Source organism: Flavobacterium sp. ACAM 123 (assembly GCF_000264055.1).
Lineage (GTDB): Bacteria > Bacteroidota > Bacteroidia > Flavobacteriales > Flavobacteriaceae > Flavobacterium.
Genome location: NZ_AJXL01000022.1, coordinates 1 through 44337 on the forward strand (window position 1 = coordinate 1; position 44337 = coordinate 44337).

The window sequence follows — 44337 nt, forward strand, 5'->3', positions numbered from 1 at the left end:
AAAAGGCAGTAATAACTATAAACGTATATAAATTGTGTCGTTTTTTATTTGTATCAATTAACCTATTATTTTGTATATACTAAAAACTTTTAGTACTTATAATTATTTGGCTATCAGGATCCTGCGTTTCTACATCTTTTTCAGCAGTTATAAATATTTTTGTAGGCTTCAACGGAGTAACTGTTTTAAAATTAGCCTTCAGTTTTGAAGATAAAAATTTTGAATCACTTTTTATTTGCCCAATATTTTTAACCATTGAATCGTCTGATTCCATCCAAACGACATAAGCCTCTTTTGATGACTCAAGCCTACTTACTTCTGCGAGATTTTCCACTTTAATTTCCACTAAATAGTTCTTATTGTCATCCTTCGTTATTTTGACATCGCCGCGTGCAGCAGGAACAATAGAGGAAGTTTGGAACGCTATCTTTTTAGCGCAAGAAGTGAAGGAAGCTGTTAGGACGATTAGCAATAGGCCTAAAAATATATTTTTTGTAATTGTATTAAAAGTAGTTTTTTTCATTTTGTTTTAGATTATGATTTGTTATTTAATTATTTGAAAAGTATAGCAACTGTAGACCTTATTAAAATTTAGTGACACAATTCGACCCTGTGATTAAGAAGGAGAAAGGGGATCGAAGTATGTATTATGTAGCTTAAATATCTTTTAAATATTCGGGCTATTGTTCCATATTATTATAATTAATTGTTTTCGAAATGTAATTTGCCTTTAGTTTTAAAAAAGTATTTTGGACTAATATAGAACCTTTAAGTCAATTAATTTTTGTCTTTAACCACAAGTACAACTCCACCGATGATTAGCACTACACCCACTATTGGTGACCATTGTACCGGATTATTTGTTTGTTTGTTGATCTCAATAGGACCTATATCTACAACTTTTTCAGTAGTCACATAATTAAACCCTGTGTAAAACATCATAATTGCTCCAATAATTATGAGTACGAATCCTATATTCTTTGCATTCATATATTTTAAACTTTTAATGTTAAAATTTGACAGCCACTCTTGCTTTTAAGGCTACCTGGTAAATTTATTTCAATCTGAAACATTCAAAAAAACAAATGTTTAATGTTGTATTATCGTAGCACATAAAAACTAAAAACGAAATTGTGTTTACTATAATTAGCAAACAAACACACAAAGCCTAATTAAGAAGGTAGAGTTAGAAATAGTAACTACTCAACTATAACGATGCTATGTCCTATTCTGATATTATTTATGATTCATCTTTAGTTGTTCTCACTAAACTTATTCCCGATGAAAAGAATATTAATCCTAATATTCCGTAGATTATCAGTGCTTTGATATCTTGATTGCCGCCTGAAGTATTCGTAAATAATACTGCAGCATAAATTAGCGCTCCGATACCAAGAGCTGTAAGTAATGCTCCAAAGATTCTTTTAAGATTCATGATTTTATTTTTTAAAATTTATAAATTTGATAACTTTTTTAATATTTGTATTAATTAATTTAAGTATTAAAAAGCCCAAAAGCATTAAGTATCCATACAGCAGTCACGATTATAATTAGTGAATTGAACACGTTTTTAATTGTGGCATCCATTGGAACATAAGTATTTATTAACCAAAGGATAGCGCCGGTAACGATTAAAACTAGCAATATGCTGATTAGTGACATGATGGAAGTCTGTAATTATATTATTATCAAAGGTAGAGCTCTATTAGCAGTATATTTTATATAATTTTAATGAAAAGTTGCATCATTCACACATTTCTAGGATCAATATTTTGTGGTTATTAAACAATAAATCACCGAATGTTATTTTGGTTTTGTAGCTTTAGAGTGATGTTAATTTAATTATTGTGGTTTGGCCAACGGTATTTATTTGCAGCGTCACTGCAGCTAGCGTTATATTATCAATTGACGAACTGGACTTTAGATTAATTCCTGTTTGGGGTGCTATTTTCTTATCTCAATGACTTGATATTCTTTATTTCACATTAACAAATGGTTGGGAGTAAATATTTGGCTTATAGACCCATTTGTAACCTTTTTATCACCCATAAAAAGTGATACTAGCGTTTCCAAAATAATTAAAAATTAGATAATTAATATAAACGATAATTTCTATAAATAGAAAAAAGAGCTAAGCCGACTGATGTACTTTGCTCTTTTTTGATGTGCTCCTTTAATTTAATGCGCTTGAATAAATCATTACATCCTTGCCATGTACCAATTCAACTCTTTTTCTATTCTTTCAAAATGAAAATAGGCGGTAATATTTTTTTGAAGTCGCAAGAAAGAGGTTTCACTTTTTACGACATAATCAAAGGCTTTGTGGTGCATACAACTAATGGCTACATCAATTTTATCTTGGGACGATAACATGACGACCGGAATGTCTGGGCTAAACTCTTTAATTTTGTCTAAGGTTTCAATACCGTTCATTGCAGTTTTATCTATACCGTCTAAATGGTAATCTAGGATAATTACATCTGGTTTCTTGTCTAAATTTGCAAGACAGAGTTCACCGGTTGCATATGTTTCAACAATAAAATCGGTATGGTGAAGAAATTCGATTTCTAACGACTTTAGAAAAACGGCATCATCATCTACTAAAAATAGTTTTATTTTCTCTTCATTTTTCATCAGTTTTTGTTTTTTATATTATTAAATTCTACCTCTAACTCCGTACAAGCTTGGTTGCAAACCGTTGAAAGCTGCAATACCAAATTATTTATTTCCTCTTTTTGACTTTCTAAGTCTCCTGTGTAACTCTGAATTTTTTTTGCCATATCCTCAAATTGAGGGCTAATCCCCATTATGGAAAAGGAAGGCACCATTTTATGTACTGACGCGCGAAGCAATGCCCAGTCCTTGTGCAGTAAGCTTTCCTCCATTGCATTGACTAACGGAGGTGTTTGCTGTAAATAAGCATCAATCATTTCCATCATTAATTTAGGATTAGACTTAGTACGTGAATCTAAATATCCCAAATCAATACATTTTTCGTTTTTAGGAGCTATAGTTTTTTTAACTTCTTTCGCTTTTTTGGAAGACGGTTTTCTCACAACACCCATGATTTTGCTATATAATAATCGTTCATCAACAGGTTTTGCTATATAATCATTCATTCCTACTGACTTACATTTAGCTAGATCTACGGTGGTAACATCGGCCGTTAGTGCAATAATGGGAATTTGAGAATTCATTTTTGTTCTAATATATTCAGTCGCTTCAAACCCATTCATTTCCGGCATTTGAAGATCCATCAAAATTACATCATAAGAATTATTTTGCATTTTTTCAATTGCTACTTTCCCGTTTTCGGCAATATCGCGTTCGAATCCAAAATCATCTAAAAGTGTTTTCATCAGTAACTGATTCAAAGGAATGTCTTCAACCACTAAAACTTTGATACTTTTACTATTCTTGTCTAATTCAAATATTTCGTTTTCTAATTCTGCTTCTGCTGTTGTTTTTTGGAAGCTTAAGCTAAAACTAAAGGTAGTTCCGTGGTCAACTTTACTAACCACTTTAATACTACCACCTTGTGGCTCGACTAATTGTTTAACAATCGCCAAACCTAGTCCAGTTCCGCCATAAATTCTGGAAGTCCCGCTTGATGCTTGTTGGAAATTATCAAATATAGATCCTAATTTTTCTTCTGGAATTCCAATACCAGTATCGGTTACTGCAAATTCTATGGTAACATTTTCTTCATCTTCATCAACTAAACGAACACTTACCGTTATTTTTCCTTTGGATGTAAATTTGACTGCATTACTAACCAAATTTAAAATAATCTGATGCAAACGAATAGGATCTCCCACAATTACGGTAGGTATATTAGAATCGTATTCTTTAGTTAATTTTAAATTTTTTTCTTGAATTTTTGTTTCGAATAAATGAAGCATCGATGCAATGGACGACTTCACTTTGAAAGGTGTTTTTTCAAAGGACATCTTCCCTGCATCTACTTTTGCTAAATCCAAAATATCATTTATCAGTACAATCAGCGCGTCACCACTCATTTTTATAGCATTGAGATATTCTTTCTGTTTTTCAGTCAAATCTGTTTTAAGGACCACTTTTGTAAAACCAATGATGGCATTCATCGGGGTACGTATTTCGTGACTCATATTTGACAAAAATTGCTGTTTTGCTTTTACTGCATTTTCAGCATTTAGTTTTTCTTCTTCGGCAATACCTGTTGCGAGTTCCGCAAAAACTTTAGCTTCAATTAATTCTGTTTCACTTCTTTTTTGGTCCGTGATATCTCTCGCAACAATAACAATTCCCAAAACATTCCCCTGATCATCTTTATAAACGGATCCGTTAAAAAGAACATCTGTCAATTTTCCTTCTCTGTGTCGTAGGGTAAGGGGGGAGTCAGCAACAGATCCTTTTGCGAATACTTCCTGATATACTTCTCTCGCCATTTGAGGCTCAGTAAAATAATCAAAGAAATCGGAACCAGTAAGTAGCTCGCGCTCTACGCCGGTGATATTGATTGTCGCTTCATTCATATCTGTAATTTTCCCTTCGATACTAATGGTAACTAGTGGATCTCGACTTGCTTCAATAAGACTAAGCGAATAATTAGAGAGTAATTTTTGTGCGGTCACATCTCTTGCGGCCGCAAAGACCCCTAAAACTTCTCCCTTGTCATCTTTGTAGACCGACGCGTTGTATAGCACATCTGTCAGTTTTCCGTTTAAATGTTTTATTGTCAATGCATAATCAGAAACAAAGCTTTGTTTAAACACTTGAATATAAGCTTGTCGTGCTCTTTCAGGCTCTGTAAAATAATTAGAAAAATCTGTTCCTATTAAATTTTCTCGTTGAATACCGGTAACAGCTATTAATGCGTGGTTTACGTCAGTTATTTGACCTTCTGCATTGATGGTAACAAGGGGATCTAAACTTGCCTCAAGTATACTACGAGTATACAAAGCCGCTTGTTTTTGTTTTGTTACATCACGAGCAACTATTACAATTCCTAATACCTTACCGACATCGTTTTTATAAACAGAGCCGTTAAATAAGACATCAGATAACTTACCGTCTTTGTGACAAAGTGTCAGAGGAGAGTCAATTACAAAACCTTTTGAAAATACTTCCTCATACACATCACGTGCCATACCAGGGTGTGTGAAGTAATCAAAGAAATCAGTTCCTATCAACTCTTCGCGTTTGACGCCAGTAATCTTAACCGTAGCCTCATTCATATCGGTAATCTTACCATCAATATTGATAGTGATTAGTGGGTCTAAACTGGCCTCGATAAGACTTAAGGAATAATTAGAAAGTAATTTTTGTGAGGCTGTAAATAGTTCTAGTTCATCATTTCTGACTTTTAAACTTTTAACAATAATAAAAACAAGCGTAAAAATAACAAATATTAGTATTAAAAGTAAGAAGAATAGGATCTCCGAATTTTGAATACTATTTTCATTTTCTGTCTTTCTTAGTTTAAGTGCATTATATTCATCAAAATTAATTTTAAAGATGATACTTTTAATTTTGTCGGTAATAACTTTACCGTCCTTTAGAATAGCTACCTTTTCATTTTCATCTAATAAATCTAACTTTCTGTCTTCTATTATTTTTTGAAGTAAAACTAATTTTTTGCTAGTCATTATTTTTAACGAATCTACCTGCCGATTTTGTTTAGCATTGTCGCGGGTTAATTCTGATAAAATGGCCAGATTTCCGTTCATGGCTTTTACTGCATTATTGAACGTCTTTAAATAAACATCATTTTCAGAGATTATATACCCTCTTACGCCGGTTTCAATATCAAGAATATCTAAAAGAACATTATCGTTTTTTCGTAGCACCTCCTGCGCATGCTCTGCAGAGTCGCTGCTTGATTTTACTTTTAGGTTATTGTAATAGAAAACTGCTAAGACAGAAGTCAATATAATCGCTACTAAGATATAATAAAGTTGAAATCTTTTATCTGAAATTAATTTCATGGTGTTTTTTAAAACTTAATTTGGATTCCTATTCTTCTCATTACCAATTTCTTCAAGGGGACTGCGTCTTTTATCTTTTAAATTTTTAAAGTGAGAAGGGGATAGTCCCGTTACTTTTTTAAACTGACTTGATAAATGTGCAACACTGCTGTAGCCCATTTTCCAAGCAATTTCAGTTATATTTAGTTCTCCGTATATAATCAATTCCTTTACCCGTTCTGTCTTATGAGAAATGATAAAATGCTCAATTGTTGTTCCTTGAACTTCGGAGAACAAATTGGATAAATAAGTATAGTCGTGATTTAGCTTCTCACTTAAATAAATAGAAAAATTCACTTTGATAACTTCATCTGAGTGGTGAACCATTTGGATAACTACATTTTTAATTTTTTCTATGAGCATCGATTTTTTATCATCCATCAGCTCAAAGCCAGCGCTAACTAAACCTGCTTTAAGAAGCTCTCTTTGGGCCATGGTGATATTTTCCATGACGTCCACTTCACCTAGATCAACAACAATAAAATGCAATCCAAGTTTTTTTAATTCCTCTTTAACTGCTAATTTGCAGCGGTTGCTGACCATGTATTTGATATATAACTTCAAACTATTTATGTTTTAACTGGTTGTGTAAAAATTGGACTTTTTTTTCAAAAATGAATTACATAACTTTTTAATTAGTTGTATAATTCACGGGTTTAGTGCTTATTATTTTTCCAAAAATAAGAAATAAAAATGATACCGGGAGGAATTTTTAAATTAGGGATTTACTCTATTTATTTTTTTGTCCCAGTGTAAGTTCATCACCGTGGCCAGCAAGGAAGGTTTGAATTTCCAAGATTTTTAAAACGCAATGAAAAAGCCGTCAACGGTATTAATATCATACTGTTAACGGCTTTCTTTCCAGTTTCACTTTGAAACTAAGCCTTGACAATCATTTTTCCGGTATTGATACCTTCAAACAAACCTAATAATGCCGTGGGTAATTGATCAAACCCTTCCACTATTGTTTGAGTAAAGTCTACTTTTCCTTCTTTAACCCAAGTCGACAACTGCTTTATCCCTTCAGGAAATCTCTCTTGGTAATTATTAACGATAAATCCCTGCATTAAAACACTTCTCGTGAGCAACATGGGTTGTAATCGTGGACCCATTGGAGTTTCTTTACTGTTGTATAAGGATATCTGTCCGCATAATGCAATTCGGGCATGAAAATTAATCGCACTTATAACTGCATCTGAAATTTCGCCGCCTACATTATCATAATAGACATCTACACCATCTGGGCAGGCCTCTTTTACAGATTGGTAAATGTCTTTTGTTGTTTTGTAATTGATTACTTGATCAAAACTAAAATCTTCAATTAATACTTTTGCTTTTTCATCTGTACCTGCTATACCTACTACGTGGCATCCTTGTAATTTAGCAATTTGTCCTACAACCATCCCTACGGCTCCTGCGGCACCAGAAACCACCACGGTTTCTCCTGCTTTTGGTTTACAAATATCCATTAACCCAAAATAAGCGGTTAAACCGGTCATGCCTAATATGCTTAAGTAGTAACTCAACTCGGGGGCGTTTGAATCTACCTTTTGTAATTTAGCCTCATTTGCTACGAACATTTCTTTCCATGGAAAGTTTCCTACTACTGTATCACCTACTTTAAAATCATCGGATTTACTTTCTACAACAGTAGCAACTACACCACCTTCTAGAGGTTCATTTATCTTGAAGGGTGCCACATATGATTTGGCGTCATTCATTCGGCCGCGCATGTAAGGATCTACCGAGTAGTACAGTCCTTTTAATAGCACTTCTCCAGACTGTATTTTATTTAATGTGGTACTTTTAATTTTAAAATCCTTCAAAGTGGGTGTCCCTACTGGCTGTGATTGTAATATAATCTGTCTTGTAGTCATATGCTTTTACTTATAATTATGGGATATAGAGATTGAACACGTCTATTGTAAAATACTGAAATTTAGTACGATACATCAAAAACTAGTGCTACTTTCCATGTTTTTCAACTTTTAACTTACTCTTATTAGCTTTTTGTTTACAAATTCATGTATTCCTAGCTCTGACAATTCACGACCGTATCCTGAACCTTTAGTTCCGCCAAAAGGCAAATCTGGTTGTGTTGTCGTAGGCTCATTAATGAAGATCATACCGCTATCGATCTGATCGGCGACTTGCTTGGCTCGCTTTATGTCTTTTGTAAAGATTGATCCACCTAAGCCATAAGGAGAATCATTTGCTAGGTCTATCGCTTCTTGTTCATTTTCGACTTTGTAAAAAGAGGCTACTGGGCCAAATAGTTCTTCTTGAAAAGTAGGAACGCCACGTTTTAAATTAGTTAAAAGGGTAGGTTGCATATAGGCACCAGTATCAGATGCTCTTTTACCGCCAACTAAAATTTTGGCACCTGCTTTTTCAAATCTCTGTACTTGGTCTAATATATTGATTAAAGCTTCCTCGCTACTAAGCGGTCCAACCTGTGTATCTGGATCCATAGGATCGCCTACTTTAAGAGAGGCTATTTTATCTACAAATTTTTCTAAAAACTCATCAGCTACGGCTGCTACGGCAATAAATCGTTTTGACGCAATACAGCTTTGTCCGTTATTGTTAAATCTCCCTGCAACGGCCATTTCAACAACAGTATCGATATCAGCGTCTTCGAGTATTATAAAGGCATCACTACCACCTAATTCAAGCACTGATTTTTTTAAATGTTTACCCGCAGCTTCGGCAAAACTAGAACCTGCACCCTCACTACCAGTTAATGATACTCCCTTAATTCTCTCATCACTAACTAAAGCTGTACTTCGTTTTCCCGAAATTAATAAATTGATATATAATCCTTCTGGAGCCTGTGCTTCTCTGAACAACTCTTCAATTGCAATACCACATTGTGGCACCATAGAGGCATGTTTTAATAAAATGGTATTTCCTACCATGATATTTGGAGCAGCAAATCGCACTATTTGATAAAAAGGAAAATTCCAAGGCATAACGCCAAAAAGAACACCTATCGGACTATTTCTGATAAATGCTTCACCAGATTCAGGGTTTAAGTTTTTATCGGCAAGAAAGGCGGCAGCATTATCGGCATAGTAATCTAATATATCAGCACTTAGGTTGACCTCCCATTCTGCTTGAGCAAAAACTTTACCCATTTCAAGGGTAATTAGCTCTGCAAATTCGCTTTTCCTTTCACGCATTAGTTTGGCTACTTTATGCAATACTTTTGATCGCTCGTCATAAGAAGTTTTCTTCCATTCTTGAAAAAAGGCATTCGACTTTGCGATTGCAGCTTCAACTTGTTTATCAGTCATTTCGTCGAATGACTTTAACACCTTATTTGTAGCTGGATTTGTAGTTTGAATAGACATAAATTTATTTTTAATTGGTTAAAAATATATTTAACCTTTTTTTTAGGCTTTTAAAAAAAGTAGAAACAGACACTGTGATTTGAATAAATAAAAACACGGTATCTGTTTAGGCTTTTTTGCTAACTCTAAAAAGATTAAATCTTGTTTTATAAAATTAAGAAATAGTCCCTCCCTTTATCGCAATTAAACGTTAAAAGAAAATGAGGGTACTACTAATTAATTCATAAATTTTAACAAGCAATTGTTTATTGTGCAGATTACAAGGCGTTTATAGTTTTATGATGTTGTCTGTTAAGTGATTAGGTTTTCAGTAACTTACGGCAATACGTTAAAATAATAGGGAGAGTTGTGGAGCATTTAAGACAGCACTGCTTTGAATGTGAAGCAAAAAATCCAAATAGAAACTGAAATTAATTCGCCTTCTATTTGGATTACTGTTAAAAAAGGAGTTAAATGACCCTACTCAGTATCGCTATCGGTTTTTATGAACAATTTTTTTTCGAAAATAGGAGACCAATCCATTGATTTTATTGCTGATATTTGATTTTGTTCGTTCATGTATACACGAAGTTCTTTATTGGCTACGGCCTTTGTATAGAGTGCTTTATAGCGGAATATAGTTATTTTAGACTCATTGTCTATATAAATCTCCATTAATTTAAGGTCTTTAAAAGCGCCGTATCGCTGTCTGAAATTGGTACAGGTTTTAGAAAGGTTTTCTTCCGTAATGTTGTCGATTACGGACTGTGTTGCTTCACTTTCATTGAATGGCTTAAACTTAGATGTATTGCAAGTCATTAAAATGCGTTTGCCTAATTCATATGCTTTTGTCTTTAGATTAGCGTCAACTTTAAAAATAGCTAATTTTATGAGTTTCGCTTCTTCAATTTTAACCTCAGGGGGTACTTCAGGCGTTACTTCAATTAGAACTTCTGTTACTATTTCAGCTGGCTTATTATTAGGTATGGCTTCTTTCTTTGACTTACATCCAATGAGGACAACTAAGCTGAGTAGTAGGATTATTTTCTTCATTTTTGAGGTGTTATTTTTAGTAATAAATTAGGATCAGGGCAATTGTTTACACAAAAATCCGAGTCGTTTTTTGTTCAGATGTTTGTATGGTCCCCAAAGTTAGTATTTATATTTTTTATAATTTGAAAATTCAGGTGACGAGGATACTCCTGGTAAGTGATGAATCTCTTAAATTAGCTATTTGCTATCCATTTCTGGAAAAAGTGCCAATTACTATTTTATCTGCTATCTATAGTTAAAGGCTCATCTAAACTGTGAAAAATTTGATTTTTAATATGCTGCGCTACTATTATCTTTGGAGCGCGATCTCCAAAATTAGCATTGAAATTAAAAGCAAAAACTTTACCATTTAAAGCAAATAATATAGGAGCCTCGGTTTTTATTAATAAATCCAATTCGACGTGCATATGTTGCGCCTCTGTTTTTTCATCTTTAAAAATAGTACTTCGGCCATAAATATTTCTCTATTTATTATCATTACGTTAAGCAACTTTATCTTGATTAATGGCTAATTTTTTTTTCTATAAAATTATCGAATCTATATCATAACCACGCTACTCTTTTTCCAATGATTTATTTGCAACCGATATAGCGAGAGGTGATATATTTATTATTAGAGATGCTTTCTAGAACGATGGCATCATATTATATAGTATGCAATATCATTTCTAAAGTGTTTATGTACTGCATTTCAATCAGAGTGCTAAAATAAAAAAATTAAAGCCAACATAAAAAACTTATGTTGGCTTTAAAAAATATAATTTGTTACTACTGATATTAAATTTCGATATAAATTATTTTCGAAATAGATAGAGCAACTTAAAAGTAAACTAATTCCTTTCCGATTATTTAACGACCAATAAATCTACAAATTCAATTACGGGATCTTTAGATAGCAATGTTCCAGCGTTTGCCATTAAGGCTTCTGCAATTTTACCAGCAAGGTGTGCTTTTCTACCTTCTTCTGTTTCAAAAGTGTCAAAAATCCCAAATGTTGATGGACCTATTTGTAATCCGTACCAATTTACAGTGTCTGGTTCGTCCAGTACCAGTGGTAAAGCACTTTTTAAAAATGCCGCAACCTCGTCTTCTTTTCCAACTTTAGCTTCTAATCGTGCTAATAAAGCATATTTTTCCATAATAATAAATTTATTTAATAATTAAAAGTAGTGCTATTAGTTTGAGATTTAAATAGTTTAACTTTTGTTCAGCCCAAAATTTAACAGTTTATTGTTTTTAGCAGAATTATAAGTCATAACGGCAATAGAAACCCTTTTCGTCTATTTCTAACAAACGCTTCATCATCTCAACGGCTTAAGTTTGTACTGCAATTGAGGACAAGCTATTATCAGCGTGGTAAGTAGAGATATCAGTACTTAGTGTGCATTCCCGCTTCGCTTGAGCAAGAACTTTCTCCTTTTCAAGGGTGTTTAAGTCGGCAAACTGACTTTTTCTATTACACAAGGGGAGTTACTTTATAGAATAGTTTTGCTTGACCGTTATAAGAAGTTTTATTTCATTTTTGAAAAAGACATTATACTCTTCAATTACGGTTTAAAATTGATCTATAAGTATTTTATCGAACGAACTTAATGCTTTGTTCGTGGCAGTTTTTATTGTTTATATGGACATAAACATATATAATCTTTAGTTTTAAGATGTTAGAATAAGTAGAAGGGAAGGAGCATTGTCCGAAATACTTCTTTTGAAATAAAAATAAAAAATCCAAATGGAAAATGAAATTAAGTCATTCTCTATTTGGATTACTGTTGAAAACCTAGTCTGCACTCATTATTCAGTATCGCTATCGGTATTTCTGAATAATTTTTTTTCAAAAATAGCAGACCAATCCATTGATTTTATTGCTGATATTTTGTTTTGTCCGTTCATATATACTCGAAGTTCTTTATTGGCTACAGCTTTTGTATAGAGTGCTTTAAAACGAAATATAGTGGTCTTTGAATCAGTGTCTTTGTAAATATCCATCAATTTAAGATCTTTAAAATCACCATATCGCTGTCTGAATTTGGCGCAAGTTTTTGATAGCTTCTCCTCCGTAATATTATCAATTACTGATCGCGTTGCTTCACTTTGATTGAAAGGCTTAAACTTAGAAGTGTTGCAAGTCATTAAAATTCTTTTGCCTAATTCATATGCTTTCGTCTTTAGATTAGCGTCAACTGAAGTGGTAGCTAATTTCACGATTGTAAGCTCTTCATTTTTTGCCTCAGTCGCTATATCTACTTTTTTTGACTTACATCCAATAAGTACAATTACGCTTAGAAGGAGAATTATTCTTTTCATTTATGAGATGATATTTTTAGTAATAAGTTTGGATTAGGACAATTGTCTAGATAAAAATCTAAATCGCTTTTTGTGCAAACTCCGGGATAATCACCAAAATTACCCTCTATGTTTTTTATAATTTGAAAATGCAGATGAGGAGAATAGTCCCCGTTAACTGCAGAATCTCCTAACGACCCTATTTGCTGTCCTTTTTTATAAACTGTTCCTGTTACTATGTTATCTAAACTATCTAAAGATAAATGCCCATACAAAGTATAAAAAGTCTGACTTTCGACCTGGTGTTCGAGAATGATCGTTGGACCATAATCTCCAAAACCAGCATTGAAATTAAAACTGTGAACCTTACCGTCAAGAGCGGCTAAAATGGGAGTTCCGGCTTTTATCCATAAATCTAAACCAATATGAATGTTTCGTTCTTCTGTTTCTTCATCTTTAAAAATAGTGCTTCGCTTGTAAAGATTTCTTTCTTCATTGTAACCTCCATACGCTACTTTTGCATTATGCAAGGTTAGATAACCTTCAATATAATTTTCAAAATCTGCTGAATCCGCTAATGATTCCTTAGAAAGATTGTGATTTAAAACAGATAAATCCAAAGCGACATATTGATTTAATGAAATAGAATCAGCTATTACTTTCACGTTTTGGGTATTTCTTAAAACGGTTTCTAAACTTGTCATTATTTGTTGTTTTGTAATTTTTGATTTTACTATATAAAAAAAGTCAACTGAACTGATTCAAATTGACTTTACTATTTTAGGCATTAAAAAACAGGATTATTTCTTAACTTCAACTTTGGCTTCACCACCAGATACATTAACGCTCGTCGAGTTTGTTCCGTTTTTAGTGCTAACATCAACCCCATCACTTCCTACACTGATAGATGTCCCATCAGGATTTTTTTCCGCTGCAGGAGCCTCAGTAGTAACTTCAATAGTTTGATTAGTGGTAGTTTCTGGAGCGGCTGGAGTTTCTTCTTTTTCTTTGCAAGAAACGATTGCCATAACTGACAATACACCTATAATCATTGATATTTTTTTCATTTTTTTTTGTTTAAGTTTGTAACTAATTAGGCGGCAAGATACTATTTTTATTAACATAAACAAAAACCCAACCGCGTGACGGTTGGGTTTGGATATTTGAGTTTTTTACTTTTAATATAAATTTGGAAATTTAGACGGGTTTACCTCATTCATCATATTGTAAACTTTTTCAAAAATATCTTCAGCAGATGGTTTAGAAAAGTAATCGCCATCCGTTCCGTATGACGGTCTGTGCGCTTTAGAAGTTAGGGTTTGCGGCTTACTGTCTAAATAGTTGTAACCATCTTGTTGCTCAATAATTTGCTGTAAAATATAGGCAGAGGCACCTCCAGGCACATCTTCATCAATTACCAGTAGGCGGCTTGTTTTGGCAATACTTTTTACAAGATCATGATTAATATCGAATGGAAGCAAAGACTGTACATCTATAATCTCACAGTCAATACCCACTTCAAGAAGTTCCTGGGCAGCTTGTTCAATCAATCGCAATGTTGAACCATAAGAAACCAATGTGATATCAGCCCCTTCTTTCATCGTTTCAACAACACCTATTGGAGTCTTGAACTCACCATAATTTAGTGGTTTTTTCTCTTTTAGGCGATATCCGTTTAAACACTCGATTACTAAAGCCGGTTCATCACATTCTAACAGTGAATTGTAAAATCCTGCTGCTTTTGTCATATTTCTCGGAACTAAAACATGAATGCCTCTTAAAGCGTTGATGATCATTCCCATAGGAGAACCAGAGTGCCATATTCCCTCGAGGCGATGCCCTCTTGTACGAATAATTAATGGGGCTTTTTGTTTTCCTACTGTTCTGTATTGCAGGGTAGCTAGATCATCACTCATAATTTGGATAGCGTACAATAGATAGTCAAGATATTGAATTTCCGCAATAGGTCGTAAACCTCTTAACGCCATTCCGATACCTTGTCCTATAATGGTTGCTTCACGTATTCCAACATCGGCCACACGCAGGGCACCATATTTTTCTTGCATCCCCTCTAAACCTTGATTTACATCACCAATGGCTCCTGCATCTTCTCCGAAAATTAATGTTTCTGGGTATTTTGTAAAGATAGCATCAAAATTATCACGTAAAATCATTCTTCCGTCTGTATCCTCTTTTGCCTCTTCAGCATATTGCGGTAAAACTTGTTTTACTGAAAACACATTTAAAGCGGAATCAGAATATAAGTGACTGCTAAACTTTTCCTGATGTCTTTTGATATAGGAAATAATCCAATTTGATAATTCGCTTTTCCCTGTCTCATTTAGCACAAGACGTAAAGATTTGCGTGCTGCAACGAGAATTTCCTTTCTAATAGGTGCTTTTACACTATTTAATTCTGAAGCGTGTTTTAGTATGACTTCTTTATTGTTGCTTGAATTTGCAGTTTTTTCCAATAAAGAAACTAATTCTTTTTGTTCTTTAATAACAGGATCGATAAAAGCGTTCCATGCGGCTTTTTTACCCTCAAGAACCTCTTTCTTTGCGTTTGCATCTATCGCATCTAATTCTTCAGAAGAGGCAATGTTAATTGCGATCATCCATAATCTCATCTGTCTGATACAGTCAAATTCTCTTTCCCACGCTAATCGGTCTGCATCTTTGTATCGTTCATGCGATCCTGAGGTAGAATGTCCTTGAGGTTGAGTCAGTTCATTTACATGTATAAGCACAGGAACATGTTGTTCTCGTGAAAGAGCAGATGCTTTTTCATAAGTAGCAATCAAATCAGTATAATCCCATCCTTTTACTCTAAGAATTTCATATCCTTGTGCTGCATCATCTCTCTGGAATCCTTTTAAAATTTCAGAAATATTCTCTTTTGTGGTTTGATGTTTTGCATGAACTGAAATGCCATAGTCATCATCCCAAACACTTATTACCAAAGGCACTTGTAAAACACCTGCAGCATTAATAGTTTCAAAAAATAATCCCTCAGAGGTACTTGCGTTTCCAATAGTTCCCCAGGCGATTTCATTTCCTTCAACTGAGAAATTTGCTTTATTAGGTATTCCTTTAACTTGTCTATATATTTTTGAGGCCTGCGCAAGTCCTAATAATCGGGGCATTTGTCCTGCGGTAGGAGAAATGTCTGCGCTGGAATTTTTTTGTTTTGTCAGATCTTTCCAGGAACCGTCTTCATTTAAACTATGAGTAGCAAAATGACCTCCCATTTGTCTTCCGGCAGACATAGGCTCTTGTTCAATACTTGGATTACCATAAAGTCCGGCAAAAAATTGTTCAACAGTCATTTGGCCTATAGCCATCATAAAAGTTTGGTCACGATAATATCCGGAACGGAAGTCGCCGTTTTTGAAAAATTTAGCCATTGCCAATTGCGGCACTTCCTTTCCATCTCCAAAAATACCGAATTTAGCCTTTCCGGTTAACACCTCTCTACGTCCTAATAGACTACACTCTCTACTTATCATAGCGATCCTATAGTCGTTCAACACTTCGGTTTTAAAATCTTCGAATGTCAATGTAGTATTGGTTTTTTCTTTTATCATAATTGAAAGGTATCACTTAAAGACACAAATTTACTTAAAAAGTATCTATTATCATAATACAGTGAAAGAAATATAATTTAAGTATTGTCAATTATAGTACTATAAATATATTGATAATTTAGTTATTCATAATTAAACATCCTTTTTATTATAAATAACATAAAAAATAGGGGTAATATATTCAATTAAAACCATTTTCGATTAAATAAATTGATTAATATTTTGGGTGATAATGTAATTATAAATCGGATTTTTTCATTGTAGTTGTTTTGCCCAATTTCCCAACCAGTAGAAGAGTAGATAGGAAGGTACATTTCAAAGTAGTCAGGAACCAGATTCAATCGGATTCCACTGTCGTATACAAATCTCCCGCTTTGACCTCTGTTTTTCAATAACCCGGCATCACCGTAGACTTCAATCCAATTCCAAACCGTATACCCCCCATTCAAAGTGGTCATCCATTGATTGGCATATGGCGTGTTGAGTTTTGATTTAAAGCCACCCTCAGCCAGAATTAACTGTTGGCTAAAAAAACCATTACTTTCTGATCTCCCATAATAACCGTAATCAAATAAATAATCTGTAGGACGGTCTAAGGCGAAGCTGAAAAAATCAGAATTGCTGTTGTTGTATAAAAAAGTTCCTGCATAAATACGCAAGCTGAACTGACGGTTGTTTTCAAAAAGTTGTCTGTATTCCACTTCTGTCGAAAATTTTCCAAATTTCCCTGAGATTTGGAGGTCAGACAATAAGCTGAAATGATTAGTAACTTCTGTTTTTGTATTGTAGTATTTAGCATTAAATACGGAATAGTTTTCGGTAGAATTATCAATAATGATATCGCTCTTTTCTCTGTTTACAATCACTTGGCGGAATAAAACCGACTGTTTTTTGTTGTCTCGAATGTTTTTTTCTCTGATACTTAGCTGCACCATCGGATTAATTTTCAAATAGGCAGCATCTGGGGCATAATGGAAATAAGAGCCAGACAAGGAATAGCGCATGTTGTAAAGGACACTGTGTCTATAATTTTGATTAACGACAACAAAACCAGATCCTGAAAATGTTTTTGCATTTGTCGAATAGGCCGGATTGACATCGAAGATAAAAGGTTTGTCTAAAATCGTTTTGTTGTGAAGGCGCATTCCGGGAGACAGGCCATCATATAAATTGTAGCCTAGGGTAGGGACATATAAAATCTGGTTGTAATATGGATCCTCAAGATCCTTCATAAACACAAATTTGATGGGGCGGTTATTCGGGAAAAAAGACTTTAACGATTTCCAGTTATTTCTTAAATTGTATTCCGGAACTTCATTCTTGTAATTTAAAACGATTTTATCAGCGTTTTTTCTTTCTAAAGTAAATACGCTGTCTGGTACTTGGGGGTCCAGCCATTTTTTAAATACAATTTTGCCTTTTTTAACTCCATAGATGGGCACGGGAACAACAACCCCTGTTCTATTTTTAATAGTAAATGAGATACTATCCGCAGACTTGACTACATCAGCAAATTTAAAATCTATGATTTCTCGGGACTCAATGATTGTTTTGAAGAACCAACTAATATTCTTGTTTGAATTTCTTTTTAAAATGGTTTCAAAATCATTTCTGGAGACTTGCCTTTCCTTATTCTCAACATAGAACTGGCGGATACTATTTATAACAATGCTTTCTCCAAGATATTTATCTAAATATCTAAAACTTAATCCAGCCCGATATTTACTGGCGATTTGTTCGTTGAATTTGATCAAGGAATTTTTAGGGTCTCCTAAGGGCTGATCCAGATTCTTTCGCGCCATCAGCATATAAAAATAGCTGTATTGCTCGTTAAAATCCAAATTTGTAAGATTATAACTTTTTAACAATAGAAAAGTAGAAGCACTACCCAGCATCTTAGTATTTGGGTGATTCTCTTCAATATATTTCATCATGGCATAGACCTGAATTCCATCATAGATCCAGCTGTCTTTTCTGTTGTCTAGACGTAAACTATTCTTGAGATAGGCATTTAAATAGGTTTTCAAAAATTTGATTTCATACGTGAATTCATCGGTAAAAGGGCTGATAAATGACGGCAGTTGATTTAATCCATAGAATGGATTTCGTTCATAATCAGTCTGGGAAACAACAATTTTTTCAAACGGGTATTTTCCTATTAAATCATCGACATAACGAACTACGCAGTCGATGACATAAGCCTGTTGCTTTGTAGTTATTTTTTCCTCCTTCAAATTGGTCACAACCTCAAGTGCACTGGATTTAAAACTGTGAAAACTGGATTTTGGCTCTATAAAAAGACTGAAATTAGTTCTATTTTTCCCTGATAATTTATAAATGAAATAGCTTTCCTTTTGAATTGTTTCATCGCTGTTTAAATCAGTCGTAACGCTTAAACCTATGGGCACTTTCAAATCGAGATCTATATCAGAGACGGCATTGGCAATATCATCTAAATTAGCATTGCTGTATTTTATAAAGGCATGGTTCTCATAGCGTGCAGGAGTGAGATACCAGTTTTTTAGATTCATTCCACCAACTGGATCATATCCAAATTTTGTAAACATATCACTTGGAATTTTTACAGTATAAGTAAGGCGCAATTTTATTTTTTGATGTGGGGCGAGTTTTTCTCTCAATTTAATGCTGACGAGATCAGGGTTTTCAGCCGTTCTTTCCCAAGAAAGGAATAACTTGTCAGAATCAATAATTGTTATATTTTTAGTGCTGCCTCGTTCTTTTTCTTTAGCTAAATGGAAACCGCGATAAAACTCATCCGAAAATCGTCTCGCTAAAGGGGTATTAACATCAGAGTAGGCGTTATTCCAATCATATAGAATTAGCGAAGATAGCGTATCATTCGATTCATTAAAATAGGTCAGTTCCTGCTGAATGTTCAAAGTTTTATCCGCAGGATTAACTTCCACAAATACTGAGGAATGGTGCTGGGCATATTGTTTTATTGAGTTTAATAAAACTAAAATACAAATCGCAATTTTATAAAATCGGTTCAACTTTTAATTCAACTAGTTAGAGGCACAATATACATTTATTTGAGGGACAAAAGGAGTCCTTTTTTTTAAAAAAGTGGGCAAAAAAAAGACTGTTTGTAAAAACAGCTACCTTTATTAAAAATTGGGTTTCAAATTGTATTTTTTATAGAAGTTATCTAAAACATTTACAACCTCGTCTTCGGTGTCAACAATTTTTATTAGATTCAAATCATCAGGGCCAACAGTATGTTCTCTTTCAATTAATACTTTTTTTACCCATTCAATCAATCCGGACCAAAAACTTGATCCTACAAGTATGATAGGAAATCTTGCGATTTTTTTTGTTTGAATCAACGTCATCGCTTCAAACAATTCATCTAAAGTTCCAAATCCACCTGGCATCACCACAAATCCTTGAGAATATTTCACAAACATTACTTTTCGAACAAAAAAGTAATCAAAATTTAGATTTTTATCTCTATCAATATATGGATTGAAATGCTGCTCAAAGGGCAATACAATATTCAATCCCACCGAAGTTCCTCCACCTAAATGTGCACCTTTGTTACCGGCTTCCATTATCCCAGGACCTCCGCCAGTAATCACTCCGTAACCAGCTTTACTAATTTTGTAGGCTATTTTTTCTGCAAGTAAATAATAAGGGTCTTCCGGCTTTGTTCGTGCCGATCCAAAAATGGACACGCACGGACCAATGCGTCCCATCGCCTCATAACCGTTTACAAACTCGGCCATGATTTTAAAAATCGCCCAGCTGTCATTAGTCCGGATCTCATTCCAGTTTTTCTGTTTTAAGCGGTCTTGGATTATTCTATCCTCATCATTGTCAAAATCTTCTAATCTCATATTGGTATTGTATTATTAACTATTATTTTATGGAGCCTTATCCAGCTATCCGCTATATTCCCAAATTAGGAAAACTACGACCAAGGCCTTGTTTTTCTAATTCGGGAGCTGCCGCTTCTATCTGGGCTAGCGATCCAAGATACTAAAGTAACTCTTTTTTCAAATACGGCACGGTATAGTCCAATTATTTTTTAAAAGGGTCTTTCCTCTTGAATATGAGTTGCAATAGGAAATTAAAGGCAAGGCCTTTTTATAAATAAGAAAAGCCTTAAATTCGTTAATGTAAAATTCGAAAAGAGGTGTATATTTGATGTTATATACAAGTTGTAAACAATGCAAAAAAACTAACGAAAAATGAAATACGCTGAATTTAATATTGAAAAGAATAAGATAGAATTTCTGAACTCTGTATTCGGAATGGAAAGTGTTTTGTTAAACGGAAAAACCGTTTCTAAAAAATTCTCATTCTCTGGAGTTAAACACAAACTAAACCTGAATTCTGAAAATTTTATTCTGAAATCTAAATACAAACAATTCGATAAAAGAGAAATTGAACTGGAATTGGTTAAAAACGGTACGACGATTGAAAGACAAATTGTTAGAGCAGACAATAAACAAAGAATTTATTGGGTGTTGATTGGTACTGGATTAGGATTCGGAGCATATAAACTCTTGAATTTTATAATTGAGAATTTGAATTAGAATACTGGAATATATATAGAAGCACAGTTTACAACAGCCGTTTTGAGCTAGCTGGAATTTAGTGGAATTAATGTTTCGTATTATGTTTTCGTTAAGCCGAAAATTGAGCGGTTACAAATTCCCCACCATCTCGAAGTGGCGAAACGCTAGCTGCAAGTACATCGTAAATTGCGTAAAAACAACGAATTATGACAGAATTATTTTCGCAAAAGACACAAGAAGAATTAAAATCTTATGTTTATATTTTAATTGACCCACGAGATAATAAAATATTCTATGTTGGGAAAGGTTATGGTAATCGAGTTTTTTCTCATATAAATGAAGCAATATTTAATCCAAGCGAAACTGAAAAATTAGAAATTATCAGAGCAATTAAAATAGAAAATCTAAAAGTAAAACACTTTATAATTCGACACGGATTAGAAGAAAATGAAGCGCTGATAGTTGAATCTGTTTTAATTGACTTTTTAACTTTTAGAGATTTTGCTGAAGTTGCTAAAATTTCAAATATCGTTGCAGGACATAATTCATTTAACCGAGGAATTAAAACAGTCAATGAATGTGAAATACTTTATAATTGTGAAGAATTAATGAAAGAAGATATAAAACATAAAGTTATAGTAATCAATATAAATAAATCGTACGATAATAAACGAAAAAAGAAAAGTGAAAATCTAGTTTACCAAAGACCGAATATTTATGAAGCAACGAGAGGTTGGTGGGTTTTAGACAAAAAAAGAGCTGAAAATTCAGATTTTGTTTTAGCCGAATACAAAGGTGTAATAAGAGCAATATTTAAACCCGAAAAATGGGTTCAAGAAATAGAATATATAGGAACTAAAAGATGGGGTTTTGTAGGTTCAGAAATAACTTCAAAAGAAATTCTTGATATTTATATAAATAAAGAAGTTCCTAAAATTAGAGGAATGGCAAATCCAGTTCGTTATTTTGAGAAAATATAATAGCGGAAAAAATAACATTGCTCTTCGAAATCTATCTTAAACGCTATTAAAAGTCCAGATAGCCTACAAAGTCTCCAGACTTCGCGCTCACAAACCCTGCTCTGCGAAGTCTATCTTAATAGGTTATTGAAGTCGAGCTGCTGTGCGAAGTCTCCTGACTTCGTACCCAATCCTATTTGAAATTTTTTTCATAGTACGATCTACTATGGTTTCACTAATTTAAAGCACGATTTTCCTGTTTTACACACATTTTTAGTGCCAATTACAACTTTACCTGTGATGGTAAACAATTGGAACGAGTACGAAGTCGGGAGACTTCGCACAGCAGTCCAATCCTGTTTAGTTCTTTTTCAGAAACACCTCGCAGAGCGGCGGTGTATATCAATGGTAAATGCAAGTTGTATTTATTGTGCCAAATAAGTAGTAGAATTAGCAACTATTATCTAATGGAAAAATTAGATTTACATTTTAAATAGAAAATAAATATATAAACAATTTTTATAAGTAATTAATGACAGATAAAATTCTAGAAGGAGAAGAACTCATTGAAAAGAAGAAGTTGTTTCAGAAGATTAAAACTGATGAAAGCGGTTGGAATACATGGTATATTGACGAAAATTTTAATAAATGGATTGAAGAATATCCTAATTCTGAACTTCATGGTGGAGGCTCGCCTCAATTAAGGTTGATTGCAAAGTTTCCATGGGAGTAATGCCCCTGCTGTGCGAAGTCTCCCTAAAAGGGTATTGAAAGTCCAGATGGCTTACAAAGTCTCCAGACTTCATGCTCACAAATCAATACAAACAAAAAAACTACTGTATCACACAGTAGTTTTTTCGTTTTATTTCAAAGTCTAATTAACCGATAATAATTTGCGAATTTGCGGTAATTAAAAACACTTACTCCAATTCCTTTTTCAAAAACTTCGCGGTATAGCTTTTTTTATTATCGGCTATTTCTTCGGGAGTTCCTTTGGCAACGACTTTTCCGCCGCCTTTTCCTCCTTCGGGACCAATATCAATAATATAATCTGCCAGTTTGATCACGTCCATATTGTGTTCGATAATCAGTATCGTGTTTCCTTTGTCTACTAATTTGTTGATCACGCCCATCAATACCCTGATGTCTTCAAAATGAAGTCCCGTTGTGGGTTCGTCCAGAATATAAAAGGTGTTTCCAGTATCTTTTTTTGATAATTCCCCTGCTCTACGAAGTCTACCTGAAAGGGTGTTGAAAGCGCTGCTCTGCGAAGTCTATCTTAATAGGTTATTGAAGTCGAGATGCTGTGCGAAGTCTCCTGACTTCGTACCCAATCCTATTTGAAAATTTTTCTATAGTATGATCAACTATGTTTTCACTAATTTAAAGGACGATTTTTCCATTTCACGCACATTTTTAGTGCCAATTACAACTTTACCTGTGATGGTAAACAATTGGAACGAGTACGAAGTCGGGAGACTTCGTAAAGCAGGAAGTAATAACAAAGTGCTCCAGTCAGATTCCCACAAACAAGATGAGATTCTTCCTTCGTCAGACTCGAGACTTGAGTCGAACAGGCGAAGCGATGATAAGTTTGTGTAGTAGTTTGGTAATAATTAAATTTGTGTTTAAAGAATCATTGCATTAGATAACTGAATTCCATTTTTAGACTAGTAATAAATACACAATCATTTGTCATTCCGAGGCACGAAGGAATCTCATAATGAAACTCCTCCATACTGGGTGAGATTGTTTCTTCCCTCGCAATGACAAGTTAGTATTGATTAGATAGATAAATAGGAATACAATAAATCACTCAATTTTAAATTAAACATACCTTATCCGTACGATTTGTCATCTCGACGAAGGAGAGATCTCCATAATGAAACTCCTCAGTACTGGGTGAGATTCTTCCTTCGTCAGAATGACAACTTAGTGGTGATTAGATTGAGAAATAGGAATACAATAAATCAAATAATTTGAAATTAAGCATAATTTATCCGTACGAAGTCGGGAGACTTCGCACAGCAGGAAGCAATAACAAAGTGCTCAATACTGGGTGAGATTCTTCCTTTGTCAGAATGACAAGTTAGTGTTGATTAGATAGAGAAATAGGAATACAATAAATCACTCAATTTTAAATTAAACACAACTTATCCGTACGATTTGTCATCTCGACGAAGGAGAGATCTCCATAAAGAACCGCCTTAATACTGTGTTAGATTGCTTCGTTCCTCGGAATGACACGTTAGCGGAGTAGTTTATGAATAAAACAATCCGTGTAAGTCTGTGGAATCTGTGTTAAAAAACACTTACTCCAATTCCTTTTTCAAAAACTTCGCGGTATAGCTTTTTTTATTGTCTGCTATTTCTTCGGGAGTTCCTTTGGCAACAACTTTTCCGCCGCCTTTTCCTCCCTCAGGACCAATATCGATAATATAATCTGCTAGTTTGATTACGTCCATATTGTGTTCGATAATTAGAATCGTATTCCCTTTATCTACTAATGTATTGATCACGCCCATCAATACCCTAATGTCTTCAAAATGGAGTCCCGTAGTGGGTTCGTCTAATATATAAAAGGTATTTCCGGTATCTTTTTTTGATAATTCTCCTGCGAGTTTAATACGTTGTGCTTCGCCACCCGAAAGCGTTGTGCTTTGCTGACCAAGTGTAATGTAACCTAAACCGACATCTTGAATTGTTTTTACTTTGCGGTGTATCTTCGGGATCATTTCAAAAAACGGAACCGCCTCGTCAACGGTCATATTCAGTACATCCGAAATGGATTTTCCTTTAAAACGAATTTCTAAGGTTTCTCTGTTAAAACGTTTTCCTTGACAGGTTTCGCATTCTACATAAACGTCCGGCAAGAAGTTCATCTCGATGGTACGCACACCAGATCCTTGGCAGGTTTCGCAGCGTCCGCCTTTTACATTAAAGCTGAAACGTCCCGCTTTATAGCCGCGTATCATACTCTCTGAAGTCATGGTGAACAATTTCCTGATTTCCGTAAATACTTCGGTATAAGTAGCAGGATTAGAACGTGGTGTTCTCCCTATTGGGCTTTGGTCAATGTTGATTACTTTATCAATAAGATCTAAGCCTTCGATTTTTTTGTATGGTTTTGGTTTTTTGACGCCATTAAAATAAAACGCATTCAAAATAGGGTATAGCGTTTCATTGATCAAAGTCGACTTACCGCTTCCAGAAACTCCGGTAACACAGATTAGTTTCCCTAATGGTAATTCAATGGAAACATTTTTTAAGTTGTTTCCTGTCGCTCCGGTTAGTTTCATGAATTTTCCGTTTCCTTTCCGTCTTTTGGAAGGAACCTCAATTTTCATTTCGCCGTTCAAATATTGTGCGGTAATGGTATTTGATTTCAGGGTTTCCGCTGGAGTACCAATACTGATGATTTCGCCTCCAAATTTCCCTGCTTTCGGACCAATGTCAATCACATAATCAGCACGTTCAATCATGTCTTTGTCATGTTCGACCACAATAACCGAGTTCCCAATATCACGTAATTGTTCCAAAGAATGAATCAATTTATCATTGTCTCTTTGGTGTAAACCAATACTTGGCTCATCTAAAATATAGAGTACCCCAACTAATTGTGAACCAATTTGTGTCGCTAGTCGGATGCGTTGTGCTTCTCCACCAGATAGTGATTTTGAACTTCGGCTTAAAGCCAAATATTCCAAACCTACATTCATCAGAAAGTTCAGACGGTCCTTTATTTCTTTGATTACTTCACTGGCGATACGCTGCTGTTTATCAGATAAACGGCTGTCTAAATCCTTAAACCATGCGGTCAGATCAGAAATATCCATCGCACACAATTCGGTGATGTTTTGTTCGTCGATTTTAAAGAATTGCGCTTCTTTTTTCAAACGAGAACCTTCACAAACCGGACAAGGTATTTCATCCATAAATTCCTTAGCCCATCGTTTTATAGTTGTAGAACCGCTTTCCTCGTATTGGTTTTTTATAAAGTGGGAGATTCCCTCAAAGTCTATTTTGTAATCACGAGCAACGCCTAAATCTTTAGAGTTAATCGTGAATTTTTCTTTTCCGCCATTTAAAATCATTTCCATGGCTTCCTGCGGAATCTTTTCGATAGCGTCGGTAATTTTGAATCCATATTTCTCTCCAATGATTTCCAATTGCTTGAAAATCCAAGACGATTTGTATTCGCCTAAAGGGGCAAAGCCACCCGCTTTTATGGACAACTTTGGATTTGGAATGATCTTCTTCGTGTTGATTTCGTTGACCGTTCCCAGTCCTTTACAATGATCACAGGCCCCTTTTGGAGAGTTAAAGGAAAATAAATTAGGTTCCGGATTCTGATAAGATATTCCGCTAGTAGGACACATCAAATTTCTACTAAAGTAACGTACTTCTTTAGAATCTTGATCCAGCACCATCAATACATTTTCTCCATGATGCATGGCGGTATTGATGCTTTCGCTTAAGCGTTTTTCGTTATCGGGAGTGTTTTCTATGACCATACGATCCACTACAATCTCGATATCGTGTGTTTTATAACGGTCCAGTTTCATGCCTGGGGTAATGTCAAGGACATCACCATTTACGCGAACTTTTAAGAAGCCTTGCTTGGCAATTTGCTGGAATAATTCTCCGTAATGCCCTTTTCTCGCTCTGATGACTGGAGCTAGGATATTGATTCGTTTACCAGTGAAATCATCAATGATTAGCGATTTGATTTGTTCATCAGAGTAGCTAACCATTTTCTCTCCCGTATTGTAACTGTAGGCATCCGCTGCACGTGCATAAAGCAGACGCAGGAAGTCATAGATTTCAGTGATGGTTCCCACAGTGGAACGGGGGCTTTTACTGGTCGTTTTTTGTTCAATGGCGATGACAGGTGAAAGCCCATCAATTTTATCGACATCGGGACGCTCGAGACCTCCAAGGAATTGTCTGGCGTAAGCAGAAAAAGTTTCTACGTATCTACGTTGGCCTTCTGCATAAATAGTATCAAATGCGAGGGATGATTTTCCTGAGCCTGAAAGACCGGTAATTACGACCAGTTTTTCACGTGGAATTGAAACATCTATATTTTTTAGATTATGAACGCGAGCGCCTTGAACCTCAATAGTATTGTCTTTGTCTAACATAATTTTTGCAAAAAGGCAAAGTTACTATTTTGATTTACTCTTTCGATACAACAATATAAAAGTTTATGTTAAAAAGGAGTACTACTTTTTACTCTATTGTCATCGATTTTAATTTGGTTCGATAGGCCTCTAGCGCTGTTGATTTAGAAATAAACCCGTAGTATTTATCATCTTTCACCACAGGTAAAAACGCAACTTTTGATCGTTCAAATTTGTTCATTACTGTCTCCATGGTGTTGAAAGGATAAATTATTTCAGTAGGAGCTGCCATGATGTTTTTGACTAAGGTATATTTTACTCTATACGTATTAAAAATAATTTCCCGGATATTATTAAAATGTACAACACCTACTAAGCGCTTGTCTTTATCAACTACTGCAAAAATAACCTGATTTGAGTGCGAAATAAGATCAACTAGTTTTTCTAGATTTTCATCTGGTGTAACGGTTAAATAATCCGTTTGTATAATAGAAGTTGTATCTAACGTAGCTAATACATTTGTGTCTTTATTACTGGTAAAAGCATGTCCTTTTTTAGCGAGTTCTTTGACATCCATAGAGTGTTTCTCAAAGCGTTTTGATATAGCAAAACTAATCGAAGCAACAATCATCAAGGGTAACATAAGGCTGTATCCACCGGTTATCTCCGCAATTAAGAAAATGGCTGTCAATGGAGCATGAAATAATCCGCTCAAAATGCCTGCCATTCCTACCATCGTAAAATTACTTACTGGTAACTGGGTTAGACCAGTTAGGTTTATTAATTTTGAAAAAACATAGCCCAGATAGGAACCTACAAATAAGGATGGAGCAAAGTTACCCCCGTTTCCACCAGCTCCTAAAGTAATTCCTGTGGCAAAAACTTTTACCATCATCGTCAAACCAACGAAAATTAGAAGGACCCAACTGTTATTCTTAAAATCGCTAAAAAGAGTATTTTCTAAAATTTTACCTGGATTATCTTCTGATAAAACTTTAATACTCTCATAACCCTCACCAAAGAGTGTTGGGAATATAAAAATTAGAACGGCGAGAATAGAGGCGCCCATCAACGCTTTTTGGTAAGAATTGAATTTAAGTTTAGCAAAATAATGTTCGGTTCTTTGAAAATATCGAGTATAGTAAACAGACATGAAACCGGTCAAGATCCCCAAAAGGATATAAAAAGGGATTTTATGATAATCGAAGACCTGCTGTTGTCTAAAATTTAATAAAATAGATTCGTCCAATACGATTTCAGAGACCAAGGCACCTGTTGCGGCCGCAATCATAATTGGCGTAAATGCCGCGATACTCACATCGACAAGTAAAAATTCGACCGCAAATAAAACACCGGCAATTGGAGCGTTAAAAGCTGCAGCTATTCCCGCAGCGACTCCACAACCAATAAGAAGCGTCCTGTCTTTATAACTGAGTTTATAGCGCTGTGCGTAATTTGACCCAAAAGCGGCGCCGGCCACAACAATCGGACTCTCTAAACCTGCAGAACCTCCAAGTCCGACAGTAAGCGAGCTCGTTATTATTTGGGAATACATTTGTTTTTTTGGAACTATACTTGCTTTTTTTGCAACTGCATATAAAATTTGGGAAGTCCCTTTTTCTATAGAGCCACCTAAGACTCTTTTTACTACAAACACAGTCAAGACTAAACCTGCAATAGGTAAAAGACTATTGATGAAACTCAATTTTAAAATACCATTAATGTATGTGGCAAACGAGAAAACTTGATGGGCAAACGATTTTAGAACAATCACTGCAAATGCTGAAGAAATACCTACCAATACACTAGATAAGAAAATAAATTGCTTTTCTGTCAGCATAGATTGCGACCAGGCAATTATATTTTCTAATTTAGTAAGATATCTTTTGAGCATTTAAATTTTTTTTAAAAGTTGCTAAATTACTATTATTTTAATGATACCATAAGATTTTCGGTGCTTCTTTTCTGCTCAATGACTTTAGATTCTTTTCTGCAACAAATTTTTTCACAGCTTCGTAATTTGTTTATTCGTATTCTCGCAAGGACCACCTGATTGCTTTGTAAATATAAAATGCCAATAATTATTTTATGTAGTTTGCATCACTTTTTCAGTAAATCAAAATTCATTTTATCTCTACAACCTAATTAGATAACAATGACACTTCTGTTTGGTCACATATTCTCTAAATTGTGAACTAGTGATACTTTAAACAATATATTTTAGAAATTCCAGTAGTTATTCACCATGGCTATTTTCTTAAAAAGCATATTCTAAATCAGCAATTAACTAGATTCTACTAAAATCCAACTGCGGTATCATCTCCTCTAAAATCAGCTCCACCTTCCAGTTTATTGCTTGGCAGAACTAATATAGCATCCACTTTACCAATAACGGGAGTTGTTTTTTCATTGATAAGATAGCCTTTAGCTTTTAAGGCGTCAAAGGTTTGTGTGCTGAAAGTATTGGGTTCGAATGTAATCAGATCCGGTAACCATTGGTGGTGGAAACGAGGTGCATTAACCGCTTCTTGCATACTAAAGTTGTATTCATAAACATTCAATATCGTTTGCAACACAGAAGTTATAATCGTCGAACCTCCTGGGGAACCCAAGGTCATCAATAGTTTTCCGTTCTTTTCTACAATAGTTGGTGTCATGGAACTCAGCATCCTTTTTTGTGGGGCAATGCTGTTCGCTTCATTTCCTACGAGTCCAAACATGTTAGGAACTCCCGCTTTAGCGCTGAAATCATCCATTTCATTGTTCAAAAAGAAACCCAATTCATCACAGTAATATTTTGAACCATAACCGGCATTTAGTGTTGTTGTGGCGGCAATCGCATTTCCAAACTGATCTACGATGGAATAGTGCGTCGTTTCCATACTTTCGTTATAAGTGACGTTCCCCTGCTTAATATCTGAAGACAACGTCGCCTTATTAAAACTGAAATTTGCCATTCTTTCCTTTAAGTAATTGTTATCCATTAAAGCATTCAAAGGCATTTTTACAAAGTCAGGATCTCCTAAAAAGTAATTTCGGTCTGCATAAGCTCTTCGTTCCGCTTCCACAATCACTTGTATCGATTTAGTTGAGTTATGTCCCATTTTAGCCAAATCATAAGGGGCAATCATTTCAAATATTTGTGCCAGACATATTCCGCCACTGCTTGGTGGTGCCATCGAGATAATATTCAAGTCTTTGTATTTAAAGCTAAGTGGCTTTCTCCATTTGGCGTCATACTGTGCCAAATCTTCCATGGTAATGATAGCTCCTTTTGCCTGAAGATAAGCTACTAAAGTTTTAGCTGTTTCACCTTTGTAAAATTCGTCTCGTCCATTTTTTGAAATCCTTCTCAATGTTGTCGCTAGCGCTGGATATTTAATGGTGTCTTTTTCTTTGTACACTTTTGAAAGCACTGAATTATGACCATTAGTTTCATTAAGTTCGTCATGGTATTGATTCAGTCGTTCTTCCTGTTTCTGGGTAACCGCAACGCCTCGTTCTGCTAATTCAATGACGGGTTTTAAAATTTCTTCAAGAGGTAAAGAACCTAATTTTGCATGGACTGCAAAAACACCGGCTATGGTTCCAGGTACTCCTATTGCTAGCGCAGATTTAGTGCTTTTTCCAGGAATGACATTTCCATTGGCATCCAAAAACATATCTTTTGTGGCTGCCAATGGTGCTTTCTCGCGATAGTCCAATGTTCCTTTTTCCCCATTTGCTTTTCTGTAGACCATAAAACCGCCACCACCAAGGTTTCCGGCGTAAGGATAGGCTACTGCCAACGCTAGTTCTGTGGCGACCATAGCGTCAAAAGCATTTCCGCCTTTTTTCATGATTTCGACACCAATTTTTGAAGCTTCTTCGCGTGCCGAAACGACCATCACTTCATTGGCTAAAACTCCTGTAGGCTGCACAACATTTTTTTGCGTCTTACAGCCAAATGTTATGACGCATAATAGAATAATAATTTTTTTCATTTCTGATGTATTTGTATTATTTAATTGAAATAGAATGATTTAGAAATAGTTTAAAAACCTAAAGCTTTATTGTCTTCTCTTTTATCGGCGCCACCTTCCAGTTTTCCGTTCGGCAATACCAAGATAGCATCTACTTGGCCTACAATTTCTTTGTCGGTTTCGTTGATTTTGTATCCTTTAGCTTTTACTTTTTCCAGCAGTTCTTTGTCGAAAGAGTCTGGCTCAAAGGTAATTTCGTCCGGAAGCCATTGATGATGAAAACGAGACGCGTTGACTGCTTCCTGCATGCTCATATCAAATTCGTACACATTCAATATGGTTTGCAGAACAGAGGTAATAATAGTAGAACCTCCAGGAGTTCCCACCACCATCAACAATTTTCCGTTTTTCTCCACAATGGTTGGGGTCATAGAGCTGAGCATTCTTTTGCTTGAAGCGATACTGTTGGCTTCGGTTCCTGTAAGTCCGTAAAGGTTAGGAACGCCTGATTTAGCGCTAAAATCATCCATTTGGTTGTTTAAAAAGAACCCTAAATCATCACAGTAGATTTTAGAACCATAATTGTCGTTTAAGGTAGTGGTAGCCGAAACCGAATTTCCTTCTGGATCAACAATAGAGTAGTGTGTAGTTTGTTTGCTTTCATAACCTGCAATTTTCCCTTTTCCTATTTCTGATGATTGTGACGCTTGGTCGAATGAGAAATTACTCATTCTGTTTTTAATGTAAGTGGAATCTAATAGTTCTTTTATGGGAATCTTTACAAAATCAGGATCTCCAAGGAAAGCATTTCTGTCTGCGAATGCTCTCCGTTCCGCTTCAGTTATCACTTGAATAGCTTTGAGACTGTTGTGCCCCATTGTGGTAAGATTAAACGGCTCAATCATTTTCATTATTTGGTTCAAACAGAATCCTCCGCTGCTCGGTGGGGACATAGAAGTGATTTTTAAATCTTTGTAGGCGAAAGTAATCGGTGCTCTCCATTTAGCCTCGTATTGATTTAAATCTTCCAGCGTCATGTTACCGTCTTTCGTCTTTAGAAAAGCTACTAATTTTTTTGCCGTTTCCCCTTTGTAAAATTCATCACGGCCATTTTTTGCAATTCGTTTTAAAGTGGCTGCCAAAGCAAGATATTTAATAGTGTCACCCGCTTTATAAACTTGAGAAAACAAGCTATTTACTCCATTGGTTTGTATAAATGTTTCTCTGTAGGTAGCTAAGCTTTCTGCTTGAAATTTAGTAACAACAACTCCATTTTCGGCTAACGCTATAACAGGTGCTAAGATTTCAGCTATTGGTAGAGAGCCGTATTTTTTATGCACTTGAAATAAACCAGCCAGCGTACCCGGAATTCCGGAAGCCACAGCCGAAGCAGTACTTCGGCCTTCAATAACATTTCCGGCAGCATCGAGATACATATCTTTGGATGCAGCAAGCGGTGCTTTTTCTCTGTAATCAAGGGCTCCGGTTTCTCCATTGGCTCTTCTAAAAACCATAAAGCCACCACCGCCAAGATTTCCAGCCTGAGGATAAGATACTGCCAATGCCAATTCTGTTGCGACCATCGCGTCAAAAGCATTTCCACCTTTTTTCATAATGTCGACCCCAATAGCACAGGCCTCTTCCCGTGCCGAAACGACCATGGCTTTATCTGTTACCAAACCTTTTAGAGCGACGACTTTTTCATTCGATTTACAGCTGAGAATTGCGAGAGAAAAGAGTAGTATTATTTTTTTCATTAGGTTGCGGTATTTTGGTTTGATAGGTTTTTTTTAGAAAAGTAATTAGTTTTAAAAGGTCTAATTACATAGAGACATAGAATTTTAGTTTGCCTATAAAGACGTTACGCTTGATAATAGCTTTCCTGGTTGGATTTAATTATTCTTTAAAAGTATATTCAAAAATTTATTTTTCTGATCTTTCTCGACAATAAAACTAATTTATTTTTTTATGTGGTAAAAAAGAAATCACTTTTCTATTAATTTCTGTTGGGCGTGGGCTCTCAATTCCTCAAAAAACGCTGTGAAATCCTCCTCAAATTCGGTGTAAAACTCCCTGAGTTCCTCCGAAGCAAATCGCATTTTTGATTGATTCTTAGTTCGGCTATCCATTTGGGTCAATATATTGTCAATCCCTTCAATGGTTTGGTAACTAAGTAGCCAATTTTGGTCGATCATATAAGGCATCATCATCACCGTTTTTTCACTTAAAATGGGGAGGTTGTCAGACAAAGACTGATAAAAATCATTGACATAGTCAGCTAAATTTTCATCCGAGTAATTATCCCAATTTTTTGCCAGAAAATGATCGTAAAAAACATCGACAATCACACCGGCATAATGATGGTATCTGGAATGTAGTTTTTTAGTACTTTGTCTAAAAACAGGATGGGCATCCGTAAAGGTATCTATGGCACGATGAAGTACAATCCCTTTCTGTACTTCCTGAGGATAATTTTTAAATTGTTTCCCCCGAATCCCGTCAGCCATGAAATTGCCAATTTTGATTAAATAATTGTCGCCCGAGAGATAGATATGTGCTAAGAAGTTCATTCGCCTAAATTAAGAATTCTAAATGACTTTTTTAAACTGTCAATTATTATATTTGTGGGAAATTCAAAAGGAAGTACTCAAAATTTAAAAATATAAGAATGACTTTAATAAAATCGATATCTGGAATACGTGGGACAATAGGAGGGAAAGTGGGGGATAACCTGACACCGCTTGATGCTGTAAAATTTGCATCAGCGTATGGAACCTGGTTAAAAAACGTTCAAGATCCCTCAATTATTCGGGACGATAAGTTAAAGGTAGTAGTGGGTCGTGATGCCCGTATTTCAGGACCTATGATTCATAATCTGGTAGTGAATACTTTGATCGGTTTAGGAATTGATGTGATTGATTTGGGATTGTCAACGACGCCAACAGTTGAAATTGCCGTTCCTTTGGAGAAAGCAGACGGTGGAATTATTCTTACTGCCTCACACAATCCAAAGCAATGGAATGCCTTAAAGTTATTAAATGATAAAGGAGAATTCCTTAATGGTATTGAAGGAGAAAAAATCCTTGCTATCGCAGAAGCAGAAGCATTTGCTTTTGCAGATGTGGATAGTTTAGGCAAAATTACGGAGAATGATGCTTATATGGACATTCACATTGATGAGGTATTGAACTTGCCTTTAGTTGATGTTGAAGCGGTAAAAGCAGCTAAATTCAAAGTAGTAGTGGACGGTGTAAATTCATCGGGAGGAATTATTATCCCAAAATTATTGGAATTGATGGGCGTTGAAGTAGTGAAGTTATACTGTGAACCTAACGGACATTTTCCACACAACCCCGAGCCTTTAAAAGAACACCTAACGGATATTTCAGAGCTAGTAGTTAAAGAAAAAGCGGATTTAGGAGTTGTCGTCGATCCAGACGTAGACCGTTTGGCTTTCATCTGTGAAGATGGTGAAATGTTTGGTGAAGAATATACTTTGGTAGCTTGTGCTGACTATGTGTTGAGTAAAACCGCAGGGAATACTGTTTCTAATATGTCTTCTTCTCGTGCCTTGCGCGATGTGACTAACAGACATAACGGAAGTTACGAAGCTAGTGCCGTAGGCGAGGTGAATGTTGTGGATTTAATGAAAAAGAATAATGCGATCATAGGCGGGGAAGGAAACGGCGGAATCATATACCCAGAGTCACACTATGGTCGTGATAGTTTGGTAGGTGTCGCTTTGTTCTTGACACATTTGGCCAATAAGAAAATGACCGTTTCGGCTTTACGTGCTTCGTATCCGGAGTATTACATGAGCAAAAACAAAATCGAGTTGACTCCACAAATTGATGTCGATTCGATTCTGGTTGCTATGACTGATAAATACAAGAACGAAGATATCACTACTATCGACGGAGTAAAGATTGACTTTGCTAATGAATGGGTACACTTGAGAAAATCAAATACAGAACCTATTATCCGCATTTATACTGAGGCGCCTGCACAAGCTCAGGCTGATACGCTGGCTTTAAGAATTATTGATGAAATAAAAGCAGTAGCTGGAATATAAAATAGCCGTGTTTAAAATATAAAACCCCTTTCAAAGTTGTATTTTGTAAAGGGGTTTTGTTTTTTGTTTCTTGTATTTAAAAAATGCAGATTGGAAGTTAAGCTTAATATGTATTGTCAAAAGTTTAATCCCATGTATTCGATGAAGAAACTGCCATTTTGCCACCACCAGTAAAGAAAAGTGCTAGTGCGCCAAATAGGTATAAACCCAATAATTCTAATTGCCAACCTCCATTTTCGTTTAATAAAAACAGATTTGCTGTGTGTACTAAGAAAAAAGCAAATAAAGTACCGATCACATATACGGCAGCCGCTAATCGGGTTCTGTATCCAACAAGGATTAGTAGGGGAGCAAGAATTTCGGTGATATAAACGCCGTAGGCAAGAAAAGAAGGTAATCCTTTTCCAGACAACATACCTTCTATAAAGGATACATCTCCTAATTTGGCAATTCCGTGAAGTAACATAAGTCCTCCAACCACAATACGAAGGATTAACAATCCCAAATCAGTATTTTTATTCATAGTTTTTGTTTTATGTAATGTATTTAAAACATAGTGTAGTTCAGTTACACCGCAACATTTATTTTGTTTCTCAAATATATGATATTTTTAAAAGCGACGTAGCTCTTTACTTATGAAATGTATTAATTTCTGATTTTCAATACAAATAAAACCCTTTTACAGCTGAAATTAAAAAGGTTTTTTTCTAAATCGGTGATGATATATTTGTAGCTAAAAATTAACTCGAAAACTTACATTGGGAGTCATACCCAAAGATTTATTGTTTACGGTAACAGTATTGCTACTCTTGTTCGGGTCCACTTTGTAGTAGCGGTTGATGACATTGTCTTCATTAGTGATATTGATCACTCCACCGCGTAGGGTTGCTTTAATGGCTGTGTTAAAATTGAAATTGTAGCTAAAAGATGCATCTAATCGCATAAAATCATCGAGATTTTGACTATTAGGTGCGCCATAATTAACCATGGTATTATTACCACTACGTACCGTTTCATTGCCTTTAATAGGACGAGTGTACGGTTGTCCATTGCGCCAAATTCCTCCCACCGAAATTTTCAGATTGTTGAGAATATTATAATTGAATCCGAGCGAGGCAGAGTGCCGAATGTCTACATTGTTAGGGAAAGTAGAAGGAGTAAAGGAATCAAACTCATAGTCGTTAATGCTGTACGTATAACTAACCCAGGTACTGAATCTTCTTGCCGTTTTGTTAGCCAGAAATTCGATTCCTTTAGCAGTGTAACTTCCAAACGCATTTTTGTATTGAAAATTATTATAAAATCCTTGATTTGAAGCTGTAATGCCATCGACAATTTTGTAAAATCCTGTCAGTTCAACATTTAATTTATTTCGCTTGAACTCAACTCCAAAAGAGCCTTGCTTGCTAGTTGCGATTGGGATGTCCTTGTTATTAACTAAAACCCAGCGTCTTTTTTCTACACCGAGGAAGTCGTCTTCAAAATCGATGATTTGAGTCGTGGTTTGATTTTTAAACTCTCCTTCTAATTTTAAAGCAAATTGCTTCGATACCTGTTGCCGGAAATTAATACGAGGTTCTACTAGTAATTTGTCGAATTTTCCAAAATAATTTAAACGTGTTCCCAATCTTAAGTAGGTGTTATTCTTGTTGTACTCTGCTTCCGCAAAGACGGCATGATTGAGTAATACGTCTTTTTTAGTGCTAGAATAGGAGGGAGCGCTTACGGTAGTTTGGTTGAGCATTCCAGTTTCATTAACCTGATACCCTAATAATAAACTAAGGTTAGAATTTGCTTTATAATATGCATTCAGCTTGGTTCCTGTTTCAAGTACTTCATTAGCTTCGGTCAGTAGCTGGTCTGTTGGGACGCGATAATCGGTAGCGTCAATATTGTATTTGGAAAAATAAGTGACTAGTTCTGTACTAAAGTTGTCAGTCCATTTGGCTTTCCAACTTCCTCCGTACCCCATGTTCTTTTGCAAAAGCTGGCTGACCTTGGATTCGCTCTGGTCGCTGTTCGAATATTCAGCATAGTTCAAGGCGTTATTGATTCCGATTATGTTCGCTCTAAAGCTGTGCTTGTCGTTTAAGTCGAATAGTAATTTAGCGGTATAATCATAAAAATAGAAATCAGAGTTGGTACTTTTATCGGCACTGTCGGCATTAATTTCTGTATCTTGAAAACTTCTTTGGTAATAGTTGGCAAAAGTGGGAGTATTAATTAAATCAGTTAGAGAACGACGTGCAGAGATATCCAACTCGAGATTCTTAGCTAACGGAATTTCTACAAAGGCATCGGTACTGATTAGATTGACACCGCCGCCACCTGAAACAGCAGTACCTATTTTGTCATTAGTAGTCATATCGATAGTACTCGAAACCCCGTCGCTAAAGGCGGCGCTGGTTCCATTTTTACTTACCGTGACTTTATTAGTTACGTTAGGATTGTAGGCGGAAATTAAACCAAAAAAGTGCCCGGAATGGTACATTTTTATATTGTCCCAAAGCATTAAGTTCTGGTCGTTGGTTCCTCCGCGGACATTTATATTAGCAATACTTTCATTTGTGCTTTCCACTCCTGGCAAAGCCTGTATGGACTGCAGCACATCGGGATCTACGAGCCCGGGAAGAATACCAAACTTTTTAGTGTTTAAAACCGTGCTTCCGTCTATATATTTCTGTAATCCTGGTGTTAGGTAAACATTTATCAATACTTGATTGAGTTCTTCCTTGGAAGGTTTTAGAAAAATTTTCTTACACTTGTTTTCAGCAGAAAACAATTCATTCGCGGTAAATTGACTGGATTCGTAACCTATAAATGAAATGGTAATAGTAGCGTCGAGGGCTACATTATTTAGATTAAAAGCACCGTTTTTTGCAGTAATGGTTTTACTGGAACTGTTGTCAACGCCCACAGTTGCTCCTGATAGCTGTGCCTGAGAATCCTGAGCTTGTACGATACCACAAATAGGGAATATTTTGTTCAATACGGAAACCGTTACGTAGCGATAGTCCAGCGCTTTAAAGTTTAAAAGCACCTTAGAGTTGAGGTACGCTATCGTTTGCTGAAGCGTTAGTTCAGTAGCTGGTTTTTCGATAGTAATAGCGATTACATCTTCTACGGCATAAGAGAATTTAACATTAAACTGTTGTTCAATGTTGGCCATGACCGTCGTTAAAGCGATTTTATTGGTTGCTGTTTGTGCCTGACCGATGGTTGCCGTGCATACCATTAAATAAAGAATCCATTTATTCATATTTATAGAATACGATAGTTTTGCCTTCTATTTTGTAACTTAACTTTAAAGGAATGGTCACTGCTTCCAAAGCGATTTTTTGATTGTTATGGGTAAAACTTCCCGTAAACAACTTAGAAGTATCAACATCATCTGCCTTGATTTTAATATCGTATTGGCGCTCTAATTCCGCTATGACTTGGTCCAAAGGAATTCCTGTAAAACTCGATTCCTGTTGCATCCACGATGGATTTTCTGCAGCAGAATCATCGACGGCTTCAATTTGCTTATTCACAACTCTAAACGTTTTTCCGGGGGGTAATTTAACGATTTCATTATTATAGGTTACGCTTACTAATCCTTCGTAACAACTTACTTCATAATAATTATTACGTTGTTTTACATTAAAATGAGTTCCCAGTACTGTTACAACACCATCAGCAGTTTGTACGCTGAAGGTTTCTCCTTTTTGCACCTGAAAATAGGCTTCTCCGTTAAGGGTTAAATCCCGGTTGTTTTTCCATTTTTTTTCATTGAAGGTGATTTTTGAAGCGGCATTCAGTAAAACTTCGGAGTTATCGGGCAATCGGAACATTTTTGTTTGAGCAATTCCGGTTTCGTAGGATTGAATGTTGTTAAGAAACAGAAAATAAGAGGAGGTAAGCAGTATTGCTAAAACCGCCGCTGCCTTAAAAAAGGCTTTGAAGTTTAGCGTTCGTACTTTTGTTTCTTGTTTCGAAAGAGATTTGGTTTTGAAGGCCGCTAATGCCGCCTGTGCATCTATCTTTGGACTTTCAAGATGCGAAGCATAATACGCTATTTTTTCAAGCGTGACAAAACCTTCAGATTTTTTTAAATCTTCGATTTCCTGACTTGAAAGTTCGCCGTTAAGCCACTTTATTATTTCTTTTTCGTTTTTCATTTTCAACTCTATATGTATAAGACAATTTCAATTCGATTTACCCTACTATTAATCAAAGAATTATATGTTTTCTATTTGCTCTTTCAAAATTTTAAGTGCTGCCGACATTCTTTTTTCAACTGCTTTCTGCGAAATATCTAGCAATTCGGCTATTTCTCGGTATTTTTTTCCATCAATCCGATTCATTAAGAATACTTCGCGTTGTGCTTCACTTAAAGAGGCGATCGCATTTTGCAGTTTCACTTTGAACTCTTCTTCTTCAAATAAATACTCTGGGCTTTGATTTGTCGTGTCTAAATTAGGCGTCTCTTTGGCGAAAGCCATCACTACTTTATTGTGTTTTATAGTATTTAGAAATAAATTATTTACCGTAGTGAGTAAATAGGTCTTGACTTTGCTGAAATCAATCTGGGAACAATTTTCCCAAATTTTCGCAAAAGCGTCTTGAACAAGGTCTAAGGCAGCATCACTGTCGCCACATTTATAGTAGGCAAAATTAGTAGCTGACTGTACGTTCTTAATATAAAAGTCACTAAAATGTTGCTCTTCGCAAAGGTTTTTATCTCCGTTATTCATTTATAGTAGGTTCATTGAATGGGCTGTAAATGTAATTTTTTTTAAACAACGGTAAGACTGGATTAAATTTAATTTTTTTTTAAAAAATTTAAAACATTGATTTAAAGATGTTTATGGAGATATTTATTTTTTTATTAAAAAGGAGAGTAGGGTAAATTTAATGTTGGTTGTCTTACTAACAGAATGGCGAATCAATCATCGCTGTATAACATTAGAAAAACATTAAATTTGTAAATTATGAAAAGATTAAAAACGATTACCGGAATTGCATTGATGGCTATATTAGGTCTCACATCATGCCAAAGTGAAGTAGATGACGTACAAGGAGAGAATCCAAATACAAACGCGGCTAATTCGACAACTGCAAATAACCTGAAACGTACTTCAATGTACGATGGTTCATTTGATGATTTTATTGACGGCGCTTCTTGTTCCTCTATTTTATTGCCCGCTACCGCAATAGTTAACGGGACTAGGGTTACTCTTTTTAGCCAACTGGATTACCAACAAGCGATTACTATTTTAGGTCGATTTAACAATGACCAGGATTCAGTAGTGCTTCAATTTCCATTGCGCGTCAAAACAAGTAACTATACGGAAGTTATGGCAAACAATCAAACGGAGTACAATGCGATCCTTAATACATGTAGCCAAGCAGAAGCATCAGGTCAAGGGGCTATTACTTCATTAAACATTAACTTCCCTATTACAATTTTAACTTATAATGTAAGTTTACAACAAACAGGGAGCGTGGTTATCACATCCGAGAAGCAATTGTTTACGTATATAAGTAATGTAAGCAGCACCGAGTTATTTTCAGTAAACTACCCGATTACAGTTACACTCGCTGGAGGTACAGATGCAACGGTTAATAGTGATGCTGAGTTGCAATCGAATATCAATGCTTCTCTTGCAACGCAAGCAACAATAACGCAAGCAGAACAAAATGCGAAAAAACTGGAAACTATTTTAGTTAACGGTATGTTTAAAGTACAGTCATTTGTTACTGCAGGCACAGATTCGGCAAACAATTATAAAGATAATACAGTAGATTTTGCAAATGATTGGACAATGAAAGCAAGTACTGCTTTAGTGAATACGGCAACAGGGACTTATACAGTAAGTTCAGAGGCAGATGTATTTCTAAAATTGAATTTCACAGGATTTACTTCTTTTAGCTTATTGAATAATACATGGAAAGTAGTGAGCTACAGTACATCCTCAATAACGTTACAAAGTAAAACAAATGCTGCTGTGACCTTAGTGTTAGGACAAATATAATTCGAGACATTCGGTTTAAAAATAAAGGATTTGATTTAAAACAGCAACAGTAAACGGTTGCTGTTTTTAAAAAAGGAGATTCATAAAAAAGAATAAAAATGAAAAAAAGAATTGCAGTAGTAACGATGACCTTTATCTTATTAGTTTCCTGTTCAAAAGAGGACAGTACAGACACTATTTCAGTTGACGGATATTCAATCACTAATAATAAAAAAGCAACGGGAAGTTCGTCCCATGATTTATTATCTGCGGATACTTATAAAAGCATGGTAATCGAAGTGGTTTATGTGGAGGGGTATGAACCATCAGCGACTGCAATTAATAATTTCACTTCTTTTTTGAATGCTAGATCCAATAAACCAGGAGGTATAACAGTTGTGAAAAGATCGATTGCTTCGCCTGGGAAAGCCACTTTTACCAATAAAGAAATTGTAGCTATCGAAGACGCTAATAGAACGAAATACAACTCTGCAAACCAAATTGCGGTATGGGCACTTTTTATTGATGGAGCATCCGCTTCTGACTCAGGGAATAGCTATGTTTTAGGAACTGCTTATAGAAATACGTCCTTTGTAATTTATGAGAAGACGATTCATGGTTTAAGCGATAGTCCTTTTGAACCCAACAGATCTCTGTTTGAAACAACGACTATTACACATGAATTTGGTCATATTCTTGGACTTACGAATTTAGGAGCACCTTTACAAAGCAACCATGAAGACGCAGAGCATGAAAAACATTGTAATGTCAAAAGTTGTTTAATGTATTGGTCTGCAGAATCAGGAAGTGGAGTTGCTAATATGGTTTCAGGAGGTTCAGCCCCGAAACTAGACGCCCAATGTTTAGCAGATCTTAAAGCAAATGGAGGGAAATAGAAGAACACAATAAAGTCGCTGGGTATTTTTATTAAAAAAGGCAATGTGTTTTATCCTGAACTGGTTTCGGGAGATGTTCTTTGTGCAATAGCTTATCGATACATTTCAAAAACAAAAAAGTCCTAACATTCGAGGTGTCGTCGAACAATTTCTTCGATGCTAAGTTACTCACAGTGGAGGTGTCGAGAATTGTTTTTAATTATTGGCCCTAACGGTCAAACATAAACAAGAAAAACATGAAAACAATATATAGTACACTCGCTTTTTTAGTGGGTATAGCTACATCAGGACACGCACAGGATGCAGCAACGCATCAGTCAAACGCGGGTATAAAAGGAGGGTATAGCTTAGCGGCCGTAAGTTTTGATGGTGACGGAGAAACGGGGCAACGCCACGGGTTTCACATAGGGGTCTATGGCGAGTCATTTATTAGCGAAAGCTTTTCGATCCAACCCGAACTCCTGTATTCTCAACAAGGCTATGAAATTAAAGATGCTAATGGTACGTTTACCCAAAAACTAGATTATATCAATTTACCAATAGTACTAAAAGTCTATCCGTCTAAAAACTTCTTCATAGAAGCAGGTCCACAAATAGGATTGGCTATTTCTCATAAAGAAGAATACGATGGCTTGTTTAGCAGTTCCCAGGAATATGATCCCAATAATTTTGACTGGGGGATAAACTTTGGAGGAGGTTTCAAAACTAATTCCGGAATCAGTTTAGGAGTACGTTACCACTTAGGCCTGGGAGATTTGTATGATCAAGGAAAAGCACACAACCGAGTTTGGCAATTTTCAGTTGGATTTGATTTGTAAATCGCGACGTTTTTATACTAAAAATACGCCCTTTCAGAGTAGTACTTTGAAAGGGCGTATTTTGTGTTTCGAACAAGTAATTTTTGTGGAAGTAGCTGTTACTGATTGTAAAAGACAATTCATCTCGATTGCAGATTCCCAAAAAATACAATATCTTTACTACCAAATAATGATGAGAATGACGACCAAAGAGAATCCAACCCAGTTAGAACAGTATTTCCAACAATTTCGTAAGAATATCATCGGAATCAATCAAGACTTCACTTCTCCGTACGGGAAACAACAAATTATCTATACGGATTGGACAGCCAGTGGTCGTTTGTACCGTCCTATTGAGGAAAAATTAATGAATGAGTTTGGTCCCTTTGTTGCCAATACGCATACGGAGACTACGGTTTCTGGTACAGCGATGACTAAAGCTTACCATCATTCCAGAAGTATTATTAAAAAGCATGTCAATGCGAATAGTGACGATGTGCTTATTACGGACGGAACGGGAATGACAGGGGTAGTAAATAAATTCCAACGTATTCTAGGATTAAAAGTGCCAGAGAACCTGAAAGACTATATAAACGTACCTGGAGATAAAAAACCTGTTGTTTTTATTTCGCATATGGAACACCATTCGAATCAAACTTCTTGGTTAGAAACGATTGCTGATGTTGTGGTTATTCCCTCTACTGAGGATGGATTATTTAGTGTAAAAAATTTAGAAATACTTTTAGAAAAATACAAAGACCGTAGTTTTAAAATCGCGTCAATTACTTCCTGCTCTAATGTAACTGGTATACGAACGCCTTATCACGAGGTAGCAAAAGTAATGCATCAACATCACGGCCTTTGCTTTGTTGATTTTGCTTGTTCGGGACCTTATGTACCAATAAACATGCACCCTGAAGACTCCGAAAGTTATTTAGATGCCATTTTCTTTTCGCCCCATAAATTTCTTGGCGGACCTGGAACTTGTGGTGTTTTAGTATTCAATAAAAAATTATATCAAAACTTAGTACCTGATAATCCTGGAGGAGGGACAGTTTCTTGGACTAATCCGTGGGGCGGACATAAGTATGTTGATAACATTGAAGATAGAGAAGACGGAGGAACTCCTGGTTTTTTGCAGGTAATTAAGGCTGCTCTTGTTATTCAGTTAAAAGAGCAGATGGGGATTGATAATATAATGAAGAGAGAACATGAAATTGTAGATTATATCTTCTCTGAATTAGGCGCTGTTTCAAATATTAAAATTTTGGCAGGGCAGCACCAAGATCGATTAGGTGTTATTTCTTTCTATGTGGATGATTTGCATTTTAATTTGGGCGTAAAGTTATTGAACGATAAATTCGGAATACAAACTCGTGGCGGATGTAGTTGTGCCGGAACTTACGGACATTTTTTATTGCACGTAGATCAGGAAACGTCCCATAAATTGATAGACGAAATTACTTTAGGTGATTTAATTAGAAAGCCGGGTTGGATTAGAATGTCTGTTCATCCTACAACAACAAATGCCGAGATTGAATTGGTGTGCAACAGTATTACAGCTTTGGCCGAAAACCATAAAACATGGGCCTTGGATTATACTTATAGTAGAGATACTAATGAGTTTATCCACAAAGAGGTACAGCCGTTAGAAGATGAATTGGTTAAAGGTTGGTTTACACTTTAAGATACAAAAAAAGCTGTTTTTATTATAAAAAAGACCTTACTAGA

At 35.4% G+C, this 44337-nt stretch carries 35 protein-coding genes and 1 pseudogene; 8 read left to right on the forward strand and 28 right to left on the reverse strand.

The genetic code is table 11. The features are described 5' to 3' along the window. Positions 1-79 precede the first annotated feature (79 nt). From A3SG_RS0105720 to A3SG_RS0105805, 18 genes are all read right to left on the reverse strand, one after another. The gene (locus tag A3SG_RS0105720; protein ID WP_016989064.1) at positions 80-523 is read right to left on the reverse strand and encodes a hypothetical protein; all 444 of its coding nucleotides are present in this window, start codon (positions 521-523) and stop codon (positions 80-82) included. A gap of 254 nt (positions 524-777) precedes the next feature. Then, positions 778-990 carry a hypothetical protein gene (locus A3SG_RS0105725; RefSeq protein WP_016989065.1) on the reverse strand — a complete coding sequence of 71 codons (213 nt, stop codon included), beginning with the start codon at positions 988-990 and terminating at the stop codon, positions 778-780. Positions 991-1240: 250 nt separating this feature from the next. After that, positions 1241-1435: a hypothetical protein gene (locus A3SG_RS0105730; protein ID WP_016989066.1), complete on the reverse strand. Its 195-nt coding sequence runs from the start codon at positions 1433-1435 to the stop codon at positions 1241-1243. 59 nt (positions 1436-1494) lie between these two features. Continuing rightward, positions 1495-1662, reverse strand: a complete 168-nt coding sequence (locus A3SG_RS21850) for a Thivi_2564 family membrane protein (protein WP_016989067.1) — start codon at positions 1660-1662, stop codon at positions 1495-1497. Positions 1663-2199: 537 nt separating this feature from the next. Further along, positions 2200-2634: a response regulator gene (locus A3SG_RS0105740; RefSeq protein WP_016989068.1), complete on the reverse strand. Its 435-nt coding sequence runs from the start codon at positions 2632-2634 to the stop codon at positions 2200-2202. After that, positions 2634-5966, reverse strand: coding sequence for a PAS domain S-box protein (locus A3SG_RS0105745; RefSeq protein WP_016989069.1), 3333 nt, complete (start codon positions 5964-5966; stop codon positions 2634-2636). Before A3SG_RS0105745 ends, A3SG_RS0105740 begins: the two co-directional genes overlap by 1 nt. 15 nt (positions 5967-5981) lie before the next feature. Next, on the reverse strand, positions 5982-6548 hold the full coding sequence (locus tag A3SG_RS0105750; protein ID WP_016989070.1) for a helix-turn-helix domain-containing protein: 567 nt from the start codon (positions 6546-6548) through the stop codon (positions 5982-5984). Between the two features lie 335 nt (positions 6549-6883). Then, on the reverse strand, positions 6884-7882 hold the full coding sequence (locus A3SG_RS0105755; protein ID WP_016989071.1) for an NADP-dependent oxidoreductase: 999 nt from the start codon (positions 7880-7882) through the stop codon (positions 6884-6886). A gap of 111 nt (positions 7883-7993) precedes the next feature. Next, on the reverse strand, positions 7994-9358 hold the full coding sequence (locus A3SG_RS0105760; RefSeq protein ID WP_016989072.1) for an NAD-dependent succinate-semialdehyde dehydrogenase: 1365 nt from the start codon (positions 9356-9358) through the stop codon (positions 7994-7996). Between the two features lie 459 nt (positions 9359-9817). After that, positions 9818-10390, reverse strand: a complete 573-nt coding sequence (locus A3SG_RS0105765; protein WP_016989073.1) for a hypothetical protein — start codon at positions 10388-10390, stop codon at positions 9818-9820. Between the two features lie 218 nt (positions 10391-10608). Next, positions 10609-10785 carry a hypothetical protein gene (locus A3SG_RS0105770; RefSeq protein WP_157485324.1) on the reverse strand — a complete coding sequence of 59 codons (177 nt, stop codon included), beginning with the start codon at positions 10783-10785 and terminating at the stop codon, positions 10609-10611. Positions 10786-11235: 450 nt separating this feature from the next. Then, complete coding sequence (locus A3SG_RS0105775; RefSeq protein WP_016989075.1) at positions 11236-11529, reverse strand: putative quinol monooxygenase; 294 nt, start codon at positions 11527-11529, stop codon at positions 11236-11238. Between the two features lie 652 nt (positions 11530-12181). Then, positions 12182-12694 carry a hypothetical protein gene (locus A3SG_RS0105780; protein WP_016989076.1) on the reverse strand — a complete coding sequence of 171 codons (513 nt, stop codon included), beginning with the start codon at positions 12692-12694 and terminating at the stop codon, positions 12182-12184. Then, positions 12691-13377, reverse strand: coding sequence for a peptidoglycan DD-metalloendopeptidase family protein (locus A3SG_RS0105785; RefSeq protein WP_016989077.1), 687 nt, complete (start codon positions 13375-13377; stop codon positions 12691-12693). The genes A3SG_RS0105780 and A3SG_RS0105785 overlap by 4 nt, the downstream gene beginning before the upstream one ends. Before the next feature lie 96 nt (positions 13378-13473). Continuing rightward, on the reverse strand, positions 13474-13740 hold the full coding sequence (locus A3SG_RS0105790) for a hypothetical protein (RefSeq protein ID WP_035663495.1): 267 nt from the start codon (positions 13738-13740) through the stop codon (positions 13474-13476). A gap of 111 nt (positions 13741-13851) precedes the next feature. Further along, positions 13852-16260 (reverse strand): alpha-ketoacid dehydrogenase subunit alpha/beta, encoded by a 2409-nt coding sequence (locus A3SG_RS0105795; protein WP_016989079.1) that lies wholly within the window; start codon positions 16258-16260, stop codon positions 13852-13854. Positions 16261-16445: 185 nt separating this feature from the next. Further along, positions 16446-19274: a hypothetical protein gene (locus tag A3SG_RS0105800; protein WP_016989080.1), complete on the reverse strand. Its 2829-nt coding sequence runs from the start codon at positions 19272-19274 to the stop codon at positions 16446-16448. A 114-nt stretch (positions 19275-19388) separates the two neighbouring features. Further along, positions 19389-20117, reverse strand: a complete 729-nt coding sequence (locus A3SG_RS0105805) for a TIGR00730 family Rossman fold protein (protein ID WP_016989081.1) — start codon at positions 20115-20117, stop codon at positions 19389-19391. Positions 20118-20471: 354 nt separating this feature from the next. Between A3SG_RS0105805 and A3SG_RS0105810 the strand changes: the two genes are divergently transcribed. The 3 genes from A3SG_RS0105810 (at position 20472) to A3SG_RS0105820 (ending at position 22493) form a co-directional block, all read left to right on the forward strand. Beyond that, the gene (locus A3SG_RS0105810) at positions 20472-20819 is read left to right on the forward strand and encodes a hypothetical protein (RefSeq protein WP_016989082.1); all 348 of its coding nucleotides are present in this window, start codon (positions 20472-20474) and stop codon (positions 20817-20819) included. A 188-nt stretch (positions 20820-21007) separates the two neighbouring features. After that, a complete protein-coding gene (locus A3SG_RS0105815) occupies positions 21008-21781 on the forward strand; it encodes an LEM-3-like GIY-YIG domain-containing protein (RefSeq protein WP_016989083.1) in 774 nt (257 codons plus the stop codon). A 511-nt stretch (positions 21782-22292) separates the two neighbouring features. Continuing rightward, positions 22293-22493 carry an Imm27 family immunity protein gene (locus A3SG_RS0105820; RefSeq protein WP_016989084.1) on the forward strand — a complete coding sequence of 67 codons (201 nt, stop codon included), beginning with the start codon at positions 22293-22295 and terminating at the stop codon, positions 22491-22493. Positions 22494-22680: 187 nt separating this feature from the next. Here the strand turns inward: A3SG_RS0105820 and A3SG_RS21520 are convergent. From A3SG_RS21520 to A3SG_RS0105855, 6 genes and pseudogenes are all read right to left on the reverse strand, one after another. Continuing rightward, positions 22681-22992 (reverse strand): annotated as a pseudogene (locus tag A3SG_RS21520) (excinuclease ABC subunit UvrA); the annotation flags it as partial. 1080 nt (positions 22993-24072) lie between these two features. Then, entirely contained in the window at positions 24073-26904 is a 2832-nt protein-coding gene (gene uvrA, locus A3SG_RS0105835; RefSeq protein ID WP_016989087.1) for an excinuclease ABC subunit UvrA, read from the reverse strand. Between the two features lie 88 nt (positions 26905-26992). Beyond that, positions 26993-28777 (reverse strand): chloride channel protein, encoded by a 1785-nt coding sequence (locus A3SG_RS0105840; RefSeq protein WP_016989088.1) that lies wholly within the window; start codon positions 28775-28777, stop codon positions 26993-26995. Between the two features lie 403 nt (positions 28778-29180). After that, positions 29181-30866 carry a gamma-glutamyltransferase gene (gene ggt / locus A3SG_RS0105845; protein ID WP_016989089.1) on the reverse strand — a complete coding sequence of 562 codons (1686 nt, stop codon included), beginning with the start codon at positions 30864-30866 and terminating at the stop codon, positions 29181-29183. A gap of 50 nt (positions 30867-30916) precedes the next feature. Continuing rightward, on the reverse strand, positions 30917-32602 hold the full coding sequence (ggt, locus tag A3SG_RS0105850; RefSeq protein ID WP_016989090.1) for a gamma-glutamyltransferase: 1686 nt from the start codon (positions 32600-32602) through the stop codon (positions 30917-30919). 228 nt (positions 32603-32830) lie between these two features. Next, entirely contained in the window at positions 32831-33415 is a 585-nt protein-coding gene (locus A3SG_RS0105855; RefSeq protein ID WP_016989091.1) for an ACP phosphodiesterase, read from the reverse strand. Positions 33416-33513: 98 nt separating this feature from the next. Between A3SG_RS0105855 and glmM the strand changes: the two genes are divergently transcribed. Then, positions 33514-34917: a phosphoglucosamine mutase gene (glmM, locus tag A3SG_RS0105860; protein WP_016989092.1), complete on the forward strand. Its 1404-nt coding sequence runs from the start codon at positions 33514-33516 to the stop codon at positions 34915-34917. A gap of 124 nt (positions 34918-35041) precedes the next feature. Here glmM and A3SG_RS0105865 read toward each other — a convergent pair whose 3' ends face one another. The 4 genes from A3SG_RS0105865 to A3SG_RS0105880 all read right to left on the reverse strand — a co-directional run bounded on the left by A3SG_RS0105865 (position 35042) and on the right by A3SG_RS0105880 (position 39653). After that, positions 35042-35440: a DoxX family protein gene (locus tag A3SG_RS0105865; RefSeq protein ID WP_016989093.1), complete on the reverse strand. Its 399-nt coding sequence runs from the start codon at positions 35438-35440 to the stop codon at positions 35042-35044. 210 nt (positions 35441-35650) lie between these two features. Then, positions 35651-38176, reverse strand: coding sequence for a carboxypeptidase-like regulatory domain-containing protein (locus A3SG_RS0105870; RefSeq protein ID WP_016989094.1), 2526 nt, complete (start codon positions 38174-38176; stop codon positions 35651-35653). Continuing rightward, positions 38169-39077 carry a FecR family protein gene (locus A3SG_RS0105875; RefSeq protein WP_016989095.1) on the reverse strand — a complete coding sequence of 303 codons (909 nt, stop codon included), beginning with the start codon at positions 39075-39077 and terminating at the stop codon, positions 38169-38171. The genes A3SG_RS0105870 and A3SG_RS0105875 overlap by 8 nt, the downstream gene beginning before the upstream one ends. Before the next feature lie 60 nt (positions 39078-39137). Continuing rightward, complete coding sequence (locus A3SG_RS0105880; RefSeq protein ID WP_016989096.1) at positions 39138-39653, reverse strand: RNA polymerase sigma factor; 516 nt, start codon at positions 39651-39653, stop codon at positions 39138-39140. A 237-nt stretch (positions 39654-39890) separates the two neighbouring features. Here A3SG_RS0105880 and A3SG_RS0105885 point away from each other — a divergent pair, with 237 nt between their 5' ends. The 4 genes from A3SG_RS0105885 to A3SG_RS0105900 all read left to right on the forward strand — a co-directional run bounded on the left by A3SG_RS0105885 (position 39891) and on the right by A3SG_RS0105900 (position 44293). Beyond that, on the forward strand, positions 39891-40934 hold the full coding sequence (locus A3SG_RS0105885; protein ID WP_016989097.1) for a hypothetical protein: 1044 nt from the start codon (positions 39891-39893) through the stop codon (positions 40932-40934). Positions 40935-41032: 98 nt separating this feature from the next. Continuing rightward, on the forward strand, positions 41033-41809 hold the full coding sequence (locus A3SG_RS0105890; RefSeq protein ID WP_016989098.1) for a membrane metalloprotease: 777 nt from the start codon (positions 41033-41035) through the stop codon (positions 41807-41809). A gap of 236 nt (positions 41810-42045) precedes the next feature. Then, positions 42046-42627, forward strand: coding sequence for a porin family protein (locus tag A3SG_RS0105895; protein ID WP_016989099.1), 582 nt, complete (start codon positions 42046-42048; stop codon positions 42625-42627). A gap of 178 nt (positions 42628-42805) precedes the next feature. Further along, positions 42806-44293, forward strand: a complete 1488-nt coding sequence (locus A3SG_RS0105900; protein WP_029596637.1) for an aminotransferase class V-fold PLP-dependent enzyme — start codon at positions 42806-42808, stop codon at positions 44291-44293. The last annotated feature ends 44 nt before the right edge of the window (positions 44294-44337 follow it).

What these genes read in the sequence shown, in the direction of transcription:
- A3SG_RS0105720 (WP_016989064.1), bottom strand. Translation starts at nt 523, where the DNA reads ATGAAAAAAACTACTTTTAATACAATTACAAAAAATATATTTTTAGGC.
- A3SG_RS0105725 (WP_016989065.1), bottom strand. Translation starts at nt 990, where the DNA reads ATGAATGCAAAGAATATAGGATTCGTACTCATAATTATTGGAGCAATT.
- A3SG_RS0105730 (WP_016989066.1), bottom strand. Translation starts at nt 1,435, where the DNA reads ATGAATCTTAAAAGAATCTTTGGAGCATTACTTACAGCTCTTGGTATC.
- A3SG_RS21850 (WP_016989067.1), bottom strand. Translation starts at nt 1,662, where the DNA reads ATGTCACTAATCAGCATATTGCTAGTTTTAATCGTTACCGGCGCTATC.
- A3SG_RS0105740 (WP_016989068.1), bottom strand. Translation starts at nt 2,634, where the DNA reads ATGAAAAATGAAGAGAAAATAAAACTATTTTTAGTAGATGATGATGCC.
- A3SG_RS0105745 (WP_016989069.1), bottom strand. Translation starts at nt 5,966, where the DNA reads ATGAAATTAATTTCAGATAAAAGATTTCAACTTTATTATATCTTAGTA.
- A3SG_RS0105750 (WP_016989070.1), bottom strand. Translation starts at nt 6,548, where the DNA reads ATGGTCAGCAACCGCTGCAAATTAGCAGTTAAAGAGGAATTAAAAAAA.
- A3SG_RS0105755 (WP_016989071.1), bottom strand. Translation starts at nt 7,882, where the DNA reads ATGACTACAAGACAGATTATATTACAATCACAGCCAGTAGGGACACCC.
- A3SG_RS0105760 (WP_016989072.1), bottom strand. Translation starts at nt 9,358, where the DNA reads ATGTCTATTCAAACTACAAATCCAGCTACAAATAAGGTGTTAAAGTCA.
- A3SG_RS0105765 (WP_016989073.1), bottom strand. Translation starts at nt 10,390, where the DNA reads ATGAAGAAAATAATCCTACTACTCAGCTTAGTTGTCCTCATTGGATGT.
- A3SG_RS0105775 (WP_016989075.1), bottom strand. Translation starts at nt 11,529, where the DNA reads ATGGAAAAATATGCTTTATTAGCACGATTAGAAGCTAAAGTTGGAAAA.
- A3SG_RS0105780 (WP_016989076.1), bottom strand. Translation starts at nt 12,694, where the DNA reads ATGAAAAGAATAATTCTCCTTCTAAGCGTAATTGTACTTATTGGATGT.
- A3SG_RS0105785 (WP_016989077.1), bottom strand. Translation starts at nt 13,377, where the DNA reads ATGACAAGTTTAGAAACCGTTTTAAGAAATACCCAAAACGTGAAAGTA.
- A3SG_RS0105790 (WP_035663495.1), bottom strand. Translation starts at nt 13,740, where the DNA reads ATGAAAAAAATATCAATGATTATAGGTGTATTGTCAGTTATGGCAATC.
- A3SG_RS0105795 (WP_016989079.1), bottom strand. Translation starts at nt 16,260, where the DNA reads ATGATAAAAGAAAAAACCAATACTACATTGACATTCGAAGATTTTAAA.
- A3SG_RS0105805 (WP_016989081.1), bottom strand. Translation starts at nt 20,117, where the DNA reads ATGAGATTAGAAGATTTTGACAATGATGAGGATAGAATAATCCAAGAC.
- A3SG_RS0105810 (WP_016989082.1), top strand. Translation starts at nt 20,472, where the DNA reads ATGAAATACGCTGAATTTAATATTGAAAAGAATAAGATAGAATTTCTG.
- A3SG_RS0105815 (WP_016989083.1), top strand. Translation starts at nt 21,008, where the DNA reads ATGACAGAATTATTTTCGCAAAAGACACAAGAAGAATTAAAATCTTAT.
- A3SG_RS0105820 (WP_016989084.1), top strand. Translation starts at nt 22,293, where the DNA reads ATGACAGATAAAATTCTAGAAGGAGAAGAACTCATTGAAAAGAAGAAG.
- uvrA (WP_016989087.1), bottom strand. Translation starts at nt 26,904, where the DNA reads ATGTTAGACAAAGACAATACTATTGAGGTTCAAGGCGCTCGCGTTCAT.
- A3SG_RS0105840 (WP_016989088.1), bottom strand. Translation starts at nt 28,777, where the DNA reads ATGCTCAAAAGATATCTTACTAAATTAGAAAATATAATTGCCTGGTCG.
- ggt (WP_016989089.1), bottom strand. Translation starts at nt 30,866, where the DNA reads ATGAAAAAAATTATTATTCTATTATGCGTCATAACATTTGGCTGTAAG.
- ggt (WP_016989090.1), bottom strand. Translation starts at nt 32,602, where the DNA reads ATGAAAAAAATAATACTACTCTTTTCTCTCGCAATTCTCAGCTGTAAA.
- A3SG_RS0105855 (WP_016989091.1), bottom strand. Translation starts at nt 33,415, where the DNA reads ATGAACTTCTTAGCACATATCTATCTCTCGGGCGACAATTATTTAATC.
- glmM (WP_016989092.1), top strand. Translation starts at nt 33,514, where the DNA reads ATGACTTTAATAAAATCGATATCTGGAATACGTGGGACAATAGGAGGG.
- A3SG_RS0105865 (WP_016989093.1), bottom strand. Translation starts at nt 35,440, where the DNA reads ATGAATAAAAATACTGATTTGGGATTGTTAATCCTTCGTATTGTGGTT.
- A3SG_RS0105870 (WP_016989094.1), bottom strand. Translation starts at nt 38,176, where the DNA reads ATGAATAAATGGATTCTTTATTTAATGGTATGCACGGCAACCATCGGT.
- A3SG_RS0105875 (WP_016989095.1), bottom strand. Translation starts at nt 39,077, where the DNA reads ATGAAAAACGAAAAAGAAATAATAAAGTGGCTTAACGGCGAACTTTCA.
- A3SG_RS0105880 (WP_016989096.1), bottom strand. Translation starts at nt 39,653, where the DNA reads ATGAATAACGGAGATAAAAACCTTTGCGAAGAGCAACATTTTAGTGAC.
- A3SG_RS0105885 (WP_016989097.1), top strand. Translation starts at nt 39,891, where the DNA reads ATGAAAAGATTAAAAACGATTACCGGAATTGCATTGATGGCTATATTA.
- A3SG_RS0105890 (WP_016989098.1), top strand. Translation starts at nt 41,033, where the DNA reads ATGAAAAAAAGAATTGCAGTAGTAACGATGACCTTTATCTTATTAGTT.
- A3SG_RS0105895 (WP_016989099.1), top strand. Translation starts at nt 42,046, where the DNA reads ATGAAAACAATATATAGTACACTCGCTTTTTTAGTGGGTATAGCTACA.
- A3SG_RS0105900 (WP_029596637.1), top strand. Translation starts at nt 42,806, where the DNA reads ATGACGACCAAAGAGAATCCAACCCAGTTAGAACAGTATTTCCAACAA.